At 58.5% G+C, this 55,794-nt stretch carries 60 protein-coding genes (1 of these 60 only partly in view); 13 read left to right on the top strand and 47 right to left on the bottom strand.

All coding sequences use genetic code 11. The features are described from left to right. The 4 genes from ACR0DX_RS02740 to ACR0DX_RS02725 all read left to right on the top strand — a co-directional run. Window positions 1-617: the 3' portion of a TatD family hydrolase gene (locus tag ACR0DX_RS02740; RefSeq protein ID WP_170352642.1), read on the top strand. 190 nt of this gene lie to the left of the window's left edge; only the last 617 of its 807 coding nucleotides appear in the window; its start codon lies beyond the left edge, outside the window; the stop codon is at window positions 615-617. Next, complete coding sequence (locus tag ACR0DX_RS02735) at window positions 614-1,411, top strand: MBL fold metallo-hydrolase (protein ID WP_170352641.1); 798 nt, start codon at window positions 614-616, stop codon at window positions 1,409-1,411. The genes ACR0DX_RS02740 and ACR0DX_RS02735 overlap by 4 nt, the downstream gene beginning before the upstream one ends. Window positions 1,412-1,453: 42 nt before the next feature. Continuing rightward, complete coding sequence (locus ACR0DX_RS02730; RefSeq protein ID WP_170352640.1) at window positions 1,454-2,386, top strand: AEC family transporter; 933 nt, start codon at window positions 1,454-1,456, stop codon at window positions 2,384-2,386. 71 nt (window positions 2,387-2,457) lie between these two features. Continuing rightward, complete coding sequence (locus ACR0DX_RS02725) at window positions 2,458-3,156, top strand: CbiX/SirB N-terminal domain-containing protein (RefSeq protein ID WP_170352639.1); 699 nt, start codon at window positions 2,458-2,460, stop codon at window positions 3,154-3,156. An 11-nt stretch (window positions 3,157-3,167) separates the two neighbouring features. Here ACR0DX_RS02725 and ACR0DX_RS02720 read toward each other — a convergent pair whose 3' ends face one another. From ACR0DX_RS02720 to ACR0DX_RS02700, 5 genes are all read right to left on the bottom strand, one after another. After that, window positions 3,168-4,190 (bottom strand): GGDEF domain-containing protein, encoded by a 1,023-nt coding sequence (locus ACR0DX_RS02720; protein WP_170352638.1) that lies wholly within the window; start codon window positions 4,188-4,190, stop codon window positions 3,168-3,170. Then, on the bottom strand, window positions 4,187-4,774 hold the full coding sequence (locus tag ACR0DX_RS02715; RefSeq protein WP_170724230.1) for a heme NO-binding domain-containing protein: 588 nt from the start codon (window positions 4,772-4,774) through the stop codon (window positions 4,187-4,189). Before ACR0DX_RS02715 ends, ACR0DX_RS02720 begins: the two co-directional genes overlap by 4 nt. A gap of 121 nt (window positions 4,775-4,895) precedes the next feature. Beyond that, window positions 4,896-6,455 carry a trimethylamine methyltransferase family protein gene (locus ACR0DX_RS02710; RefSeq protein WP_170352636.1) on the bottom strand — a complete coding sequence of 520 codons (1,560 nt, stop codon included), beginning with the start codon at window positions 6,453-6,455 and terminating at the stop codon, window positions 4,896-4,898. Window positions 6,456-6,576: 121 nt separating this feature from the next. Beyond that, entirely contained in the window at window positions 6,577-7,269 is a 693-nt protein-coding gene (locus ACR0DX_RS02705) for an HAD family hydrolase (RefSeq protein WP_170752251.1), read from the bottom strand. A 23-nt stretch (window positions 7,270-7,292) separates the two neighbouring features. Further along, window positions 7,293-7,577, bottom strand: coding sequence for a DUF3572 domain-containing protein (locus tag ACR0DX_RS02700; RefSeq protein WP_170352635.1), 285 nt, complete (start codon window positions 7,575-7,577; stop codon window positions 7,293-7,295). Between the two features lie 87 nt (window positions 7,578-7,664). Between ACR0DX_RS02700 and ACR0DX_RS02695 the strand changes: the two genes are divergently transcribed. Continuing rightward, the gene (locus tag ACR0DX_RS02695) at window positions 7,665-9,053 is read left to right on the top strand and encodes a diguanylate cyclase (protein WP_480845334.1); all 1,389 of its coding nucleotides are present in this window, start codon (window positions 7,665-7,667) and stop codon (window positions 9,051-9,053) included. Window positions 9,054-9,057: 4 nt separating this feature from the next. On the opposite strand, the gene ACR0DX_RS02690 is transcribed toward ACR0DX_RS02695, so the two are convergent. The 4 genes from ACR0DX_RS02690 to ACR0DX_RS02675 are packed head-to-tail and all read right to left on the bottom strand — an operon-like array spanning window position 9,058 to window position 10,956. Then, on the bottom strand, window positions 9,058-9,531 hold the full coding sequence (locus ACR0DX_RS02690; RefSeq protein ID WP_170352634.1) for a periplasmic heavy metal sensor: 474 nt from the start codon (window positions 9,529-9,531) through the stop codon (window positions 9,058-9,060). After that, window positions 9,528-9,881, bottom strand: coding sequence for a hypothetical protein (locus ACR0DX_RS02685; protein ID WP_234899558.1), 354 nt, complete (start codon window positions 9,879-9,881; stop codon window positions 9,528-9,530). Before ACR0DX_RS02685 ends, ACR0DX_RS02690 begins: the two co-directional genes overlap by 4 nt. Then, a complete protein-coding gene (locus ACR0DX_RS02680) occupies window positions 9,862-10,482 on the bottom strand; it encodes an RNA polymerase sigma factor (RefSeq protein WP_170352632.1) in 621 nt (206 codons plus the stop codon). Before ACR0DX_RS02680 ends, ACR0DX_RS02685 begins: the two co-directional genes overlap by 20 nt. A gap of 6 nt (window positions 10,483-10,488) precedes the next feature. Continuing rightward, window positions 10,489-10,956: a CREC-EF hand family protein gene (locus ACR0DX_RS02675; protein WP_170352631.1), complete on the bottom strand. Its 468-nt coding sequence runs from the start codon at window positions 10,954-10,956 to the stop codon at window positions 10,489-10,491. A 188-nt stretch (window positions 10,957-11,144) separates the two neighbouring features. Here ACR0DX_RS02675 and ACR0DX_RS02670 point away from each other — a divergent pair, with 188 nt between their 5' ends. Continuing rightward, complete coding sequence (locus ACR0DX_RS02670; protein ID WP_170352630.1) at window positions 11,145-11,540, top strand: DUF983 domain-containing protein; 396 nt, start codon at window positions 11,145-11,147, stop codon at window positions 11,538-11,540. Between the two features lie 28 nt (window positions 11,541-11,568). Continuing rightward, window positions 11,569-12,270 (top strand): NUDIX hydrolase, encoded by a 702-nt coding sequence (locus ACR0DX_RS02665; RefSeq protein WP_170352629.1) that lies wholly within the window; start codon window positions 11,569-11,571, stop codon window positions 12,268-12,270. Window positions 12,271-12,278: 8 nt separating this feature from the next. Here ACR0DX_RS02665 and ACR0DX_RS02660 read toward each other — a convergent pair whose 3' ends face one another. From ACR0DX_RS02660 to ACR0DX_RS02515, 30 genes are all read right to left on the bottom strand, one after another. Next, a complete protein-coding gene (locus ACR0DX_RS02660) occupies window positions 12,279-13,946 on the bottom strand; it encodes a ribonuclease J (protein WP_170352628.1) in 1,668 nt (555 codons plus the stop codon). Further along, window positions 13,943-14,722 carry a type III pantothenate kinase gene (locus ACR0DX_RS02655; RefSeq protein WP_170352627.1) on the bottom strand — a complete coding sequence of 260 codons (780 nt, stop codon included), beginning with the start codon at window positions 14,720-14,722 and terminating at the stop codon, window positions 13,943-13,945. The genes ACR0DX_RS02660 and ACR0DX_RS02655 overlap by 4 nt, the downstream gene beginning before the upstream one ends. 11 nt (window positions 14,723-14,733) lie before the next feature. Further along, window positions 14,734-15,483, bottom strand: coding sequence for a biotin--[acetyl-CoA-carboxylase] ligase (locus ACR0DX_RS02650; RefSeq protein WP_170352626.1), 750 nt, complete (start codon window positions 15,481-15,483; stop codon window positions 14,734-14,736). Window positions 15,484-15,537: 54 nt separating this feature from the next. Next, a complete protein-coding gene (gene nuoN / locus ACR0DX_RS02645) occupies window positions 15,538-16,980 on the bottom strand; it encodes an NADH-quinone oxidoreductase subunit NuoN (protein ID WP_170352625.1) in 1,443 nt (480 codons plus the stop codon). Window positions 16,981-16,993: 13 nt separating this feature from the next. After that, window positions 16,994-18,538, bottom strand: a complete 1,545-nt coding sequence (locus ACR0DX_RS02640) for an NADH-quinone oxidoreductase subunit M (protein ID WP_170352624.1) — start codon at window positions 18,536-18,538, stop codon at window positions 16,994-16,996. Then, window positions 18,538-20,679 carry an NADH-quinone oxidoreductase subunit L gene (gene nuoL / locus ACR0DX_RS02635; protein WP_170352623.1) on the bottom strand — a complete coding sequence of 714 codons (2,142 nt, stop codon included), beginning with the start codon at window positions 20,677-20,679 and terminating at the stop codon, window positions 18,538-18,540. The genes ACR0DX_RS02640 and nuoL overlap by 1 nt, the downstream gene beginning before the upstream one ends. Window positions 20,680-20,686: 7 nt before the next feature. After that, complete coding sequence (gene nuoK / locus ACR0DX_RS02630) at window positions 20,687-20,992, bottom strand: NADH-quinone oxidoreductase subunit NuoK (protein ID WP_005984024.1); 306 nt, start codon at window positions 20,990-20,992, stop codon at window positions 20,687-20,689. A gap of 123 nt (window positions 20,993-21,115) precedes the next feature. Then, window positions 21,116-21,718 carry an NADH-quinone oxidoreductase subunit J gene (locus ACR0DX_RS02625; protein ID WP_170352622.1) on the bottom strand — a complete coding sequence of 201 codons (603 nt, stop codon included), beginning with the start codon at window positions 21,716-21,718 and terminating at the stop codon, window positions 21,116-21,118. Next, the gene (locus ACR0DX_RS02620; protein ID WP_170352621.1) at window positions 21,715-22,125 is read right to left on the bottom strand and encodes a carboxymuconolactone decarboxylase family protein; all 411 of its coding nucleotides are present in this window, start codon (window positions 22,123-22,125) and stop codon (window positions 21,715-21,717) included. The genes ACR0DX_RS02625 and ACR0DX_RS02620 overlap by 4 nt, the downstream gene beginning before the upstream one ends. Further along, window positions 22,122-22,616, bottom strand: a complete 495-nt coding sequence (gene nuoI, locus ACR0DX_RS02615; RefSeq protein ID WP_039524264.1) for an NADH-quinone oxidoreductase subunit NuoI — start codon at window positions 22,614-22,616, stop codon at window positions 22,122-22,124. The genes ACR0DX_RS02620 and nuoI overlap by 4 nt, the downstream gene beginning before the upstream one ends. Window position 22,617: 1 nt before the next feature. Continuing rightward, complete coding sequence (nuoH, locus tag ACR0DX_RS02610) at window positions 22,618-23,655, bottom strand: NADH-quinone oxidoreductase subunit NuoH (protein ID WP_170352620.1); 1,038 nt, start codon at window positions 23,653-23,655, stop codon at window positions 22,618-22,620. Between the two features lie 204 nt (window positions 23,656-23,859). Continuing rightward, window positions 23,860-25,881, bottom strand: a complete 2,022-nt coding sequence (gene nuoG, locus ACR0DX_RS02605; protein WP_170352619.1) for an NADH-quinone oxidoreductase subunit NuoG — start codon at window positions 25,879-25,881, stop codon at window positions 23,860-23,862. A gap of 5 nt (window positions 25,882-25,886) precedes the next feature. Beyond that, entirely contained in the window at window positions 25,887-26,291 is a 405-nt protein-coding gene (locus tag ACR0DX_RS02600; RefSeq protein WP_170353126.1) for a DUF5333 domain-containing protein, read from the bottom strand. A gap of 484 nt (window positions 26,292-26,775) precedes the next feature. Continuing rightward, window positions 26,776-27,192, bottom strand: a complete 417-nt coding sequence (locus ACR0DX_RS02595; RefSeq protein ID WP_170352618.1) for an MAPEG family protein — start codon at window positions 27,190-27,192, stop codon at window positions 26,776-26,778. Between the two features lie 6 nt (window positions 27,193-27,198). Then, window positions 27,199-28,497, bottom strand: coding sequence for an NADH-quinone oxidoreductase subunit NuoF (nuoF, locus tag ACR0DX_RS02590; protein WP_170352617.1), 1,299 nt, complete (start codon window positions 28,495-28,497; stop codon window positions 27,199-27,201). Between the two features lie 12 nt (window positions 28,498-28,509). After that, entirely contained in the window at window positions 28,510-28,728 is a 219-nt protein-coding gene (locus tag ACR0DX_RS02585) for a DUF5337 domain-containing protein (protein WP_170352616.1), read from the bottom strand. Window positions 28,729-28,758: 30 nt separating this feature from the next. Next, window positions 28,759-29,850, bottom strand: a complete 1,092-nt coding sequence (nuoE, locus tag ACR0DX_RS02580; RefSeq protein ID WP_170352615.1) for an NADH-quinone oxidoreductase subunit NuoE — start codon at window positions 29,848-29,850, stop codon at window positions 28,759-28,761. Beyond that, the gene (locus ACR0DX_RS02575) at window positions 29,850-31,073 is read right to left on the bottom strand and encodes an NADH-quinone oxidoreductase subunit D (protein ID WP_170352614.1); all 1,224 of its coding nucleotides are present in this window, start codon (window positions 31,071-31,073) and stop codon (window positions 29,850-29,852) included. Before ACR0DX_RS02575 ends, nuoE begins: the two co-directional genes overlap by 1 nt. Further along, the gene (locus tag ACR0DX_RS02570) at window positions 31,073-31,195 is read right to left on the bottom strand and encodes a hypothetical protein (protein ID WP_257599041.1); all 123 of its coding nucleotides are present in this window, start codon (window positions 31,193-31,195) and stop codon (window positions 31,073-31,075) included. The genes ACR0DX_RS02575 and ACR0DX_RS02570 overlap by 1 nt, the downstream gene beginning before the upstream one ends. 1 nt (window position 31,196) lies before the next feature. After that, on the bottom strand, window positions 31,197-31,373 hold the full coding sequence (locus tag ACR0DX_RS02565; protein ID WP_170352613.1) for a hypothetical protein: 177 nt from the start codon (window positions 31,371-31,373) through the stop codon (window positions 31,197-31,199). A 5-nt stretch (window positions 31,374-31,378) separates the two neighbouring features. Beyond that, window positions 31,379-31,978 carry an NADH-quinone oxidoreductase subunit C gene (locus ACR0DX_RS02560; protein ID WP_170724231.1) on the bottom strand — a complete coding sequence of 200 codons (600 nt, stop codon included), beginning with the start codon at window positions 31,976-31,978 and terminating at the stop codon, window positions 31,379-31,381. A gap of 12 nt (window positions 31,979-31,990) precedes the next feature. Next, window positions 31,991-32,524, bottom strand: a complete 534-nt coding sequence (locus ACR0DX_RS02555) for a NuoB/complex I 20 kDa subunit family protein (RefSeq protein WP_037307875.1) — start codon at window positions 32,522-32,524, stop codon at window positions 31,991-31,993. Then, window positions 32,515-32,880, bottom strand: coding sequence for an NADH-quinone oxidoreductase subunit A (locus ACR0DX_RS02550; protein WP_050602775.1), 366 nt, complete (start codon window positions 32,878-32,880; stop codon window positions 32,515-32,517). The genes ACR0DX_RS02555 and ACR0DX_RS02550 overlap by 10 nt, the downstream gene beginning before the upstream one ends. Window positions 32,881-33,068: 188 nt before the next feature. Continuing rightward, window positions 33,069-33,857: a crotonase/enoyl-CoA hydratase family protein gene (locus tag ACR0DX_RS02545; protein WP_170724232.1), complete on the bottom strand. Its 789-nt coding sequence runs from the start codon at window positions 33,855-33,857 to the stop codon at window positions 33,069-33,071. Window positions 33,858-33,860: 3 nt separating this feature from the next. After that, entirely contained in the window at window positions 33,861-34,715 is an 855-nt protein-coding gene (locus tag ACR0DX_RS02540; protein ID WP_480845071.1) for a hydroxymethylglutaryl-CoA lyase, read from the bottom strand. Between the two features lie 59 nt (window positions 34,716-34,774). Further along, window positions 34,775-36,703 (bottom strand): acetyl-CoA carboxylase biotin carboxylase subunit, encoded by a 1,929-nt coding sequence (locus ACR0DX_RS02535; RefSeq protein WP_170352608.1) that lies wholly within the window; start codon window positions 36,701-36,703, stop codon window positions 34,775-34,777. Between the two features lie 3 nt (window positions 36,704-36,706). Beyond that, window positions 36,707-37,129, bottom strand: a complete 423-nt coding sequence (locus ACR0DX_RS02530; protein ID WP_170352607.1) for an ASCH domain-containing protein — start codon at window positions 37,127-37,129, stop codon at window positions 36,707-36,709. 1 nt (window position 37,130) lies between these two features. Then, window positions 37,131-38,735 carry a carboxyl transferase domain-containing protein gene (locus ACR0DX_RS02525; protein WP_170352606.1) on the bottom strand — a complete coding sequence of 535 codons (1,605 nt, stop codon included), beginning with the start codon at window positions 38,733-38,735 and terminating at the stop codon, window positions 37,131-37,133. Beyond that, entirely contained in the window at window positions 38,732-39,115 is a 384-nt protein-coding gene (locus tag ACR0DX_RS02520; RefSeq protein WP_170352605.1) for a hypothetical protein, read from the bottom strand. Before ACR0DX_RS02520 ends, ACR0DX_RS02525 begins: the two co-directional genes overlap by 4 nt. Beyond that, the gene (locus ACR0DX_RS02515) at window positions 39,112-40,635 is read right to left on the bottom strand and encodes an AMP-binding protein (protein WP_170352604.1); all 1,524 of its coding nucleotides are present in this window, start codon (window positions 40,633-40,635) and stop codon (window positions 39,112-39,114) included. Before ACR0DX_RS02515 ends, ACR0DX_RS02520 begins: the two co-directional genes overlap by 4 nt. 136 nt (window positions 40,636-40,771) lie before the next feature. Here ACR0DX_RS02515 and ACR0DX_RS02510 point away from each other — a divergent pair, with 136 nt between their 5' ends. Further along, a complete protein-coding gene (locus ACR0DX_RS02510) occupies window positions 40,772-41,380 on the top strand; it encodes an OmpW family outer membrane protein (RefSeq protein WP_170352603.1) in 609 nt (202 codons plus the stop codon). Between the two features lie 51 nt (window positions 41,381-41,431). On the opposite strand, the gene ACR0DX_RS02505 is transcribed toward ACR0DX_RS02510, so the two are convergent. The 3 genes from ACR0DX_RS02505 to ACR0DX_RS02495 all read right to left on the bottom strand — a co-directional run bounded on the left by ACR0DX_RS02505 (window position 41,432) and on the right by ACR0DX_RS02495 (window position 44,653). After that, on the bottom strand, window positions 41,432-42,595 hold the full coding sequence (locus ACR0DX_RS02505) for an acyl-CoA dehydrogenase family protein (protein ID WP_170352602.1): 1,164 nt from the start codon (window positions 42,593-42,595) through the stop codon (window positions 41,432-41,434). A 156-nt stretch (window positions 42,596-42,751) separates the two neighbouring features. Beyond that, the gene (locus tag ACR0DX_RS02500) at window positions 42,752-43,942 is read right to left on the bottom strand and encodes a DegT/DnrJ/EryC1/StrS family aminotransferase (RefSeq protein WP_170352601.1); all 1,191 of its coding nucleotides are present in this window, start codon (window positions 43,940-43,942) and stop codon (window positions 42,752-42,754) included. 39 nt (window positions 43,943-43,981) lie between these two features. Next, entirely contained in the window at window positions 43,982-44,653 is a 672-nt protein-coding gene (locus tag ACR0DX_RS02495) for an HAD-IA family hydrolase (RefSeq protein ID WP_170352600.1), read from the bottom strand. Between the two features lie 134 nt (window positions 44,654-44,787). On the opposite strand from ACR0DX_RS02495, the gene glmU reads away from it, so the two are divergent. From glmU to ACR0DX_RS02480, 3 genes are read left to right on the top strand one after another with little or no spacing between them, the layout of a single operon-like run. Further along, window positions 44,788-46,140, top strand: a complete 1,353-nt coding sequence (gene glmU, locus ACR0DX_RS02490; RefSeq protein WP_480845331.1) for a bifunctional UDP-N-acetylglucosamine diphosphorylase/glucosamine-1-phosphate N-acetyltransferase GlmU — start codon at window positions 44,788-44,790, stop codon at window positions 46,138-46,140. A gap of 3 nt (window positions 46,141-46,143) precedes the next feature. Continuing rightward, complete coding sequence (gene glmS, locus ACR0DX_RS02485) at window positions 46,144-47,964, top strand: glutamine--fructose-6-phosphate transaminase (isomerizing) (RefSeq protein ID WP_170352599.1); 1,821 nt, start codon at window positions 46,144-46,146, stop codon at window positions 47,962-47,964. Next, entirely contained in the window at window positions 47,964-48,653 is a 690-nt protein-coding gene (locus ACR0DX_RS02480) for a DNA alkylation repair protein (protein WP_480845329.1), read from the top strand. Before glmS ends, ACR0DX_RS02480 begins: the two co-directional genes overlap by 1 nt. On the opposite strand, the gene ACR0DX_RS02475 is transcribed toward ACR0DX_RS02480, so the two are convergent. Further along, entirely contained in the window at window positions 48,641-49,075 is a 435-nt protein-coding gene (locus ACR0DX_RS02475) for a hypothetical protein (protein WP_170352598.1), read from the bottom strand. The genes ACR0DX_RS02480 and ACR0DX_RS02475 overlap by 13 nt on opposite strands. Before the next feature lie 90 nt (window positions 49,076-49,165). Here ACR0DX_RS02475 and moaA point away from each other — a divergent pair, with 90 nt between their 5' ends. Then, window positions 49,166-50,173 (top strand): GTP 3',8-cyclase MoaA, encoded by a 1,008-nt coding sequence (gene moaA / locus ACR0DX_RS02470; RefSeq protein WP_170352597.1) that lies wholly within the window; start codon window positions 49,166-49,168, stop codon window positions 50,171-50,173. 1 nt (window position 50,174) lies between these two features. Further along, complete coding sequence (locus ACR0DX_RS02465) at window positions 50,175-51,497, top strand: 3-deoxy-D-manno-octulosonic acid transferase (RefSeq protein ID WP_170352596.1); 1,323 nt, start codon at window positions 50,175-50,177, stop codon at window positions 51,495-51,497. A 48-nt stretch (window positions 51,498-51,545) separates the two neighbouring features. Here ACR0DX_RS02465 and ACR0DX_RS02460 read toward each other — a convergent pair whose 3' ends face one another. The 4 genes from ACR0DX_RS02460 to ACR0DX_RS02445 all read right to left on the bottom strand — a co-directional run bounded on the left by ACR0DX_RS02460 (window position 51,546) and on the right by ACR0DX_RS02445 (window position 55,680). Further along, on the bottom strand, window positions 51,546-52,709 hold the full coding sequence (locus ACR0DX_RS02460; protein ID WP_170352595.1) for a M20 aminoacylase family protein: 1,164 nt from the start codon (window positions 52,707-52,709) through the stop codon (window positions 51,546-51,548). Window positions 52,710-52,723: 14 nt separating this feature from the next. After that, window positions 52,724-53,872, bottom strand: a complete 1,149-nt coding sequence (locus ACR0DX_RS02455; RefSeq protein ID WP_480845063.1) for an MFS transporter — start codon at window positions 53,870-53,872, stop codon at window positions 52,724-52,726. Between the two features lie 66 nt (window positions 53,873-53,938). Then, window positions 53,939-55,216 (bottom strand): DUF3422 domain-containing protein, encoded by a 1,278-nt coding sequence (locus tag ACR0DX_RS02450; protein WP_170352594.1) that lies wholly within the window; start codon window positions 55,214-55,216, stop codon window positions 53,939-53,941. A 107-nt stretch (window positions 55,217-55,323) separates the two neighbouring features. Next, entirely contained in the window at window positions 55,324-55,680 is a 357-nt protein-coding gene (locus ACR0DX_RS02445) for a VOC family protein (protein ID WP_170352593.1), read from the bottom strand. Between the last annotated feature and the right edge of the window lie 114 nt (window positions 55,681-55,794).

The following is a 55,794-nucleotide window of genomic DNA, read 5'->3' as shown; positions in this document are numbered from 1 at the left end:
CCGCGGGCACCCACCCCATGAGCGCTGCGGATGAGCCGATGGCCACCGTAGACGAACTGGTCGCACTGTCCCGGCATCCCAAGTTCGTTGGTATTGGTGAAACCGGGCTGGATTACCACTACACCGCCGACAGCGCCGAAGTGCAAAAACAATCTCTGCGCGTCCATATCGAGGCAGCCCAGCGCACCGGCCTACCCCTGATTATCCACGCCCGTGCAGCGGACGAGGACATGGCCCGCATTCTGGCCGAGGAACATCGCAACGCGCCTTATTCCTGTGTGATGCACTGCTTTTCGTCGTCGGCGGAACTGGCCAAAGCCGCGCTGGATCTGGGTTTTTACCTGTCCATGTCCGGCATCGCGGCCTTCCCCAAAAGCCAGGAGCTGCGCGATATCTTCGCCACCGCCCCGGTCGACCGCGTTCTGGTTGAAACCGATGCGCCCTATCTGGCCCCGCCCCCGTTTCGCGGCAAACGCAACGAGCCCGCCTATACCGCCCACACCGCCCGCAAGGGGGCCGAGGTGTTCGGCATGGACTATGCCGATTTCGCCGCGCAGACCCAGTTGAACTTCGAGCGGCTGTTTACCAAAGCCGCGACCTACAAGGCGGCTGCATGACCCAGCTGCGCTGCACCATTTTGGGCTGCGGATCTTCCGGCGGCGTGCCTCGGCTGGGCGGGCACTGGGGCGAGTGTGATCCCAAGAACCCAAAGAACATCCGCCGTCGCTGCTCGATGCTGGTGGAACGGGACGGGCCCGAGGGCACAACCTCAGTCCTGATCGACACTACACCGGATATGCGCAGTCAGTTACTGGATACGGGCACCGGGCGGCTGGACGGAGTGGTCTACACCCACAGCCATGCCGACCACGTCCACGGCATCGACGACCTGCGCATGATCGTGTTCAACATGCGCACCCGTGTGCCCGTCTGGGCAGATGGCGACACGCAGAACGACCTGCTCGGGCGGTTCGGATATGCGTTCATCCAGCCTGACAGCTCGCCCTACCCGCCGATCCTTGATCTGAAAACCATCAGTGGCCCGTTCGAGATCGACGGCCCCGGCGGCCCGATCCCGTTGCAGCCGTTCAAGGTTAATCACGGCTCGATCGACGCGTTGGGCTTTCGGATTGGCGGACTGGTCTATCTGCCTGACGTGGCCGAGATCTATGACGACGCATGGCCTGCACTGCAAGGGCTGGACTGTTTGGTCATCGACGCGCTGCGCCGCACGCCGCATCCAACTCACGCGCATCTGGAAAAGACGCTTGGTTGGATCGAACAGCTCCAGCCCAAGCGCGCGGTGCTGACCAATATGCATATCGATTTGGACTACGCCACGGTCGAGGCTGAAACCGCCGACCACATCACCCCTGCCTATGATGGCATGGTGATCCATCAGGCCCTTTAAATAGCCCATGGTGCCTGCCGTAATACTCCACAGGATGGCACCATGCTGCAAAGCCTGATCGACGTTATCCTGCCAGTATTTCTGGTGATCGGTGCCGGGTACACAGCCACCGCGTTGGGCTATTTCAAAGAGGTCCATATCGACGGGCTGATGAAGTTCACCCAGGGCTTCGCCATCCCCTGCCTGCTATTTCTGGCCATCGCCAATCTGGACCTCAGCGCCAGTTTCGACCCGCGCCTGCTGTTCAGTTTCTACACTGCTGCGGGTCTATGTTTCTGCGCCGGCCTGTTCGGTGCGCGCCTGATTTTCCGGCGCGAGTGGGAAGATTGCGTCGCCATCGGCTTCTGCTGCCTGTTCTCGAACTCGGTCCTGCTGGGGCTGCCAATTACCGAGCGCGCTTATGGTCCGGAAAACCTGGCCGGGAACTACGCGATCATCGCCTTCCATGCGCCATTTTGCTATGGCATCGGCATCACAGTGATGGAGGTCATTCGTAGTCGCGGCCACGGTGGCACACGGATGGTGCGCTCGGTCTTGTCAGCTATGTTCCGCAATGCACTGATCCTGGGGATAGCGTTGGGGTTTATCGTAAACCTATCCGGGATCGGTGTGCCCGGAGTGGTCGATGACGCTCTTGGCTTGATCACCCGTGCGGCCCTGCCCGGCGCGTTGTTTGCCTTGGGCGGCGTACTGGTCAAATATCGACCCGAGGGTGATTTACGCACCATTGCCTATGTCTGCGGCGTTTCGCTTATGCTGCACCCCAGCCTTGTGTGGTTGTTCGGCTCTACTGTGGGATTGCCGCAAGACTTGTTCCGCTCAGGAGTGCTGAACGCTGCCATGGCACCCGGCTTTAACGCCTATATATTCGCGAACATGTATGGCCGTGCCAAACGGGTCGCGGCCTCCTCCGTTTTAGTCGGCACAGGGGCCTCGATCCTGACGGTCTGGCTGTGGCTTACGTTGTTGGGTTAATACGTTCGCAAGGCGCATTGACTTCGCCAAAACACACGCCACCTTTGGCAGAACCAAGCAGGATCACACCTATGCCAAACGCTGTAATTGTCGCCCACGGTCAACCGTCTGACCCCGAGCCAGCCGAAGCGGCCCTGGCGGCTTATGCGGCCGAGGTGAATGAAATGTGCGGTGGAGTGAATGTCACGTCAGCAACGCTCGCTGCGCCAAGCAGGCTGGAACATTGCCTGGACGACTTACCTGATGACACGGTAATTTACCCATTGTTCATGGCCAAAGGTTGGTTTGTCACTAGCGCTTTGCCAAAACGGCTGGGGGGAAGAGAATTGCGCATCCTCGATCCTCTTGGCGTTGATAAAGCCCTTCCAGCCATCGCTGCCGAGGCGATTGGATCGACCATTCAATCAAACACATGGTCAACAGACCAGTGCAACTTGATCCTCGCTGCACATGGATCGGGTCGCAGCCGCAATCCTTCGGCTGTCGCCAATCAGTTCGCGGAACTTGTGAGTGAGAGGATCAAGTTGAAGTCCATCCGGGTAGGATTCGTTGAAGAGGCCCCTTCGATTTCTGAGGCGGCAACAAACTCTGGGCAAATCGCGCTTTGCCTGCCTTTCTTCGCGTGCCGCGGCGGTCATGTGTTGGAAGATGTACCTCAGGAATTGGAACAAGCTGGATTTCAAGGGAGGGTCATGCCTGTAATAGGCGAACTCCCCGGAGTAAAACGCCACATCTCGGCTGTTCTGGCACAGGCTTTCGAAAAAGTTTAAGTCGTGAAAGCTTAGTGCGGCGAGGCTTGCGACTGCGCAGTTTGTACGCGCTTACCCAGAAATGACGAATACAGGCAATGCCTTGATCGCCCCATTCGCTTGGCCTCATAGAGGGCCTGATCTGCCGCATTCAAAATCTCGGCTGCTTTCGGCGCCTGAAACTGCGTCGACAACGCAGTGCCAATACTAGCTGATATCTGACACACGGACCCCTCAAAGATCATGGGTTGTCGCAACCTGTCAATCAGGCGGGACGCAATTGCGGACAGAACAGATTCGTCGATCAGGTGTTTGAAGATGATGACAAATTCATCGCCACCAACCCTTGCGACAGTATCGTCGTTTCGGGTTTCTTCGATCATAATACAAGCCGCCTGTTGCAGGACATAGTCGCCCGCCGCGTGACCGTATCTGTCGTTCACTGACTTGAAGAAATCCAGATCCAGATGCATCAAGGCAAACGGCGCGCCACCAGAAGCCAAATGCCCAAGTAACACATCCATGGCCCGGCGGTTTTTCAACCCGGTCAGCATATCCGTGTATGCCTGTTCCTCGGCCGCCAGCATCGCGCCCTGCAGGCGCAGGTTCAAAGATCGCGACGCCTCCATTGCGGCAGACTTAGCCTCGACCAGATAAAGTAGCTCGATCGCGAGATCCGTTCCTGAGAAATCCGCACTGGTCAGCGCATAGTCACGAACCGCATCCAAAATAGAAATTCCGAAGGACAGGTTTATCACCGCCCCCTGCCCGTTTGGCAAAGGAGCGATCAACCCTTTGAGCGCTGTGTGTGGCTCACCCTTTATTCTCAGGTGCAACTTCGCTCCGGCCAAGGACAAGAGCGCTGCGAGCGTCGACACTTTGCGAGGTCTGACGAGCTCGAATACTTCCAAAAAGTCTTTTCCAGGCATTGGCTGATCTGGACGCAATTTCTGCAGGGTCGGACCGACCTGAGCGATTCTACCCCCACCATCAACAAGAACAAACATCGGACACAAAGTCCCAAGCATACCTGCAAGATCATCGATTTCGATCATGGCTTCCTGGCCCCCAGATCGAAATTTCGCCCGGCGGAAAATGCGCTTTCAACGAGTGCAATCGTGATGACCTCGACCTCACCTTGCTGTCCTTCATGTGTTAGGAAGGCAAGCGCCCCGTAGTCGTCGGCCACGGCGCGCAATACCCCAACCATGACACTGGCATACCCTGGCAAACCCGAATAGCAGTGCAAGTGATACTCTGACGAAGAGACCTCTCGCAGCTCCAGAAGAGGCAACCGCAAATCGGACACCGCCAATCTAACCCGATCCGAAAGATCATCCAAAGAATGCAGGAACTCTACATACGTATCGCCGCCAAATCGGAGTAGACGACGCAAATCCTCCATATTGGGGTGCGAAACCAAATAGGTTCCCAGATCTTCCAGAATCTCTGCTCGTGGGCGCTTTAATTCGGCACAAAGCGCATCCAGAACCCGCGTGGTCATTGCGTCATCGTAAACCAGCATTGCCTCGAACTCGGTAAAACCAAGATCTGCGGCATCGGTCACCCGCATCCAGCAAGATTGCCCGTATGTCGCGCTCACAAAGGACTGTACTGCCCGGTTTATCAGACCATGCATGGGAAGCCTCGGTTTGGTTTCCGATGCACTGTGACTCAGAAATCCTTAACAAAACGCGAAAATGCAAGTTCCGAGATGCAAAACACGCACAAGTCTCAAAGTGGAAGTCCTTGGCTTTGCACTAAAAATCGGTCGGAGCGCCCCCTTCGGCTTTACGGCGCTCGACAAAGTCTGCAAGTTCTTCGCGAATGCCCTCATCTATTGCCGGGGGCTCAAAACTGGTAATGATTTCCTTGAACATGTGATGGGCCCGTTCAGCGGTCCAGATTCCGCCCGCAACGTCCCAGCCTTCATAATTCTTCCAGTCACTCAGAAACGGTTGGTAGAACGCTGTGGTATAGCGATCCTGAGTGTGCTGAATGCCAAAGAAATGACCGTCATTCCCGACCGCACGGATCGCGTCCAAAGCAATCTCATCCGGTCCCGTCGCCGTGATCTCGGGCTGCATATAGCGTTGGATTTGCTGTAAAATTTCGCAATCCATGATAAACTTTTCGGGGCTGGCGATAAGTCCCCCTTCCAGCCACCCGGCCGCGTGATAAACCATATTCGTCCCCGACTGCACAGCCGCCCAAAGCGAGTTCGAGGTTTCCCAAACCGACTGACCGTCGGGTACGTTGGCCGCGCAGACCCCAGATGACCGCATGGGCAGGCCATAAAACCGCGCCATTTGCCCGGTCATCTGCGTCGAACGCATGTACTCGGGCGTTCCAAACGCGGGCGCACCGGATTTCATGTCTACATTCGATGTGAACGTCCCGATCACGCAGGGTATGCCCGGCCGGACGTACTGGAACAGAGCAATCGCACACAGAGCCTCGGCCAGCGATTGCGCCACAGCGCCCGCCATTGTTACCGGGGCCATCGCTCCGGCCAGCGTGAAGGGAGTTACAACAATCGCTTGCCCACGTCGCGCCAACCTCAAACAGCCGTCGATCATCGGGTGGTCATGTTTTAGCGGCGAGGTCGAGTTGATGTTGGTGTACATCCGGGGTTCTGCCTCGAATTCTTCGTGGCTGTGCCCACCAGCGATCCGCACCATTTCCATGACGTCTTCGACACGTTCCTTACCCAGCGAATACGCGTGCATCGCTTTGTCAGTTAGGGTCAACTTGTCATAGAGTACATCCAGATGCCGAACACTTGCGTGGATATCCACAGGCTCGACCGGATATCCGCCCGCGAAATGAATACAGTTGAAATACTGAGTCAGTTTCAGCAGATTTCGACACATTTCACGGTTTCCCGGAACCTTGGTACCGATCTCCATATCCCAATAATTCGGAGGCGATGACACATTACCAAACAACAGGTTGCGACCACCGATTTCGATCCGGCGATCCGGATTGCGCGGCGTGATCGTGAAAGATGATGGTGCCTTGCCCACCATCTCCATAACAAAATCCCGCCCCATACGGACGTTATCCCCTTCGATGGTGCAACCGGCCTTACGCAGGATATCGATAGCTTCTTCATTGTAGAATTCGACACCGATCTCTTCGAGAATGCGCATTGCGCCCTCGTGGATCGCTTGAATTCCCGCCTCGTCCAGAGGCTCGGTCGGCTTGTCGATATTGATCGGTGGGCTCCACGGCATCTGGTCAATAACCGCGCTGCCCCTGCGTTCGGCTGCTCCTGCCCGCCCGCCACTGCGACGTTTGCGTGTTTTCGCCTCTGCCATTGAATCCTCCGCGAGCTTGTCTTTTGTCAAGCAAGCCTCGAAGCAAGGCATGTGGCCGCTCTGTCTGCGACACCTCTTGTCGGTTTTGAGGTCCGATGCGCCGATTCTGGAGCTTAGGCGATCAGTTTCGTGTCAACCATTCCGGTATGTGGCCGATATTTGGTAAGACGACATCCGCCATTGGCTGCAGAACTTCAGCGGGAGCCAAGCCCGTCAGCACACCGATCGTCGTCATACCCGCTGCCCGACCCGCCTGAAGATCATGGAGACTGTCACCAACCATAGCGACGCGTTCAGGCGGCAGATTCACATGCGCGGCAAAGGCCAGCAACTGGCCCGGACCCGGCTTGAACCCATGGCCGCTGTCGTAACCAGCAACAAAATCGAAATGATCCCGAATACCGGCTGATGCCAAATGTTCCAGCGCTGGCGCTTCGCCGTCGTTTGTTGCAACACCCAGCTTAAGTCCCGCCTCCCGCAACCCGTCAAGAAATGGGGTCAACGGCACCGCTTGCGCCTGTGGGGCCGAGGCGGACTCTGCGTTCAACAGGTCGATCAGGGCGTCTCGTGGCATCTCCGCCAAGTGTGGTGCCAACGTCTCGGCTACTTCTTCGACTGTTCCCGCAATCACGATGCTGTCTTCCGAGTATGTGACTTGATCCAAATCGAAGCCGATCACACGACCCAGCACCCTTGCCCTGTCATGATCCCCATCGGTCAGGCGCAGCAACATATTGCGCCCGAAAGCACCCCAGGTATCGGCAAAATCGAACAGAGTTCCGTCCTTGTCGAACAGAAGCGCGTCTATCGGCATCTCAAGCTCCAGAAGTGTTTTCATCAAGTCCAATGCATGTCTGCCGCCCCGGACAAAACCGCACGCGCCTGTCCGGGAAGATCATATGGCACAGAATTGGCGTCACAGAATTCCACAACCCACGAATCGTCAAGCATGAGGAATTCAAGAATCGAGCCAAGGAACTCCGGCTCTGCAGCCCTGTCGCGCAGATCCTGAGCCGAAGCGCCAGTTGACCCAAGAAATACAGGCAGCAATTCCTCATTTCCCGCAAGCCAAGCCAGAACATTCAGCGCCAGCGTTTCGGCAGATTCAGCAGAGATTGGCATAAAGAGACCCCGGAATTGATCTTGGAAAGGGTTTGTTAACCAGACTCATAAACACTTTGACAACGCATGCAATCAACGGTGACAGATATGTCCGTGCAGGGAACTATCCTTGTCCTCGACGGGACCTCGACCAATCGCATCATGCTGAAGGTTCAGTTGACCGCAGCATGGTACCACGTCGTGCAAGGTGAAAAACTGGAAGGGCTGGCTGGGCTTTTACGGCGAACACGGCCTGATCTGGTTCTCACGGCCCAAACTCTGCCGGATGGAACAGCTACTGATGTCAAACAGCTTCTCGCGGCTGATCCGGACTTAGCCGATGTCCCTGTTGTTGCGATAGCGGCGCAAAACGACAAAGCCGCCCGGCTGAAAGCCCTTTCGGAGGGGCTGGACGACGTGCTGGTGCATCCCTTTAAGGATTCGCTTCTGCTGGCGCAGGTCCGCAGCCTGTTGCGCGCTCGTGCTGAAACACAGGATCTGAAGCTAACTACAAACGTTCAACCATTGGGTTTCGCCGAGCCCGCAGTAAGTCTGATCGCGCCACCCAAACCGTCGCGCGTGGCCGTTTTGGCCAGAACCGCGCGATCGGGTGCCGCGTGGCGAAATTTGCTTGCGGATCAGACAAGACATAACGTCTCCGCGCACACTTCTTCGAACCTGCAGGGCGTTTTATCAGGGCCGGTCCCAGACGCAATTGTAATAGAAGTCGGCACAACACTGGCAGGGCTCAATGTTCTAGCGGATCTGAAGTCCCGAGCGGCCACACGTCGCACAGTATTGATCGCGGTACTTGACCGCAATAACGCGACGCTCGCCGCTGAAGCACTCGACCGGGGGGCTGACGCGGTTTGCATGGGAGGCTTCTGTGTCGAGGAGGTTAGGCAGAGACTGACCAACAGGCTTGCCCGCAAAACCCAGATGGATCAGATGCGCGCATCGCTTCACAGGGGAATTGCGGAATCTTGGATTGATCCTCTAACCGGTCTGCACAACCGCCGATACGCCATGCGGGCTATGGATCAGATCACGCGCAAGTCGTTACAGCTAGGTCAGGGTTTTGCCGTTATGCTGGCTGATCTAGACCATTTCAAATCCATTAATGACCGGTATGGCCACGCTGGCGGGGATATCGTTCTGACCGAGGCGGGAACCCGGATGGAACGTGCAATCGGATCCGATGGTTTTGTCGCGCGGATTGGTGGCGAAGAATTCATGATCGGGCTACCTCATGCCACTGAAACGAGGGCGGTCAGTGTTGCGCGATCACTGTGTAATTGCATCAGACAAAAACCGTTCTCGCTACCGGACAATACAGAACCCGTTCCAGTCACTATCAGTATCGGTCTAATCACAACCCAGCCCACTCCATTTCAAACTGAGCCACTAGATGACCTGATCAAGTCCGCCGATACGGCGCTTTATGCTGCCAAAAAGGCAGGGCGCAACCAAGTCAGGGTCAGGCAATGCGCGGCCTGAGGCACTAATTCTTCCTCTTCTTGCCATGAGGACCATGACGCACAACCTCGTCCAGGCGGTCGGCGTAAAGCGCGCGTTCCGCGTCAGTCATGTCGGTGACCTGCTCTAGCCATTGACCTTGCAAGTTTGACTGCAATTCCGCCAAAGACTGTGACTGCTGCAACAAGATATCTTGCACCGTCTTGGGGTCAAAAGGAACTTCCCTCAAAGCAGCACTGAGGATCTCAAAATTCCGGACCCGATCCTTTGATCCGGCTTTATGGCGCGCTGAAAGTTGCCCACGCAGTGCCTTTCGGTCCTCTTTCGGCAAGGCCCGGTACAGCGCCGATCCAAATCCCGGAGGCGCCTTGGCATGATCTCCGCCCTTGACCCGCAGCACAGTTCCTACGGCGACACCAACCACAAGAAGGTTGAACCCCAAAGATACGGCCAACAGAACCTTCACCCATCTGCGTTTTGGTTTAGGATTGTCGCTCATTCCGCGCCCTCCAGAAATGAAGTGTCCAAATCGGCCAGAGCAAGCCCGGCTTCTTGCTGGTAGATATAGGTCGCAGGGTCCGGCAAAAAGTCGGGCGCAGCAAAGCCGATCCAAACGCCGGCCGCGCTGGCCGCCACCAAACCACCAAAGCTGTGCCAGCCGCCGATACCATCTAACACCCTAGCCCAATAAGAACGTCGGGGCCTGTCAGCAGCTTTGATCTGATTTAGGCGTACCTGCTCTGCATCTGTCAGGATACGAACCGTCAGATCATCAGAAAGCAAAGGCCGGTTCTCACGGGCCGTCGCAAACATCTCGTCCAGATTTTTTTCATCTTCGGTCATCGTCATACCCCAATTCCTCGCGACGCCCTGCCAGAATCCCGGCCAAGGCCCGCTTGCCACGTGCGGTCAGGCTTTCAACCGCTTCTACCGAAATCCCCATGACACCGGCGATCTCGGGGTTTGGCAGCTCTTCTATGTGCCGCAAAATAACTGCCTGACGTTGCCGTTCGGGCAGCTGCTCCAGCGCCAGTTGAAGCGCATCCTTGCGGGCTTCGTCCTGCATACGGTCCGCTACACTCGGACTGCCATCTTCTGGCTCGGGCAAGTCAGCAAGCCGGTCAGGTTTGTTCTTGCGCAAGTGATCAACGCACAGGTTCATCGTCACGCGATACAACCACGTCGACACTTTCGCCTGCCCCGAAACCCAATCCGGCGCAACTTTCCACAGACGCATCATCGCATCTTGGGTAACATCTTCGGCCTCGGCCCGATTGCCCAGCATGCGCATGGCGACCGACAAACACCGCGGCCCCAAACGGTCCGTCAAAATACGAGCAGCGGCGGCATCACCCTGTGCGAAAAGGCCCAGCAACGTATCGTCGCTGGGCATATCCGCAGCACGTGACTGGCTGCGGATGGAAGTGGATGAGGACGTCAGAGCCTCCATCCTGCATCAGCTGTCGTCAGTGTCCGACTTTGCCCGCTTTTTGTGATGGCGGCCCATCTTGTCCTTCGCATCGGCAAATTCCTGTTCCGAGATCGCCCCGTCGCTATCCGCGTCTATTCGATCAAACATCTTGTCAGCGCGGCGTGGTTTCGGCAACTCGTCCTGACTCAGAGACCCGTCCTGATTGGCGTCATGCTTCTCGAACATCTTGGTCACACGGTCATTGACCCTTTTCTGGCCAGCGTCCTGCATCTCTTCTATGGTCAACTGCCCATCTCCGTTCGTATCCGCATCAGTAAAGCGTTTGCTGTGATGGGCCAGCATTTCTTCTTTCGTCACCTGGCCATCGCTGTTGGCATCCAGTTCCTGGAAAGTCACAGGTTCGCGATCACGCGGCCCTGCGGCCAGTACAGAGGTGCCGGTGACGGCCACAGCCGCGATCAGGACTACCGGGATGAATTTGGCGCTTTTCATATCGTTTTCCTTTGTTTTCGCGGCCCTTTTGCCGCTGCTTACATGGGTTCAAACGATGCGGCGCCCGGGTTCCGTCGCGAAACTTTTAAAATTCCCAGAAAAAACAGCGATGCAAAGCGACGCACCCCCCTTTTAAGTTGCACAAAAGATGCGCAATATCCGGTTTATTCAAACCCGCGAGTATCGAAATGACAGATCAAACGATAAACACTCTGCCCGAAGCGGAACGTGCCACCAAGCCAGCGTTGCTCAAAGGTTTTCGCGGTCGTTGCCCAAAATGTGGCGAAGGCAAACTGTTGAAAGGGTATCTGACGGTAAACGACAGCTGCTCGAATTGCGGGCAAGAACTGTTTCATCATCGCGCCGATGACGGGCCAGCATACCTGACAATCCTACTTGTGGGTCACCTTCTGGCCCCCGCCCTGCACGTAACGTATGTCGAATTCCGCCCAGAACCGCTGACCATGTTTCTGATCTTCGCAATCGGGTGCACCGCGTTGTCCTTGTTCCTTTTACCTCGCTTGAAAGGGGCCGTTGTGGCCTATCAGTGGGCACGTCGGATGCACGGGTTCGAGAACGCGTAATGTTTGTTTCCAACGAATTGGCCCGCATATGATTCAGGACAAGACCGCAATCCGCAACGCGGCCACGGTTATTGTTCTGCGCGACCGCAAGACCGCCCCGTCGATCCTGATGGGTCAACGGGGGGCCAAGGCCGCTTTTATGCCCAACAAATTTGTCTTTCCCGGCGGAGCTGTTGACCCCGAGGATGCCCACATACCGCTGGCAAGCGAGTTGCCACCTGTGTGTTTTGATCGGCTAGGTGAACGCTCGGAGCTTGGGTTGCAAGGTGCCCTTGCGGCGGCGGCAATTCGCGAGCTTTGGGAAGAAACAGGTCTGGTCTTGGGCCAGCCAGGTAGTTGGCCCGAGCCCGCGCCATCGGATTGGCGCGGATTTGCCGAGCTGGGGTTTCGACCTTCGGCTGAGGCCTTGCAGTTCGTCTTTCGCGCGGTGACCCCACCCGGTCGCCCGCGCAGGTTTGATGCTCGGTTCTTTCTTGTTGATGCGTCGGCGATATGCGGGGACTTGGACGATTTCAGCCGCGCCTCGGATGAGTTGTCGCATCTGCAATGGATCCCACTCGACCGCGCGCGCGAGTTCGACCTACCCTTTATCACCGAAGTCGTATTGGCCGAAATCACGGCACGGGTTTTGGACCCGGCGCCGCCCAGCTCGGTCCCCTTCCTGTTGAATCAGGAAGAGGAAAGTCTGTTCTTGAAACTCAAAGGCTATCCGATGCCTCTGACCGACTGAGGTCGGGCTTATTTCATCCGGCTGATAACAGTCGTGACTTCGGGTTTTTTACCAATCTCAGCTTTTGCGGTCTGACGCACGATGCGGCGCATGGCTTCTTCCAGCTTGTCATCGTCACGCAGAGTCTTGGTATCCGCGCGCATGAGGAATTGGTTCAGATCTTCTTCGAGAACTTCAACCAACCCGGCACGAGACGATCCCATTTCGGGCAAGCCCATCGTGTCGCACCACGGCTCGCCCAGCGGCTCGTCTTCTTCGTCCAGAATAACCGTCACAGTCACGTGGCCATTCAGCGCCATGCGGATACGGTCACGAACAACACCGTCCAGCGCGCCGACTTTCACCGTGCCGTCCAGATACGTCCGACCCGTTTCCACATAGTCGACCACCTGCGGCGCGTTGCCAATCAGGTCCAACATGGTTCCGTTCACCGCCAAAACACCTGTTCGGCCGCCAGAATTAGCCAGCTTGACGTGCTCGCGCAGGTGACGATGTTCACCATGCATCGGGATCACGATCTGCGGGTTGATCAGTGCATGTACCCTCTCAAGATCGGGACGGTTGGCATGACCCGACACGTGATACAGACCCGAGCTGTCATCGACCACATCCACACCTTTTTCGCTAAGTTGGTTGATGATGAAGATCACGCCCCGCTCGTTGCCCGGAATGGTTTTCGACGAAAACAGGAACAGATCGCCCTCTTTCAGTTCCAGACCGCGATACTTGCCGCGTGCAAGCTGCGCGCTGGCGGCACGGCGTTCGCCTTGGCTACCAGTCACGATCAACATCAGGTTTTGGCGTGGAACGTCCACCGCCTCTTCTGCACTGATGACTTTGGGGAAATCCGACAGGATACCCGTTTCGGTCGCAGCCTCAATCATGCGGCGCATCGCGCGGCCCAGCAACACGACCGAGCGTCCGGCTCGCTGCCCAGCCTCGGCCAAGGTTTTCACCCGAGCCACGTTGGACGCGAAGGTGGTTGCAACAACCATCCCCTCGGCGCTTTCGACCAGCTTGGTGATCTCGGGGCCAACCTCGGATTCCGATCGTCCGTCATGGGGCGAGAATACATTGGTGCTGTCACAAACCAGCGCCTTGACGCCCGGTTTCGCAATCTCGGCCCACAACTCGGCGTCGAAAGGCTCACCCACCACCGGGTTGGTGTCCAGCTTGAAGTCACCCGAATGTACAATCCGTCCCGCTGGCGTATCTATTACCAACGCCGCACTTTCCGGGATCGAATGCGAGACCGGCAGGAAACCTACCGAGAACGGCCCCACCTGAACCTGCTCAGGCCAGGGCGAAACCGTTTGAACCGCATCCTCGGGATGGCCATGCTCTTCCATTTTCCGGCGTGCAATATTGGCGGTGAAAGCGCGCGCATAAACCGGGGCGCCCAAAGCCTCGTAGCAATGGGCCACAGCACCGACGTGATCCTCGTGCGCGTGGGTCACAAAAACCGCTTCCAGCCGATCGGCCCGCTCTTGCAGCCAAGAGATATCGGCATGGATCAGATCGACACCCGGCGTCGTATCCATATCCGGAAAGGTCACGCCAAGATCGACTAGGATCAACCTTTCCTGCCCGGGCTTTCCATAGCCGTAGACATAGGCGTTCATGCCGATTTCACCTGCACCGCCCAGCGGCAGATAGATCAGTCGTTCACTGCTCATGTTGAGCCATTTTCCTTGTTATAGCGATGGATCACGGTCAGCCCGTGCATCGTCAAATCATCTTCGATCGCGTCAAACCCTACATCCGCCTGATCAAACAGCGGGGCAAGCCCCCCGGTTCCGACAACCTTCATCGGATGGCCGTACTCGGCCTTGATCCGCGCAATCAGTCCTTCGATCAAGCCGGAATACCCCCAGTACACGCCGGATTGAATGCAGCCAACTGTATTCGTACCAATGACTTTGTCGGGGCGCGTGATATCAATATGCGGTAGCGCCGCAGCACCTTGGTGAAGCGCCTCAAGGCTGAGGTTCACACCCGGCGCAATAATACCCCCAACGTAGGCACCATCCGAGGCCACAACATCGAAATTGGTGGCAGTTCCGAAGTCGACCACCACAACGTCTCCGCCATGCCTGTCGAAGGCCCCGACCGCATTGGCCAGCCTGTCCGGTCCAGGAATAGTGCCCTCATCAATGCGCGGGGCCACCGGCAAAAGGCATTCAGGTTTGCCAACGACCAACGGGCGGCAACCAAAGAACCGATCCGCGAAAATACGAAGGTTGAACACCACACGCGGCACAGTCGAGGCGATCACTACATCGGTGATGTCCGCCTCGATCCCGTAGTGTTTCACCAATGTCGAATACCATGTGAAATAGGCATCTGCCGTGCGGGAATGATGGGTCGAGGTTCGCAATGTGCACAGAAACTGCTTGCCATCCCAGATCGAAAAAACAGTGTTTGTGTTGCCGCAATCAATAGCCAAAAGCATTTGCGTTCCTCTCAGAAATACACGTCGGCGGCTGGGATCGCGACCCGGCCTTTGGCGGTGTTTAGGACAAGGTTACCGCCGGCGTCCACCGTTTCAAAAGTGCCCACGGTTTCGGATGTCGCTGTCTTGGCTGTAATCACTTCGCCCAGACGCGCGGCCCGATCCAACCATGCCGTACGGATCGGCTCGAACCCATAGGTCACGAACTGCGTCTCATAGCGAGCAAACGCGGCGGCCAACTCTGTCAGGAAATCCTCGGGCATGACGTCTGCGCCGGTCTCAGACAAAAGCGAAACGGGTCGGACCGCGCCCTCCTCCAGCGCATCGGTTGGTGGGGACTGAGACAGATTGACCCCGATCCCAATCGCCAAGTGAGACAGGTCGCGCCCTTGGCCCGTGCCTTCTAGCAATATCCCCGCAAGTTTTCCGCCGTTCAGCAGCACATCATTTGGCCATTTCAAAGACAGCCCATCGGACCGCCCCGAGACAGCGACACAGCCATCAAACAGAGCGAGGGCTGCAACAAAGCTCCGCAACGCTGCTTGTTCTGGATTACCATGTGGGCGCATCAATAAAGTGGCAGCCAGGTTCCCAACGGGATTGGCCCATGCACGTCCCCGACGTCCACGCGCCGCAGTTTGGTTATAGGCCATGATCCACACCGGCCCCGTCGCCGTTGGTGCGATGCGCGAAGCTTCGTTCAACGTACTGTCAACCGTTTGCAACACATGCAAACCGTAACCTTGCGGCCAATCCGTCATGGTAAAAAGGCCCGGTCCAACGACCGAGCCCCTCTGAATTGTGTGATTTCAGGGTTAATTGACAAGCGTCGCCGCCGCAGCAGCTGCCGCGCCTTCAACACCAAATTGATAGAAAATTCCCACCAGCATCAAAGCAGCCGACCCCATCAGGGCGACCCACAGGACAGGCGTCGAGCGCGTTTCAATCGGGTCTTCGTTTTCTTCGCCGAAATACATGTAGAACACGATCCGCAAATAATAGAACGCACCGATGACGGATGCGATGGCCGACACGATCACCAGACCCGTCAGGCCCGCACTGACACCGGCCTGCCAGACGCCGAACTTGGCGAAGAAACCCAGCATCGGCGGGACGCCCGCAAGGCTGAACATCAGGATCAGAACCGCCAGCGCCTTGCCCGGATCACGTTTGGAATACTGCCGCAGCGCGTCAATATCCGTGACGGGCTTACCGTCCCGCTCCATCATCAGAATGAACGCAAAGGTGCCGATATTCATGGTCACATAGATCGCCAGGTACATCAGCATCGCCTTGACGCCCATCTCTGTACCCGCCGCCAGACCGATCAGCGCATAGCCCATATGGGCAATCGACGAAAACGCCATCAGTCGCTTGATGTCACGCTGCCCAATCGCAGCCACTGCACCCAACAGCATCGACAGGACCGAGAGCAGAACGATCACCTGCTGCCAGTCCTTGATCACGCCGCCGAACGCGTCATGCAGCAGTCGTGCAAACAGTGCCATCGCGGCCACTTTGGGCGCGGTAGCGAAGAAAGCGGTGATTGGTGTGGGTGAGCCTTCGTATACGTCCGGCGTCCACATGTGGAACGGCACGGCTGACACTTTGAAGGCCAGCCCCGAGATCAGGAAGATCAGGCCGAACAGCAGGCCAACCGAGACGTCACCATGGTTGACCGTCTGGATGATGCCCGAGAACAGCGTGGTCCCGGTGAAGCCGTAAACCAGCGATGCACCATAAAGCAGCAGGCCAGAGCTGAGCGCGCCCAGAACGAAATACTTCAGACCAGCCTCGGTGGATTTTGCACTGTCACGGCGCAGAGCGGCCACGACGTACAGCGCCAGCGATTGCAGCTCCAACCCCATGTACAGGGACATCAGATCTCCGGCGCTGACCATCATCATCATACCCACGGCGGCAAGTGCCACCAGCAAGGGGTATTCGAACCGCAACAGCCCGCGACGCGACATGTAATCCTGGCTCATCAACAGAACGGCTGCCGCAGATAGCAGGATCGCAACCTTGGCAAAGCGCGAGAAACCGTCATCGACGAACATGCCATTGAAGGCCACGTTGGTGCCATCGCCATTGGTGGCGATCCAAATCGCCAGCAGCGCCATCAGGCCCGAGGTCGCCCAGATCAGAACCGGGGCCAGCCCGTCTTTTGTGGTGTAGACAGCCCCAATCAGCGCCGCCATCGCATAAACGGCCAGAACAATCTCTGGCAGGATGATTGTCAGATCAGCTTGGATCATCTCCGAAGCTCCCTTAATGCGAAGCGGCTGTCTGGATCACGGCCTCAGCCGCGGCCAGAGCCGTGTCATAGTTCGAAATCAGTGCGGCGGTCGAGTCGCCGATCACATCGGTTACCAGCGACGGATAGACACCCAGCAGGATCGTCATCACGATGAGCGGCGCAAAGATCAGCCGCTCGCGCGAGCTCATGTCCGTCATCGCCTTGAGGCTTTCCTTGATCAGATCGCCAAAGACCACTCGACGGTATAGCCACAGCGCATACCCGGCCGAGAAGATCACCCCGGTCGCAGCCACTGCCGTTACCCAAGTGTTGACCTGGAAGGCTCCCATCAAGGTCAGGAATTCGCCGATAAAGCCCGAGGTGCCAGGCAGACCGACATTCGCCATGGTGAACAGCATGAAGACCAGCGCATAAGCGGGCATCCGGATCACCAAGCCGCCATATGCGTCAATGTCGCGGGTGTGCATCCGGTCATAGATCACGCCGACACACAGGAACAACGCCGCCGAGATGAACCCGTGGCTGATCATCTGGAAGATCGCGCCATCAATCCCCTGCTGGTTCGCCGCAAAAATCCCCATGGTCACAAAACCCATATGCGCGACCGAGGAATAGGCGATCAGCTTTTTCATATCCTCCTGCACCAGCGCCACCAGCGAGGTGTAGACAACCGCAATCGCCGACATCCACAGCACCAGATCGGTCATCACCGCCGAGCCCACTGGGAACATCGGCAAGCTAAACCGTAGGAAGCCATAGCCGCCCATCTTCAGCAGGATCGCCGCCAGCACGACCGACCCCGCCGTCGGCGCCTGAACGTGTGCATCCGGCAACCACGTATGAACCGGCCACATCGGCATTTTCACCGCGAAGGATGCAAAGAACGCCAGGAACATCAGTGTCTGCATCCCGCCGACAATGTAGACACCCATCACGCTGAAGCTTTCAGACGAGAACTGATGGCTCATCAGTGCTTCGATATCCGTGGTGCCGGCATCCGCGTACATGGCAACCATCGCCACCAGCATCAGAACCGAGCCGAGGAAGGTATAGAGGAAGAACTTGAAGCTGGCATAGATGCGGTTCGCCCCGCCCCAGATACCGATGATCAGGAACATCGGGATCAGACCAGCCTCGAAGAACAGGTAGAACAGCACCAGATCCAGTGCCATGAACACGCCCAGCATGAGCGTTTCCAGCAGCAGGAAGGCGATCATGTATTCCTTGACCCGGTCGGTCACGTTCCAGCTGGCCAGAATGGTCAGGGGCATGATGAAGGTGGTCAGCAGCACGAACAACACGCTGATGCCGTCCACGCCCATCTTGTATTTCAGGCCCAGCAGCCACTCACCCTCTTCCACCATCTGAAAGCCGGTGTTCGAGGGGTCAAAGCCCGTATAGATGCCAATCGAGACAAGGAACGTCACCGTGGTCGCCACCAGCGCGACCCATTTCGCGTTGCGCTGCGCGGCGTCGTCATCTCCGTGCAGGAACAGGGCCAGAATGGCCGCTGCCACTGCGGGGATGAAAGTAACGATCGAGAGGATATTATCCATTAGTGTGCGCCTCCGCCGATCGACATCCAGGTGACAAGGGCTGCAATCCCCAAGACCATCCAGAAGGCATAAGTAAAGATGTAGCCCGTCTGCGCCTTGCCTGCGAGGCGGGTGAAGAAGGGAACAACGCCCATAGCGATCCCATTCAGGAAACCGTCAATGGTGTTGCCATCGCCGCGTTTCCACAGGAACCGTCCAAGCGCCACGGTGGGTTTGACGAAGATCACATTGTAGATTTCGTCAAAGTACCACTTGTTCAGCAGGAACAGGTACAGCGGCCGCTGGTTCGCTGCCAGACGTCCTGGCAGAGACGGGTTCACGATGTAGAACCAATAGGCCATCGCAAAGCCCAGCAGCATCGCAACAAAGGGTGAAAACTTGACCCACTTAGGCGCCGCATGCGCATCGTCCAGCACATGGTTGTCCGGCGCCATATACAGCGCGCCCTCGCCCGGCTCACCTGCGAAAACATAGTGATGATCGCCATGAGCATCCTTTTCACCATGACCGTCATCCGCGTGGTCATCGCCGTGGCTTTCATCTGCGTGGCTATCATCGCCATGCGCGTCGGCTTTGCCATGATCACCGGCCTCGGCATGTTCCGACGCCTCAGCCACCGGGATGCCATAGAACTTGCCGACCGTGTCCGCGTGGCCGAAGAAATTGCCGTACCAAATCATGCCCGCAAAGACCGCGCCCAGAGAGAGAACGCCCAGCGGCACCAGCATGACCATCGGGCTTTCATGCGCATGGTCATGCGTATGTTTGTCGCCGCGCGGCGTGCCGTAGAAGGTCAGGAAGATCAGACGCCAGCTGTAGAAGGACGTAAACGCCGCCGCTACGACCAACAGCCAGAAGCCATAGGAAGACCCACCGGCATAGGCGCTCTCGATGATCGCATCCTTCGACAGGAAGCCAGCGAAACCGAAGGTCGTCAGCGGAATGCCCACACCTGTGATGGCCAGTGTGCCAATCATCATCGCCCAGAACGTATAGGGGATCTTTTTGCGCAGCCCGCCATATTCAGTCATCTCTTGTTCGTGGTGCATGGCGTGGATCACGGACCCCGCGCCAAGGAACAACAGCGCCTTGAAGAACGCGTGTGTGAACAGGTGGAACATCGCCGCCGAATACATGCCGACACCTGCGGCCACAAACATGTAGCCCAGCTGCGAACAGGTCGAATAGGCGATGACGCGCTTGATGTCGGTCTGAACCAGACCCACGGTCGCCGCAAAAAACGCGGTCGAAGCTCCCAGCACGGTGATGAATCCGGTCGCACCCGGCGCGAACTCCATAAGCGGCGACATACGGCATACAAGGAACACACCCGCCGTCACCATGGTCGCGGCGTGGATCAGGGCCGACACAGGCGTCGGGCCTTCCATCGCGTCGGGCAACCATGTGTGCAGGATCAACTGCGCCGATTTCCCCATCGCGCCGATAAACAGCAGCACGCAGATGACCTCAACAGCGGTCCATTCGCCCCACAGGAAGTGCAGCTTCTCTTCGGCCAAGGCGGGCGCCGAGGCGAAAATGTCCGAGAAGTTGATGCTGTCGGTCAGCAAGAACAGCGCGAAAATCCCCAGCGCAAAGCCAAAGTCGCCGACACGGTTCACGATAAACGCTTTCATCGCCGCCGCATTGGCCGATGGCTTGCGATAATAAAACCCGATCAGCAAGTAGGATGCGACGCCCACGCCTTCCCAGCCAAAGAACATCTGCACCAGATTGTCCGCCGTCACCAGCATCAGCATCGCGAAGGTAAAGAAGGACAGATAGGCGAAGAAACGCGGCTTATAGCTCTCGCCCTCGCGCCATTGCGGGTCGTGATCCATGTAGCCGAAGGAATAGAGGTGCACGAGCGCCGAAACCGTCGTCACCACGATCAGCATGATCGCGGTCAGACGGTCCAGACGGATGGCCCAGCTTGTCGACAACGATCCGCTCTCGATCCAGCGCATAATCTCGATCTGTTGCGTCACCCCGTCGAAGGCAAAGAACACGATCCACGACAGCAGACAGGCCAGAAACAGCAGGCCCGTTGCCGTCCACATGGCGGCTTTCTCACCAATGAACCGCCAGCCGAAACCGCAGATCAACGCGCCCACCAGCGGGGCAAAGAGGATGGTGGTTTCCATAGTTCTCTTAGCCCTTCATCATATTGACGTCTTCAACCGCGATGGTGCCACGGTTGCGGAAGAAGCAGACCAGAATGGCCAGACCAATCGCCGCCTCGGCGGCCGCAACTGTCAGGACAAACAGCGTAAACACCTGTCCGACCAGATCGCCCAAGAAACTGGAAAACGCCACGAGGTTGATATTCACCGCCAAAAGCATCAACTCGATGCTCATCAGCAGGATGATGACGTTCTTGCGGTTCAGGAAGAGACCGAAGATGCCGATGACGAACAGCGTCGCCGCCACAGTCAGGTAATGTTCAAGTCCGATCATTTTCTTTCGGTCCCATTCGTTTCCTGTTTTTCGCGGCCCTATACCCGATCCAACCAAGTACAACAGGCACCGCAATTAGTATTTTTAGCAGCCGGTACTCCATTGGAAGTACCAGCGGCAATTTCACAACCCCTGCCCCGGTTTCACGTCCTTCAGCTCCATCGCCTTGGCCGGGTCGCGCATCATTTGGCCGATGATGTCCTGACGTTTGATGTCCTGACGGTGGCGCAGGGTCAGCACGATGGCGCCAATCATAGCCACCAGCAGGATCAGACCCGCCAGTTGGAACAGAAGGAAGTATTGGTCGTAAAGGATGACACCCAGCGCCTCGGTGTTGTGGCGGTCGGTCGGAACCGGTTGGGCCAGATTGGCCTCAACGCCTTGCGCGCTGTCCCATGCACCGAACGCCATGACGAACTGCATCAGGATGACCAGACCGATCAGCAATGCCAGCGGCATATAACGCGCCATCTCGGCCTTAAGCTCGGCAAAGTCGACGTCCAGCATCATCACTACGAACAGGAACAGCACCGCGACCGCGCCCACATAGACGATGATCAACAGCATCGCCACAAACTCAGCCCCCAGCAGCACGAATAGCCCCGCCGAGGACAGGAAGGACAGTATCAGCCAAAGCACTGAGTGCACCGGCTGGCGGCTGATCACCGTGAACAGGCCGCCGGTGACGGCGCTGATGGCAAACAGATAAAAGGCAAAGACGGTCATTGATCCTCATCCTTGTTGTCGCCCATGACCTCTTGCGCCAGATCCAGCGCACGGGTCATGGCCGGGATGCCAGCAAACACCGACATCTGACCGATCGTTTCCACGATCTCTTGTTTTCTGGCCCCGGCTTCCAGAGCGTGACGCACGGTTTGACGCACCGCGGTATCGGCCTGCGCGCCCTGACAGGTCAGCCCGGCCAGCGTCAGCAACAGGCGGGTTTTGGCGTCCAGCCCGTCCTTGTTGACGGTGTTGCCGAACATCATCTCCATGATCTCTTTGGGCATGGTCGGCCAAAGCGCCTCGAACCCTTTGGGCGAGAAGTTCTCCATCGCCGGGTTCATCGCCTTGGCCATGTCCTGAGCCTGACGCATCATCAGCTCGAACGGATTTGTCGGCGTGTCATTCATCGGTACGGCGCATCCATTTCCAGATTGCGGGCGATCTCGGCTTCCCAGCGTTCGCCGTTGTCGAGCAGTTTTTCCTTGTCGTAGAACAGCTCTTCGCGGGTTTCCGTGGCGAATTCGAAATTCGGACCTTCGACGATGGCATCGACCGGGCAGGCCTCCTGACAGAAGCCGCAATAGATACACTTAGTCATGTCGATATCATACCGCGTGGTGCGGCGGCTGCCGTCTTCGCGCGGTTCGGCGTCGATGGTGATGGCCTGGGCCGGGCAGATCGCCTCGCACAGTTTACAGGCGATGCAGCGTTCTTCACCATTGGGATAACGGCGCAGAGCGTGTTCGCCACGAAAACGAGGGGACAGCGGTCCCTTCTCATGCGGGTAATTCACGGTGGCCTTGGGGGCAAAGAAGTACTTCAGACCCAGTTTCATCCCGACCCAGAAGTCCTGCAGCAGAAAGTACTTAGCGGCGCGGGTATAGTCGATTTGGGTCATATCAGCCTCCTACGCTCCAACGGGCGAACGCGCCCCAGAACCAGTCGAATTTCGCCGCGAAGGCCACGAAAACCACCCATACCAGCGAGAATGGCAGGAATACTTTCCAGCCCAACCGCATCAGCTGGTCATAGCGGTAGCGGGGTGTGATTGCCTTGACCATCGCGAAGAGGAAGAAGAAGAACGCCATCTTCGCGACCATCCACAGAACGCCATCCGGCAGGCCCGGGATCGGCGACAGCCAGCCACCAAAAAACAGCAGCGAGATCAGCGCGCACATCAGGAAGATGGCGATGTATTCCCCTGCCATAAACAGCAGGAAGGGCGTGGCCGAGTACTCGACCTGATAGCCCGCGACCAGTTCCGATTCCGCCTCGGGCAGATCAAAGGGTGGTCGGTTGGTTTCGGCCAGCGCCGAGATGAAGAACAGGAACACCATCGGGAAATGCGGCAGCCAGTACCAGCTAAAGAAGCCAAACCGACCGTCCTGTGCCTCGACAATGTTTCCAAAATTCATCGACCCGGTCGAGATGATCACGCCGATGATGATCAGGCCCAACGAGACCTCGTACGAGATCATCTGCGCCGCCGACCGCAGTGACCCAAGGAATGGGTACTTTGAGTTAGACGCCCAACCGCCCATAATCACGCCATAAACTTCCAACGACGATACAGCAAAGACATAAAGGATCGCCACGTTCAGGTCGGACAGAACCCAGCCATCGTTGAACGGGATCACCGCCCAGGCGATCATCGCAAGCACGAAGGATGTCAGCGGCGCCAGCATAAAGACCGTGCGGTCGGCACCTGCCGGAATGACAACCTCTTTCACCACGTATTTCAGCGCATCCGCCACCGATTGCAGCAAGCCATAGACACCCACCACGTTGGGGCCCCGGCGCATCTGGACCGCTGCCCAGATCTTGCGGTCGCCATAGACGAGGAACAACAGAGAGATCATCACAAAGGCAACGACTGCAAGCACTTGCGCCAGAATGATGATGGCTATTCCGCCTGGGGTGTTAAAGAATTCAGCCATTGGTCCTCACACCGTGGGTATTCCGTTTTACGCGCGCGATACGAAGGCCAGATGCCTGCGCATTTAGCGGCTGGGTCGGCGCGTTGGTGTAAACAGCATCTGTCGCCATTGCGCCACCCTTAATCTTGAGTTTCACACACAAATCAGGCGCGGCGTACTGCCACCCGGCAGTCGCCTTACCTTGCGATATGAAACAGTTCTGGTTCATTCCGCTGCAATCTTCTCGGATTTAAGAGCCAGCGCCTGCGCCGAGAGCTCGGCCATTAACTGCGACGCCCGGGCAATCGGGTTGGTCAGATAGAAATCCTTGACGGCATAGCGGAAGGTTGCCTTGCCTAGTGGACCTGCATCCAACACCTGAGCTTCGTTCTCGATCACCTCATCAACGCGGGCCAGATGTGGAACCGCCTCGATCAGAGTGGTGCGCAATTGCGCCAGCGAGTCGAAAGGTAATGTGGCACCCAGCTCGGCCGAGAGCGCACGCAGGATCGCCCAGTTTTCCTTGGCCTCACCGGGCGCAAAGCCAGCACGCATGGCCAGTTGCGGGCGACCTTCGGTGTTGACGAACAGGCCGTTTTCCTCGGTGTAGGCCGCACCAGGCAGGATTACGTCGGCACGGTGTGCACCCCGATCTCCGTGGCTGCCCTGATAGATGACAAAGGCACCCTCACCAATCTCGACCTCATCCGCGCCCAGATTGTAGATCACGTCTGCAGCGCTGACTGCGTCCATGCCGCTGTCGTTCGTCGCGTCCACGTCCATTGCGCCGACACGCGATGCTGCGGTGTGCAGAACGATCAGGCCGCTTTCGGTGTTGGCGGCAATGGCTTGCGCTGCGGCCAGAACGGCGGCCCCGTCAGCCTCTTGCAGCGCACCCTGACCAACGATCACCAGTGACGGCTTGCCCTTGATCTCATCATCACCGCCCATATCCACGGCAGCCTGCAGGGCGGCGCGGTCGTCACCCATATGATGGTAGGGATACGTCAGTTCGGCGGCGGGCCCGACCAGGGCCACTTCGGCCCCATGCGCCCACGCTTTGCGAATACGCGCGTTCAGAACCGGCGCTTCGTCGCGCGGGTTGGTGCCGATCAGCAATATACGCTCTGCCGAGTCGATATCTTCGATCGCGGCGGTGCCGGCATAAGCCCCGCGATTGCCCGCAGGCAACTTGGCACCGTCGGTACGGCATTCGACAACACCGCCCTGCCCCTCGATCATCTGTTTCAGGGCAAACGCAGCCTCAACCGGGGCCAGATCTCCCACGATACCGGCGGGTTTCTCGGCTCCTTTCAGCGCTTCGGCGGCTTTGGTCAAAGCCTCAGGCCAGGTCGCCGGGCGCAATTTTCCATTCTCGCGCACGTAAGGCTTGTCAAGACGCTGGCGGCGCAGCCCATCCCAGACAAACCGCGTCTTGTCGCTGATCCATTCCTCGTTCACGCCATCATGGTTGCGCGGAAGGAACCGCATCACTTCGCGTCCCTTGGTATCTACGCGAATGTTTGAGCCCAGAGCATCCATGACATCGACGCTTTCGGTCTTGGTCAGCTCCCACGGACGGGCAGTAAAGGCATAAGGCTTCGAGGTCAGCGCCCCAACCGGGCACAAGTCAATGATGTTCCCCTGCAGATTCGATTGCAGAGTCTCGTTCAGATAAGAGGTGATCTCGGCATCTTCACCGCGCCCGGTCTGGCCCATCTGGGTGATCCCGGCGACTTCGGTAGTGAAGCGCACACAGCGCGTGCAGCTGATGCAGCGCGTCATCGCGGTGCCGACCAATGGCCCCAAATCCAGATCATCAACCGCGCGTTTGGCTTCCTTGAAGCGCGAGCCCGAAACACCGTAGGCCATCGCCTGATCCTGCAGATCACATTCGCCACCCTGATCGCAGATCGGGCAATCTAGCGGGTGGTTGATCAGCAGGAACTCCATCACCCCTTCGCGGGCCTTCTTAACCATGGGCGAGTTCGTCTTGACCACCGGCGCCTGACCTTCCGGCCCAGGACGCAGGTCGCGCACCTGCATCGCGCAGGACGCCGCCGGTTTCGGCGGTCCCCCGACGACTTCGACCAGACACATCCGGCAGTTTCCGGCAATAGAAAGACGCTCGTGGTAGCAGAAACGCGGGACCTCGACCCCAGCCTCTTCACAAGCTTGGATCAGGGTCATCGAGCCATCAACTTCGATTTCCTGCCCGTCGATATTCACTTTGCGGAGGTCAGACATGGCTTTCAGTTCGCCCTCAAATACACGCCAATGGCGCTGTTTCTATCGATTTCCTTTTTGCCCAACGAGCAAAAGGAAGTGGGGTTGTCGTAAGATACGCCATTGGCGGCCAGATACGCTTCGCCTTTGGCGCGCATACGGTCCTTTTCGGCGTCCGAGTCTACATAGGCCCGGATTTCCGTGTCCGAATACCCCAGTTTGTTCGCTTTGGACCTAAGGTCCCACATCACACCAATCGCCTTCAGACGGCGCCCGCTGATCGACGGGCAGAGTTCCGAAATCTCGTTTGCGATCGCGATGTAATAGAGTTCGTCGTCAATCTCTTTGACTTCGCGCAAAGGCGGTTTCGCCTCAGCTAGGGCAGGCATGCCCAATACTGCGAGAACCGTCAGAGCTTTTAGTACTTGCATGACATATCCTTTCGTCTTGGTTCCACCAAGACGACCTGCGGGCTGGACGTTATGCAATAACGCCTGCCGCAACCCAGCATGATATGTCTGCATCTGCATCATGGACGGCGACACCGCCCTGCAAAGGTCAATTTATCGTCTACCACGCGCAACTTTTCAGGCTCGGTGTCCGGACCAACAGCCCAGTCGATGCGAGATGACCCAAAACTGGTAATACAGAACTTTGTTCCTTCAAAGCGTCCTGCCTCACGGGCCCCGTCCAAGGAAGCAGAGACGCCGTTGACCACCACTGTGAATTCTGTAGGTGACCTTTTCTTGTCGACCGGCTTCACCTTGGTGCGGAAATACTGGCCATCAAACCTAACCTGGTCAGAAGATGGGGTTATCAGTCCACAGGCCGAGACCGCAAATAACGCCCCAACGGCGACCGACCGTACTAAGCCTGCCCCAAGGGTCTTGTTCCGATGCATCCGACTTGCCGCCATCAGAACGCCGCCACCAGTGCAATGATGCCCATTACGACCATGCAAGCCCAGCCAATCACGTAGAGAACAGATCGTAAGCCACTGTTTGGGCGACCAAATCCACGAATATGGACAAACAGCATTACCAGCCGCGCGACTAAGGCAAGCGAAGCCAGCAGGTTTACCCAGAATGGATTGGCACCCATCAGAATAGCAGCAAACGTTACGGCCACATAGGCTGGCAGAGTTTCGGTCCCATTCAGATAGGCACGGTTCAGACGATACGCTTTATCCGAGTAGTCCTGTTCAGGCGTTGCACCGGGCGCAAGTCCTTTGCCCTGCTTTGCCAGGGCTGTGAACGGAGCCATAAACAGCACGACCAGGGCGAAAATCACCACCGATGCTACAGCATGACCGTATTCTGCAAGGGTCTCCATCAAAAGTTACTCCGCCGCCATCGCGCCGGTGCGACCGGATTTTTGCGCCTTGATACGGTCCTCAATCTCTTCGCGGAAGTTGCGGATAAGGCCCTGGATAGGCCAAGCGGCCGCGTCGCCCAAGGCGCAGATTGTGTGACCTTCGACCTGTTTGGTCACATCGAAAAGCATGTCGATCTCTTCCAGTTCGGCCTCGCCGCGCACTAGGCGGTCCATGACGCGCATCATCCAGCCGGTGCCTTCGCGGCACGGCGTACACTGGCCACAGCTTTCGTGCTTGTAGAACTTCGACAGCCGCCAGATTGCCTTGATGATATCGGTGGATTTGTCCATCACGATCACCGCAGCCGTCCCAAGCCCCGAGCCCAGATCGTTGCGCAGGTAATCGAAATCCATGATCGCGTCGCGCATGTTTTCACCGCGCACGCAAGGAACAGACGAGCCGCCCGGAATCACAGCCAGCAAATTGTCCCAGCCGCCGCGAATACCGCCGCAATGGGTCTCAATCAGTTCCTCAAACGAGATCGACATCGCTTCTTCGACCACGCAGGGATTGTTCACATGGCCCGAGATCGCAAAAAGCTTGGTGCCCGCGTTGTTCTGACGGCCAAAGCCCGCAAACCAATCCGCGCCTCGGCGCAGGATCGTCGGCACAACGGCAATCGATTCCACATTGTTCACGGTCGTTGGGCAGCCATAGAGGCCAGCGCCCGCCGGGAATGGAGGTTTCATCCGCGGCATGCCCTTCTTGCCCTCAAGGCTTTCGATCAGGGCGGTTTCTTCACCACAGATATAGGCCCCGGCCCCGTGATGCAGGAACAGGTCGAAATCCCAGCCCGAACCGGCGGCGTTCTTGCCCAGCAGACCAGCGTCGTAGGCTTCATCAATCGCCGCCTGCAGCGCCTCACGCTCGCGAATGTATTCGCCGCGCAGATAGATGTAGCAAGTATGTGCATTCATCGCGAAAGAGGCGATCAGACAGCCCTCGATCAGCGTGTGCGGATCATGGCGCATGATCTCTCGGTCTTTGCAGGTGCCGGGCTCGGATTCATCCGCATTCACAACCAGATAGGCCGGACGACCGTCGCTTTCCTTGGGCATGAACGACCATTTCAAACCGGTCGGAAAGCCCGCACCGCCACGACCGCGCAGGCCCGAGTCCTTCATCGTCTGGATAATCCAGTCGCGGCCCTTTTCGATCAGGCCAGCCGTGCCGTCCCAATGCCCGCGCGCCTGCGCGCCCCGCAATGTGCGCTCATGCATCCCGTAGATGTTGGTAAAGATCCGGTCCTGATCCTTCAGCATCGCGTGTTACCTTCAGCTGTCCTGACGCATACGCCAGAGTTGAAAAATGTTGACGCCCGCATAGATGAATCCCGCCAGAGCGGCAAAATCAAAAAGCAACGCATAACGGCCCGGCAGTCCCAACTGCGGACCAACAAAAGACATGACAAGCCACAGCACCATCGTCACGGCGATGACGATACCGATGTGACGGCCCTTTCGGGCTATGGCCTGTTCCTTGTCTTTGTCCATCTCATCCTGATGCCCCGGATGGGCACCCGCTTAGTCCTCGTAAGTGCCGTCTTCCTTGGCACGTTTGGCAAAATCGGTCTCTTCCCCCGCAGCAAGACTGGTTGCCTGCGCAACCCAACCGTCGCGTTCAACCCGGCCCTTGAACTTCAACCGAGCGTCCACCCAGGCAATGTTCGCGGTCGTCCACTTTGCGATCTGGTCGTAGTGGTAGATGCCCAGCTCGTTCAGCTTCTCTTCCAGCTTAGGACCGACGCCTTTCAGCATCTTAAGGTCATCCGCCTGGCCATCGCGCGCTTGATTCAGGGTTTCGGGCGCGTCTTCCTGAGCGTCCTGAGCTTGCTTCACCGCCGATTTGCCGATCTCCCGCTCCTTCGGAGGTTTCGGCGCCGCTTTGGTCGCAGTCGCCTTACCATCCTTGCCCAACCATGGGGTCAGGATCGGAACCTCGGTCCCATCGATGCGCTTGACGGTGTCACCCAGATCGGTCGCCAGCTCAACACTGGCATTGTGTTCAGGCTTGCCCGCCTCGTACTCCGCCAGGCTGCTGAGTCCGCTGAGCGGTTCCGCTGCATAGCGCCCATTCTGCGGACCCGGAGTCGGAACCTTGCCCGCCGCCAGATCATCGATGATCTTGCCAAAGCTCTCGGCGGTCAGGTCTTCGTAATAGTCCTTGCCGATCTGCGCCATCGGCGCGTTGGTGCAAGAGCCGAGGCATTCGACCTCTTCCCAACTCAGCTTACCATCTGCGGACAAAGCGTGCGGCTTGGCGGCGATCTTGTCCTTGCACACCGCGATCAAGTCCTCGGCCCCGCAAATCATGCAAGAGGTTGTGCCGCATACCTGAATATGTGCCACCGATCCAACCGGTTGCAGTTGGAACATGAAGTAGAAAGAGGCGACCTCAAGAACGCGGATATAAGCCATGCCCAGCATATCAGCGACGGATTCAATCGCGGGGCGGGACAGCCAACCCTCTTGTTCTTGCGCCCGCCACAGCAGCGGAATCACCGCGCTGGCCTGACGGCCCTCAGGGTATTTGGTGATCTGTGCTTCGGCCCATTGCTGGTTGGCAGCCGTGAAGGCGAAAGCATCGGGTTGTTCGGGGTGAAGACGGCGGAGCATTAGCGGTCAATCTCTCCAAATACGACGTCCATGGTGCCGATGATGGCGGCGACGTCGGCCAGTTGGTGCCCTCCGGCGACGTGATCCATGGCTTGCAGGTGCAGGAAGCCCGGCGCGCGCAGTTTGGCGCGGTAGGGTTTGTTGGTGCCGTCGGCAACCAGATAGACGCCGAACTCACCCTTGGGGGCTTCGACGGCGGCGTAAACCTCGCCCGCAGGGACGTGGAAGCCTTCGGTATATAGTTTGAAGTGATGGATCAGGCTTTCCATCGAGGTCTTCATGTCCGAGCGTTTCGGCGGGGTGATCTTGCCGCGCGCCAGAACGTCACCCGGGCATTCGCGGATTTTGGCGATGGCTTGGCGGATGATCAGCAGTGACTGACGCATCTCTTCCATTCGCACCAGATAGCGGTCATAGCAGTCGCCATTCTTGCCGACAGGGATCTGGAACTCGAACTCGTCATAGCATTCATAGGGCTGCGCACGACGCAAATCCCATGCCAGACCCGAGCCGCGCACCATCACGCCCGAGAAACCGTATTTCTGAATGTCATCCTCGGTCACGACGCCAATATCGGCGTTGCGCTGTTTGAAGATGCGGTTTTCGGTCAGCAGACCGTCAATGTCGTCCAAAACGGCGGGGAATTCGTGGCTCCACGCTTCGATGTCGTCCAACAATTCGGGCGGCAGGTCTTGGTGAACACCACCGGGGCGGAAATAAGCGGCGTGCAGGCGGGCTCCGCAAGCACGCTCATAAAACACCATCAGCTTTTCGCGTTCTTCAAAGCCCCACAGCGGCGGCGTCAGCGCGCCAACGTCCATCGCCTGTGTGGTCACATTCAGCAGGTGGTTCAGGATGCGCCCGATCTCGGAATACAGAACCCGGATAAGCGAGCCACGGCGCGGCACCTCAACCCCGGTTAGTTTTTCAATGGCCAGACACCAGGCATGTTCCTGGTTCATCGGTGCCACGTAATCCAGACGGTCGAAATACGGTAGGTTCTGTAGATACGTCCGGCTTTCCATCAGCTTTTCAGTGCCACGGTGCAGCAGGCCAATATGCGGGTCGCAACGCTCGACAATCTCGCCGTCAAGCTCAAGAACCAGACGCAAAACCCCGTGCGCCGCAGGGTGTTGCGGGCCGAAGTTAATGTTAAAGTTGCGGATCTTCTGTTCTCCGCTCAGCGCGTCTGTGCTGCCGTCATCGTATCTTGAGCCGTCCATCAACGCCCTCGTTTCTTCTTTGCTTCGGCCCGAACCCGGACCTTTTCGGCCTCAGCCGCCTTGGCTGCGGCCCCTGCAAGCAAGACGCCCAAAGCGCCCAAAATGATCAGTTCGCCCATCATGTCAGCGTCGCTCCATCTCTTGCAGCTTCATGGCCATCATCCACAACAGGACAATCACAGCCGGAGAGATAATGCAGGCAAACGCCCAGTTCTTGTTGATCCCGAAATGCGGCAGCAGCTTGATCATCGGTACGACCGTTGCGACCACCAGAATTATCCAGATCAGGAACTCAAACATGACGGTTACTCCTGTTTTTCATCCCCCGGCAGAATGTAATTCGCACCTTCCCAGGGGGACATGAAATCGAACTGCCGGTATTCCTGTACCAAGCTCACCGGCTCGTAAACGACGCGCTTTTCGGCCTCGTCATAACGAACCTCGGTATAGCCCGTTGTCGGGAAATCCTTGCGCAGCGGATAGCCGCGGAAACCGTAGTCGGTCAGGATGCGCCGTAGATCGGGGTGACCCGAGAATAAGATGCCGAACATGTCAAACACCTCACGTTCGAACCAGTTGGCCGAGGGGTGAACATCGACGATCGAAGGCACCATGTCTTCCTCGCGGATCGACACCCGCAGGCGGATCCGCTGGTTCTGGTACATGGACAGGAAGTGATAAACCACATCGAACCGCTTGGCGCGTTCCGGGTAATCGACGCCGGTGATATCGACCAGAGTCGAGAACTTGCAGTTCGGGTCGGATTTCAGGAATTCGACGAATTCAACCAGGTTCGACGGGGCCACATCCACGTTCAGTTCGCCATGAGTCACGTCCCAGGACAGAACGCAATCAGTGCGCTTGAGTTCCAGCTGTGCGCCGAGTTCTTTGAGTGCTTCGCTCATTCACCCTCTCCTTCAGCGCACAATCGTGCCGGTGCGGCGGATTTTGCGTTGCAACTGCATCAGGCCATAAAGCAACGCCTCAGCGGTCGGAGGACAGCCAGGCACGTAGATATCCACCGGAACGATGCGGTCGCAACCGCGCACGACAGAATAGGAATAGTGGTAGTACCCGCCCCCATTGGCGCAGGACCCCATCGAGATCACATAACGCGGCTCGGGCATCTGATCGTAAACTTTGCGCAGCGCCGGGGCCATCTTGTTGGTCAGCGTCCCAGCCACGATCATCACGTCCGACTGACGTGGGGACGCACGCGGCGCGATACCGAACCGTTCCGCATCATAGCGCGGCATCGAGGTGTGCATCATCTCAACAGCACAACAGGCCAGACCGAATGTCATCCAGTGCAACGATCCGGTTCGCGCCCAGTTGATAATGTCCTCGGTCGAGGTCAGCAGGAAACCTTTGTCCTGCAACTCGGCATTCAGGGCCTGGGTGGCGACTTCTTTATCGACGCCGGCGGTGTTTGCACCCGTCATCACTCCCATTCCAAGGCCCCTTTCTTCCATTCATAGGCAAAGCCAATGGTCAGAACGCCCAGGAACACCATCATGGACCAGAAGCCCACATCGCTGATGTCTTTAAAGCCCACGGCCCATGGGAAAAGGAACGCGATTTCCAGATCGAAGATGATGAAAAGAATCGAGACCAGATAGAACCGGACATCAAACTTCATCCGCGCATCGTCAAAGGCGTTGAAGCCACATTCATATGCGCTGACCTTTTCGGGGTCGGGATTGCGGACAGCCAGAACCACAGCGGCCAGAATCAGGACGATTCCAAGGCCCACGGCAACGGCCAGAAACACCAGAATCGGGAGGTACTCCCGCAGCAGGTCTTCCACGTAAAGCTCCTTTCCTGCGCATGCCCCCAAAGGGTGCGCCGTCAATTGGCGTGTTGACTGGACATTCTCTATCCCTGCCGGGTCAGAGGGTCAACCGAACACAAACGCGCAGGGCGTGAAATATCTGCTTGCCATCAAAGGTTATTCCGGAAGAGTGATTCCTATCACCACGGCACGACGGCTATCGTCTAATCCTTACTAATCCAGGTTGGTTTTCGTTTCTCGAAAAAGGCGGCGATTCCCTCTTTGGCCTCGTCGGTTTCCCAACGGCCAACCAAAGCGCGGATCGTCTGGTCGATTACCGTGTCATCTATTCTTGGCCCCAAATCACGCACCAATCCCTTGGCCGAAGCGACAGCACCCGGCGCGCAGGACAAATAGGGAGTCACTTCGGCCTCGACCGCCTCCGGCAAATCGACAGCTGCAACCACTTTCGCCAACAAACCAAGCTCAACCGCCTCACTGGCATCGAAAAGGCGCGCAGACATAAAAACCCGCCGCGACCGGGCCTCGCCCATGCGCGCGATGACATACGGACCAATCGTGGCCGGGATCAGCCCAAGCCGCGTTTCGGTCAGCCCCATGGTCAATGTGTCGACCCCGATGGCCACATCACAGACCGCGGCCAGCCCAACACCGCCCCCGAACGCATTGCCCTGCAGCGCCCCGATCAGAGGTTTCGGCAGTGTATTCAGCGCCTGCAGCATCTCGGCCAGCTTGCGCGCCTCGGTGAACCGCGTTTCGGGGTCGGCTGCCATCTGATCCTGCATCCAGCCCAGATCACCACCGGCACAAAAGCTCTTGCCCGCGCCAGTCAGGACCACAACCCGCACCGAGTCGTCCGCCCCCAACTGCCCTGCCGCTTGCGTCAGTTCGGAGATCATCTGCGCCGACATGGCATTATGCTTGCCGGGGCGGTTCAGCGTCAGAGTGGCAACACCGCGCGTATCATTCGTGACCGAAATCGTATCGAACATCGTTTATTCCGCTCGCTTAGCGCGCGCCATCTGGGCGGCCTCTTCCACGATCGCGACATCAATGCCCGTCTGATACCCTAGCCGATCAAGATGGGCGACTACAGATTCAGTGGCGACATTCCCTGCCGCCCCCGGCGCATAAGGGCACCCTCCCAGACCGCCGACCGCCGAATCGAATGTCCGCACACCAAGCGCCAGAGCTGCGTCGATATTGTCGATGGCACGTCCCGTGGTGTCATGAAAATGCCCTGACAAACGCGTCACGGGCACCCGTTCGCGCACGGCCAAAAGCATATGAGCGATTGTGTCAGGCGTCCCCTGCCCGATCGTGTCGCCCAGCGAGATCTCATAGCAGCCCAGCGCGAACAATGTGTCGGCCACCTCGGCCACCTTTTCGGGCGAGGTCGGACCGTCATAGGGGCAGTCGGTCACGCAGGACACATAGCCCCGCACCGGCAGGTCGATATGGCGCGCGGCCTCCAGGATGGGTGTGAAGCGTTCAATGGATTCCGCAATCGTCGCGTTGATATTTGCCTTCGAGAACCCCTCGGACGCCGAGGCAAACACCGCAATCTCATCGGCTTTGGCGGCCAGCGCGTCCTCGTACCCGCGCATATTTGGTGTCAGCGCAGCATAGCGGATACCATCGGCCCGGCTGATCCCGGCCAGCACCTCGGCACTGCCTGCCATCTGCGGCACCCATTTGGGCGAGACAAAGCTGGCCACCTCGATCCGGTTGAACCCGGCGCGGCTCAGGCAATCGACCAGAGCGACTTTTTCCGCAACCGGGATTTCCCGCTGCTCGTTCTGCAGCCCGTCGCGCGGCCCCACTTCGAATATCCCGACCCGATCGCCCATCTTACTCCTCCGCTAAGCTGTTGATCCGACTGTGCCACGGCTGAGGCGGCAGGAACAGATCATTCCTCCTCTAGCCGGACCAGTGCGGCCCCGGCCTCGACCTGAGCGCCCGCCTCGACCAGTACTTCGGCCACAGTGCCGTCGCGGGCGGCCAGCAGAGAATGCTCCATCTTCATCGCTTCAAGGACGGCCAACCGGTCGCCCTCGGCCACAGCCTGCCCAGCCTGCGCAAAGACCGCCTTGACCAGACCGGGCATCGGGGCCTCGATTACATTGGTATTGCCAATGGCGCTGGTATCACGGTCCAGCGGGTCGATCATCTCGAACACCTGGCCATAACCCTCGAATACCGTGATCTTGGAACCAGCGACCGAAACGCGCGGCATAGCTGTACCGCCGATAGTCCAGTCGCCCGCGGTACGTTCGGCCAGAATCGTCTCGTTGCCGATGTGCCAGACCTGCCGGTTCGAACCTTCAACCTGCACATCCAGATCAATCACATCATCCGCCATAAGTTGAACAGCACGATGCAGAGGCGCCCAAAGCGAGAACCCAGTCTCCTCGGATGTGTCCACCAAACCCGCAGCGGTCATGGCCGCCGCAACTGCAGCACGCGTTGAGGTTGCCGAGGTCTGAACCAACCCATCCAGATCACGCCCGATCAGACCGGTATCCACGTCACCAGACGCGTACCCCTGATGCCGGGTCAGCGCGCCCAGAAAGGCAAGGTTGGTTACAGTGCCCGCGACCTCGGTCTGACGCAGCGCACGGTGTAACTGTTCCAGCGCAATGTCGCGCGTAGGGCCGTGGACGATGACCTTGGCTATCATCGGGTCATACCACGGGCTGATCGTATCCCCTGCCCGCACACCGCTATCGGCGCGGCAGTGCGCAGGGAAGTGCAGATGCGTCAACGTCCCCGTGGCAGGCAGGAAGCCTTTGGGCACGTCCTCGGCATACAGCCGCGCTTCGAACGCGTGACCCGAGATAGAGAGGTCACTCTGCTGTTTCGGCAGCGTCTCGCCCGCGGCCACCCGCAACTGCCATTCGACCAGATCAACCCCGGTAATCGCCTCGGTCACAGGATGCTCCACTTGCAAGCGGGTATTCATCTCCATGAACCAGAACCGATCCGGCCGCAGCCCGTCCGAGGCATCAACGATGAATTCAACCGTACCCGCGCCCTTATAGCCAATCGCCTCGGCGGCGCGTACACCGGCCTGCCCCATCGCTTCGCGCATTTCAGCCGTCATACCGGGTGCCGGAGCCTCTTCGATCACCTTCTGGTGCCGCCGCTGCAACGAGCAATCGCGTTCGAACAGATGAACCGCATGGGTGCCGTCGCCGAAAACCTGCACCTCGATATGGCGCGGTTTGGCTACGAATTTTTCGACCAGCACGGCGTCGTTGCCAAAGGCCGTGCGCGCCTCGCCTCGCGCACTGTGCAGCGCGTCTGCGAAATCCTCGGCACGTTCAACCAGCCGCATACCCTTTCCGCCGCCACCTGCAACAGCTTTGATGAGAACTGGGTAGCCGATTGTGTCCGCGGCACCGGCCAAATGCTCGGGGTCCTTATTGTCGCCATGATAGCCCGGCACCACAGGCACGCCCGCCTGTTCCATCAAGACTTTGGCAGCATCCTTGAGGCCCATCTTGCGGATCGCATCCGCCGAAGGCCCGATGAAGATAAGGCCTGCCGCCTCGACCGCATCGACGAAATCGGGGTTCTCGGACAGAAACCCGTAGCCCGGATGGATCGCCTGCGCGCTGGTGTCGAGCGCGGCTTGAATGATCGTGTCGCCCTTCAGATAACTCTCCGCCGGGGCCGCACCGCCGATATGCACGGCCTCGTCCGCCATCTGCACATGCTTGGCCGAGGCGTCCACATCAGAATAGACCGCAACGCAGGCCACACCCATCTTCTGAGCGGTCTCGATCACCCGACAAGCAATCTCACCCCGGTTGGCAATCAGTATTTTGGTGAACATGACTTACCCCTCAACCGTCAGATCTTCGACCAACCGGAACCGCTCGCAGAGCAGCTCCATCTCGGGCTCGAACCCGCCATTTCGTTCAAAGTACCGGCGGTGATCTTCGCGCCACCCCTCAAGCGTCTCATTCTCGCCTTCGGCCAACGCAAACTCCTCGGTCACATCGCAATAGCGGCAGATCGAAACTTCGACCGTTTCGATGACCAAAGCTGGGCGATCATCCCAGTCCAGAGCGATATCGCGCCGCCCCACAACCGGAGTGTCCGCGCTGCCCTCAGGATAGTCTCGCAACGCGCCGCAGGTCGCGGTTTTCTTTCCCGCGCGCACCAACGCCAACAACTCGGCGCTCAGCGTTGCGTTGTCTCCAAACTTAAAGGTCTGCGCACCGGGGTAGCGTGATTTCAGTTTTTCCAGATCGACCATTTTACATCCTGAACACGCCAAAGCGTGTCTCCTCGATCGGAGCATTCAACGCCGCACTCAGCGACAAGGCCAACACATCGCGTGATTTTCGCGGGTCGATGATGCCGTCATCCCAAAGCCGCGCCGAGGCATAGAGTGGATGCGATTGCTCCTCGAACATGTCCAAGGTCGGGCGTTTGAATTCGGCCTCTTCCTCGGCCGACCAGGTGCCGCCCTGCCGCTCGATCCCGTCGCGTTTGACTGTGGCCAGAACGCCTGCGGCCTGCTCGCCGCCCATCACCGAGATCCGCGAATTCGGCCATGTCCAAAGGAACCGGGGCTGATATGCCCGTCCTGCCATGCCATAGTTCCCCGCGCCGAACGAGCCACCCACCAGCATCGTGACCTTCGGCACCGAGGTCGTCGCCACCGCCGTCACCATCTTGGCCCCGTGCCGCGCGATGCCCTCGTTTTCGTATTTGCGGCCAACCATGAACCCGGTGATGTTCTGCAGGAACACCAGCGGGATGCCACGCTGAGAACACAGCTCGACAAAATGCGCGCCCTTCTGCGCGGCCTCGGAAAACAGCACGCCGTTGTTGGCGATGATCCCCACTGGGCAGCCTTTGACATGAGCAAAGCCGGTTACCAGCGTTTCCCCGAAGCGCGGCTTAAACTCATCGAACCGAGAGCCATCGACCAGCCGCGCAATCACCTCGCGGATGTCATAGGGCGTGCGCAGATCGGCAGGGACAACGCCGAGGATTTCCTCGGGGTCATAGGCCGGGTCCTCAGGGTTGGCCCAATCCACCGTCTGCGGTTTGCGCAGGTTCAGCGACCCTACGGCGCGGCGCGCCAAAGCCAGTGCGTGCGCATCATCCTCGGCCAGATAATCCGCCACGCCGGACAGACGCGTGTGCACATCGCCGCCGCCCAGATCCTCGGCGCTGACCACCTCGCCCGTCGCGGCCTTGACCAAAGGCGGCCCGGCCAGAAAGATCGTCCCCTGTTCCTTGACGATGATCGTCACATCCGACATCGCGGGCACATAAGCCCCGCCCGCCGTGCACGACCCCATCACCACAGCGATCTGAGCAATGCCCTTGGCGCTCATCCGCGCCTGATTGTAGAAGATGCGGCCAAAGTGGTCGCGATCTGGGAACACCTCATCCTGATTGGGTAGGTTCGCGCCTCCACTGTCGACCAGATAGATGCAGGGCAGATGGTTTTCCTCGGCAATCTCCTGTGCCCGCAGGTGCTTTTTGACCGACATCGGATAGTATGTGCCGCCCTTCACGGTGGCATCGTTGCACACCACCATGACCTCACGCCCCTGCACACGGCCAATGCCCGCGATCACCCCAGCACAGGGCGCGGCGTCGCCATACATCCCATGCGCCGCCGTTGCGCCGATTTCCAGAAACGGAGACCCTGCGTCTAGCAAGTTCGCCACCCTGCGTCGGGGGAGCATCTTGCCGCGAGACACATGCCGCGCGCGGGATTTCTCACCGCCTCCCATACGCGCGGCTTCGGCTGCGGCAGAGATTTGCGCCAAAGCGTCGAGATGGGCCGCGCGGTTTGTCTTAAACCCCTCAGAAGCGGGCATAGCTTTGGATGTGAGTTTCATAGGTCCTCCACCAAGAACACTTTACGGAACAAACGGGCACGCACCAGAACGAGCAAAAATGAGCCAAACACCAAAAAGCTCAACGCCCCTAAAACCGCCCCAATGTCACCGCCAGATCCGACAATGAGCACAAGCAGAAGTGCCAAAGAAAAAATCATAGAGAGACCGAGTAATAGGGGGACGAATATTCCGATAAGAATGCCAGAAACGCTCTTTCGCCACCGCAGTCGATTTTTCGAGCGGCAATTTGAACATTGGCAGCTTTCGTTCATCACGATGTTTAATGCTCCACTGCGAACTGCCGTTAGCAACGCAAATGCGGGTTGCAATTCATTGCATTTCGGACAGAGAAAATTGGAAATTCTAGAAAAAAGGGTCATGATACCTCCGCCGCCGCCCGCGCCTTCAATTCCTTCCGAATAACCTTTCCCGTCACTGTCATCGGCAATTCCTCCAGAAACGCCACCTCGCGCGGATAGGAATACTGCGCCAGACGAGCCTTGACCCACTCCTGCAGCTCTGTGCCCGACGCTTCGGCCCCCGGCTTCAACACCACATAGGCTTTGACGATCTCGGTCCGCAGCTTGTCGGGTTTGCCGACCACGCCCACGGTTGCCACCGCCGGGTGGGTCAGCAGGCAATCCTCGATCTCAGCTGGGCCGATCCGGTATCCGGCTGAGGTGATCACGTCGTCATCGCGCCCCACGAAGCGCAGGTACTCGCCCTCCCACACGCCACGGTCGCCGGTGATCAGCCAGTCGCCGCGGAATTTCCGCGCGGTCTCCTCGGGTCGTTTCCAATATTCCAACAGCATCGAAGCCGAGCCACGCCGGATGGCCACGTCGCCCTCGTCATCGGTCGGATGACCATCCTCGTCGATCACCGCTACCTCATGCCCCGGCACCGGTTTACCAATACAACCGGGGCGCACCGGGAAATCCTCGGCGCAAGAGGACACGACCATGTTGCATTCGGTCTGGCCGTAGAATTCGTTGATCGTCAAACCGAACGCCTGCTGCCCCCAGGCCAGCATTTCGGCCCCCAGAGGCTCACCGCCCGAGGCGACCGAGCGCAGGCCGGGGATGGCCTGATCCGCCGCTTTCAGCATCCGCAGCGCGGTGGGCGGAAAGAACACGTTGCGCACGCCGCCGCGCGCGACCACATCGGCGCAGGCCTCGGGGGTGAATTTCTCAAGCCGCGCGGCGACCACGGGGATACCTAGCGCCAGACCGGGCATCAGCACATCAAACAATCCCCCGATCCAAGCCCAGTCAGCGGGGGTCCACAGGCAGTCACCGTCGCGCAAGTGGTTGTGACTGATCGAGACGCCCGGTAGATGACCCGTCAGTACCCGATGCCCGTGCAGCGCGCCCTTGGGGCTGCCAGTGGTGCCCGAGGTATAGATCAGCACGGCAGGGTCTTCGGGGCCGGTATCAGCAAAGGACAATGGGTCGTTTGATGGCGCAATCTGATCCACCAGAATGGGCCGCGCCAGATCGGCCAGCAGCGCCGCACCCTCCTCATCCGTCAGCACGATCTGCACGCCCGAGTCGCCAATGCGCGAGGCCAACGCGTCCTGCTGGAACAGTTTGAACAAAGGCACGGATATCGCGCCCAGCTTCCAAATCGCTAGATGTGCCGCTGCGCACCAAGGAGATTGGCTTAGCAGAACCCCTATGCGATCGCCGGGCTGTACCTGCCGCGCAAGAACCCGGGCCACACCATCCGTCATTTGTCGCAGCGTCCCAAAACTGACAACTTGGCCTTCTGCGGCGGTGAGGTCGATGATAGCTGTTTGGTCGTCGGGTTGCGACAAGCATTGCAACGCCATGTTGAGGCGCTGAGGCACGTCCCACCCCCCTTCTGTCAGCAACCCAGGTATGCGCTCAGCGGGACGCATATTCATCATCCTTTGTTTTCAACGAAGTTACCCGACGTCGCGAATTTTCGCGGGTCACAGAAATTTGACACAGATCAGAGTTTGCGCCCCGAAAGGCGGGCAAGAACGCCTCATCAACAAATTCAAAGGCTGTAAAATGACCAAAAAACTCGCCGCTTTGACCCTCTCCACTGCGCTTGTCGCGCTGGCCGCCCCCGCATTTGCCCAGAACCAGGGCGACTGGACCGTTGGTATCGGCGCCGGGTATCTGAACCCGAAATCCGACAACGGCACACTGGCAGGGTTGGATGCCGACATCGATTCTGACGTCAGCGCCATCTTCACTGTCGAGTATTTTATCCGTGACAATCTGGGCATCGAATTGCTCGCCGCAACGCCGTTCAACCACAACATCGCGCTTGGCGGCACCGATCTGGCCAGCACCAAACACCTGCCGCCCACCCTGTCGCTGAACTACCACTTCGACACCGGCAGCGCGTGGAAACCCTATGTTGGTGCGGGTCTGAACTATACCATCTTCTTTGACGAGAAGACGCCGCTGGGCAATGGCGACCTGGACATCGACAACTCGTTCGGCGTCTCGCTGCAGGCCGGTATCGACTATCACATCACCGAGAAAGGCGCGGTGCGCCTGAACGTGCGCTGGTTCGACATCGACTCGGACGTCAAATTGGATGGCGTCGACATTGGCGAAGCCGAAATCGATCCCTGGCTGGTTGGCGTATCCTACGTTCATCGCTTCTGATCCTTCAATTCCAACGCCCTGCAATCACCAGGATTGCGGGGCGTTTTTCTATCAGAGCATTTCGTTCATCATTTCCCGCCCGATCAGCATCCGACGGATTTCGCTGGTTCCCGCTCCAATCTCCATCAGCTTCGCGTCACGGAATATCCGGCTGACCGCTGAATCCGACAGGAACCCAGCCCCTCCCATCGCCTGCACCGCCTGATGCGCCTGCGTCATCGCCTGCTCTGACGCGTAAAGACAGCACGCCGCAGCATCCTGACGAGTCACGTCACCCCGGTCACAGGCCTTGGCAACCTCGTACACATAGGCCCGCGCAGAGTTCATCGCGGTGTACATGTCGGCGATTTTGCCCTGCATCAACTGAAAGCTGCCGATGGGTTTGCCGAACTGTTTGCGCTCGGCCAGGTACGGCATGATTTCATCCAGACAGGCCGCGATGATCCCGATCCCGATCCCGGCTAGAACCACGCGTTCATAGTCCAGACCGGACATCAAAACGGCAACACCCTTGCCCTCTTCGCCCAACACGTTCTCAAAGGGCACCTCGACGTCTTCAAAGATCAGTTCCGCTGTGTTCGACCCGCGCATCCCCAGCTTGTCGAAATGGGGAGACGTCGAGAACCCCGTCATTTCCTTCTCGATCAGAAAGGCGGTAATCCCTTTCGATCCAGCCTCGGGGTCCGTCTTTGCATAGACGACCAGAGTGTCTGCATCCGGCCCGTTGGTGATCCAGTATTTGCTGCCATTCAGCCGGTAGTGATCGTTGCGCTTTTCCGCGCGCAGCTTCATCGACACCACATCCGATCCGGCACCCGCCTCGGACATGGCAAGCGCCCCCACATGCTCGCCGGAAACCAGACGCGGCAGGTATTTCGCCTTTTGTTCATCGGTTCCGTTCAGCTTGATCTGATTGACGCACAGATTCGAATGCGCCCCGTAGGACAACGAAACAGAGGCCGACGCCCGCGCTACCTCTTCAACGGCGACGGTATGCGCCAGATAGGACATCCCCACCCCGCCATATTCCTCGGGCACCGTAATTCCCAGCAGCCCCAGATCACCCATCTCTCGCCATAGCGCATTTGGGAAGGCATTCGTGGCGTCAATCTCGGCGGCCATCGGCTTGACCCGCTCCTGAGCCCAGCGATGCACCGATTCCCGAAGGGCGTTTACATCCTCGCCCAGGTCAAACTGCATGGTGGCCGTGAACATCTGCGATTTCCTCCCCTCGCATTAATGAACGGTTGTTCAAATAACTATCAGCGAATCCTTTCAGCGTCAACGACGGCCACACACAAACACAGCGCCGACCCGTCAGGGCGGCGCTGTGTTTACATAGAGCGTGCGCTGCAGGCGCACTCGATTGGATTAAGACTGATAGACCGCACCGACCTCGGCCCGGATGATCCGCGCGATCAGGCGGCAATCCTCCAGCGAGAACGTCAGCGGCACCCGCATATCCATGATCCCGGCCAAAACCCGGTCGCTGGCGGGCAATGGCGCGCTGTCCGCATAGCGCCAACTGTCGTAGCGCGAGGTAAACCCGGTGGGCTCGGCTCCGCCGAACCACTTCAATTCGACCCCGCGCGCGGCGCAGCGGCGGATCACCTCGGCAATACGCTCGGGCGACCAGTCCAGCAGCAGGAACTGAATGGACGAGCCGACATAGGTCTCACCTTCGGGCCGTTCGACAATCGTCAGGCCCGGTGTGTCGCGCAGTCCGGCCTCGATCTCGGCATAGCGTTCGTTCCAGCGCGAAACTTGCCCGTCCAGATCACGTAGCTGAGGCCGCAGGATCGCCGCCCGCAGGTTATCCATCCGCCCGGAAACGTTGGGAGTGGTATATTTGATCCGCTCGAACACTTCCGGCCCCGGCGCGGCCAGATGACGTTCATAGAGCATATAGGATCCCGACAGCATCGTGGCCTTGGCCGCCAGTTCCTCATCATCGGTGACCAGCAAGCCGCCCTCACCCGAGTTCACATGCTTGTAGGTCTGGCAGGAATAGCATCCGATGGCCCCCTGCCGCCCAGACAATTGCCCGCGCCACGCTGCCCCCATCGTATGGGCGCAGTCCTCGATCACGATCACTCCTGCGGCGTCGCACATCTGCATTAGCCGGTCCATGTCACACAGATGCCCGCGCATATGGCTGAGCATCAGCACTCGCGCCTGATCCAGCTTGGCTTCAAGATCGTCCAGATCAATCACCAACCCTTCGGTCACGCCCACGAACACCGGACGCGCCCCGACTGAGGCGATTGACCCCGGCACCGGCGCCAGCGTGAAAGCATTGGTCAGCACCGGATCGCCCGGCTGCACGCCGACTGCGCGCAGGGCGGTGGCCAGCGCATATCCGCCCGAGGATACCGCCAGACAGTATTTCGCCCCCATCTGCGCCGCGAATTCCTGCTCCAGCAGCGCGGTTTCACCCAGTTCTCCGGGCACCACGTTATATCGGTGCAACCGCCCATGGCGCAGTACAGCGAGCGCGGCCTCGACCGCCTCTTCGGGGATGGATTCCTGCTGGGTGAAGCTGCCAGTGAATATCTCGGTCATGGCTCTGTTCTGGTCCTCACGCCCGCTTGGGTCAAGAGACTAAGCCGCCGCACCGATCAACCCCTCGACCACGCGGGGCAGATCATCGAAATGATGCAGCAACGCCTCGGGCTCCAGCGCGGCCATATCGTCACCAGAAGGGCCGAATGTAACCAGAACCGAAGGCACGCCCGCCGCCTTTGCCGTATTCCGGTCGGTATCGGAGTCGCCGATCAGAACACACAGGTCTGGATGGCCACCTGCCCGCCGCGCTGCCTCACGCAACGGTTCGGGGTCGGGTTTGCGCACAGGCAACGTATCCGCCCCGACCAGAGCGGCGAACTGATCCCGCACTCCCATCTGTGACAGCAACTGATGCGCCAGCGCCTCGGGCTTGTTGGTGCAGATGCCCACGCCGTAACCGGCCGCTTTCAGCGCCTCGACCGCGTCCAACGCGCCGGGATAGAAGGTGGTATGGGTGTCGATGGCCTGCGCATAGGCCTCCAGCAACATCGGGTAATAGTCCGAAATGGTCTGCTCTTCGAATGCTCCAACGCGCTTCAACCCGTGGGTCAACATCATCCGGCCACCCCGCAGCGCGACGCCCGCGTCCTGCCCGTGGATCAGCACGTCGCCATGGCCCATATGACGAAAACAATGGTTCGCGGCCTCTAGCAGATCGCCGGATGTATCCGCCAAAGTTCCATCCAGATCGAAGATTACGGTACGCATAAAGCCTCCTGCCTCGGCGGGTTTTCGCCACGTCGTGTTGCAAACGGCAATCTAGTTTGATGCCCGAACCGCTTGCGCCTTTGCCCTCAGCGGATAAAACGGTCGCCAACAAAACACAAAGAGAAAACGAATTCATGAGCACCGCCCTTGTCATCCTTGCCGCCGGAAAAGGCACCCGGATGAATTCGGATATCCCCAAAGTTCTGCATCCCATCGCGCAAACCCCGATGCTGGTCCATGCCATGCGTGCCGGGGCCGTGCTGTCGCCCGAACGCACCGTGATCGTCACCGGCCATGGGTCCGAGGCCGTCGCCAAAGTCGCCACAGCCGAGGATGAGACCGCGCAGATTGCCGAGCAGGAAGAGCAGTTGGGCACCGCCCATGCCGTCGCCCAGGCCCGCCCCGCGCTGGAGGGGTTCGAAGGCGACGTGGTGGTCCTGTACGGTGACACGCCGTTTCTGCAGCCCGACACGCTGGAACGGATGATCGAGGCACGCGCACAGAATGACCTGGTCATTCTGGGTTTCGAGGCCGCCGATCCCGCTCGCTACGGCCGCCTTGTCATGCAGGGCGATACGCTGGAACGGATCGTTGAATACAAGGACGCCTCGGATGAGGAACGCGCGATAAGCCTCTGTAATTCTGGACTTTTGGCTTGTGACGCGCAAACCTTGTTCTCGTTGATAGAAGCCGTGGGCAATGACAACGCGTCCGAGGAATACTACCTGACCGACGTGGTCGAGATCGCTCGCAACCGGGATCTGAAAGTCACCGCCGTTGCCTGTGACGAGGCTCAGACGCTAGGCGTGAATTCACGTACGGATCTGGCGGCCGCCGATGCTGTCTTCCAAGCTCGTGCCCGCGCTGAGCTTCTGGATCTGGGCGTCACGCTGATGGCCCCCGACACCGTCTATCTGGCCGCCGATACGATCATTGGGCGGGACACGGTGATCGAGCCCAACGTGGTCTTCGGCCCCGGCGTAACCGTCGAAAGTGGCGCGACGATCCGAGCGTTTTCGCTTCTGGAAGGCTGCCACGTAAGCCGTGGTGCCGTCGTTGGTCCATACGCCCGTCTGCGCCCTGGGACAGAGTTGGCCGAGAACACGCGCATCGGAAATTTCGTCGAAATCAAGAATGCCGAGATCGCCGAAGGTGCCAAGGTCAATCACCTTAGCTATATCGGGGATGCCTCGGTGGGCGCTGCGTCGAATATTGGCGCGGGTACGATCACCTGCAACTATGACGGGGTGATGAAGCACAAGACGACGATTGGCGAGAATGTCTTCATCGGATCAAACACCATGCTGGTTGCCCCCGTGACCGTCGGCGACGGCGCCATGACGGCAACCGGTACTGTGGTCACGCGGGACGTCGAGCCCGACGCTCTCGCCGTGGCGCGCGCCAAGCAGGACAACAAACCTGGCTATGCGCGCAAACTTTTTGACATGCTCAAGGCGAAGAAGGCTCGCCACGATAAAGGAGCCTGACCCATGTGTGGTATCGTAGGCGTATTGGGCGAACACGAGGTTGCCCCCATTCTGGTCGAGGCGCTGAAGCGCCTTGAATATCGCGGATATGACAGCGCCGGGATTGCGACCGTGAACAACGGCGCGTTGGGACGCAGACGAGCTGTGGGCAAGTTGGTGAACCTCAGCGATTTGCTGGTACATGACCCCTTGCCCGGTAAATCGGGTATCGGCCATACCCGCTGGGCCACCCATGGCGTGCCCTCGGTCACGAATGCGCACCCGCATCAGGCGGGCCCCGTGGCCGTGGTTCATAACGGAATCGTGGAAAACTACCGCGAATTACGGGCCGAACTGGCAGAACATGGCGTCGATTTCGTCACCGAAACCGACACCGAAACCGTGGCTCTGATGGCCGAACACTACCTGAAATCCGGCTTGTCCCCTGTTGAAGCGGCGAACAAGACCATCGACCGGCTTGAGGGTGCTTTTGCGCTGGCGTTCCTTTTTGACGGTCAGGACGATTTGATCGTGGCGGCGCGCAAGGGCTCTCCGCTGGCCGTCGGCCACGGGGATGGCGAGATGTACGTAGGTTCGGACGCCATCGCATTGGCCCCGCTAACCGACCGTATCACCTATCTTGAAGAGGGTGACCGCGCCGTGCTGACCCGCACCTCGCTGGAGATCCGCAACGAAGCCGGTGAGTTGGTCAATCGTGAGCTCCGCCAGATCAAGATCGAACAATCCCGCGCCGACAAGGGCGGGCACAAGCATTTCATGGCCAAAGAAATCGCCGAACAACCCGTTGTCGTGGCCGAGGCGATCCGATCCTATCTGCGCACCGGCGGGGACGAGATCACCCTGCCCGGCAATTTGGATTTCACCAAGCTGGACCGTCTGACCATGGTCGCCTGCGGCACCGCTTTCTATGCCTGCCTGACCGCGAAATACTGGTTTGAACAACTGGCGCAAATCCCTGTCGAGGTCGATATCGCCAGCGAGTTCCGTTATCGCGAACCGCCCATTCCCGGTCGCACAGCAGCGCTGTTCGTCAGCCAGTCGGGCGAAACCGCCGACACGCTGGCCGCGTTGCGCTATTGCGAGGGCAAGGCCGACAAGATCGTCTCGGTGGTCAATGTTCCCGAAAGCTCCATCGCGCGGGAAAGCGATATTGCTCTGCCGATCCATGCGGGGGTTGAGATCGGCGTCGCCTCGACCAAAGCCTTCACCTGCCAGCTGAGCGTGTTGCTGATGCTGGCGCTGAAAGCGGCCGCTGATCGCGGCACTCTGACTCCCGAGGAACTGGCTGATCACGCCGCCGCCTTGCGCGGCCTACCATCTGTGCTGAACACCGCGCTGGAGCAAAACGAAGCCATTCGCGCCGCTGCCCAACGCCTGTCCGAGGCGCGCGACGTTCTGTTTCTGGGCCGCGGCCTAATGTTCCCATTGGCAATGGAAGGCGCGCTGAAACTGAAAGAAATCAGCTATATACACGCCGAAGGTTATGCATCAGGTGAGCTGAAACATGGGCCCATCGCCTTGATCGACAAGCATATGCCCGTGGTGGTGATGGCCCCGCGCGATGCGGTTTTCGACAAGACGGTGTCGAACATGCAGGAGGTCATGGCGCGCAAAGGTAAAGTCATCCTCGTTTCCGACGATGACGGCATCGCCGAGGCCAAGGACGGGGTGCAAAGCACCATTCGAATGCCGCATATCCACCCGAGCCTTGCGCCCATCCTCTATTCGGTTCCGGCGCAACTGCTGGCCTATCACACAGCCGTGGCAAAAGGGACGGATGTGGACCAGCCGCGCAATCTGGCGAAATCCGTCACCGTCGAATGATGCAAGCCGCCGCATATCTGGACCAGATCAAGGCGCACGCAGATACCGAACGCGCGCAGCAGGCCGCCGCCTATCACAAGGCGGACCGTCCATATCTAGGCGTGCCCAATCCGGTTCTGAATGATCTGACCAAAAGCTGGCGACAAGAACTGGATGTGTCGGATCGCGTCGCTCTGGCAGATGCACTTTGGCAGACGAATATTCACGAAGCCCGCATTGCTGCCGCGAAATTGCTTACACAATCGCGCATCCGACCAGACGACGCAGTTTGGGACTTGCTGCAAAGCTGGTTGCCCGACTTCGACGCATGGGAGATCGCAGATCATGCTTGCATGGCGATGCAAAAACGCCTTTCCGCAGAGCCATCCCGGCTGGATCAGGTCGAGGCATGGACGACCTCCGAGCATATGTGGACGCGCCGCGCGGTTTTGGTGGCCACTTTGCCATGGACCAAGCAAAACCACCCCAAAGTCGATGATCTGCACCGCCGCGACCGCATTCTGAAATGGGCCGCAGGCTATATCCCGGATCGGGAGTGGTTCATACAAAAGGCAATCGCATGGTGGTTGCGTGATCTGTCGAAACACGACGCACCCAGGGTCGTTGCCTTTCTGGACGCGCACGGAGAAGCAATGAAGCCCTTTGCCCGTCGCGAAGCGGGGAAATACCTCACGGGTCAGTTGGAATAGACTTCCAACTCGACCAATTCGTCAAACGGCAGCAACAAGGCTCGCATGGCATCCAGAGACAACTGGCTGCCCCCACCTTCCGGTCCCGGTGAGGGAACCAGAGTGATGTAGGCTTGTGCCCCGGTGCGTGGAACGACCACCCGTCCGGTAAACTCGGTATCGACCAGAGGTGTGCGCAACCACCGGCCCGGCGTAGTCGGGTCGCCTAAACTGGCAATGGTCGTTTTCGCCCCAAGCCACCCAGCGGCAGTCGCGGGCAAAGGCTCGTCGTCGGCTGCTGCATCTTCGACCTGGGTTTCATCTGCCGAAACGGGTTCAGGCTGGGCAGTGGCATCGCCACGCTTCAACAAACGATCGGACGTCGACCGAACCGTCTCGCATCCTGCCAGGAAAACACAGAAAACCAAAAGTGCATATATCATCCCTGAACCCTATCGTCCTGCGCGCATCTGCACCAGCGCAAAGCGCAGTTCGCCCTTGCCGCAGGCCTTGCGCCGCTTTAGTTAAGAAGCATGACAGCTCCACTTATCGACCCGTTCGCTCGTGCCATCACTTACCTCCGCGTTTCCGTCACGGATCGCTGTGATTTCCGCTGTGTATACTGCATGTCCGAAGACATGAAATTCCTACCCAAAAAAGACTTGCTCACGCTCGAAGAATTGGATCGCATGTGTTCGACCTTCGTGAACATGGGGGTAGAAAAATTGCGCATCACCGGGGGTGAGCCGCTTGTACGTCGCAACATCATGACGTTTTTCAACGCCATGACCCGCCATCTGGATAGCGGAGCGCTGAAGGAGCTGACCCTGACCACAAATGGCTCGCAGCTGCATCGCTTTTCGGAAGACCTCTATGCTGCGGGCGTGCGCCGGGTGAATATCTCGTTGGATACGCTGGACGAAGACAAGTTCGCGCAGATCACTCGCTGGGGACGCCTCAAACAGGTGCTGAACGGCATTGATGCCGCGCAAAAGGCCGGGCTGCGGATCAAGATCAACGCTGTGGCCCTGAAGGGCTTCAACGAGGAAGAACTGCCGACCATTACAAAATGGTGCGCCGAGCGCGATATGGACCTGACATGGATTGAGGTCATGCCGATGGGCGATATCGGCAACGAAGACCGTCTGGATCAGTACTGGTCCCTGAAAGACGTGCGCAAGGAATACGAAAACCACTATACCGTGACTGATCTTGCCGAACGCACCGGCGGACCCGCTCGCTATGTGCGGCTGGAAGAAACGGATCAGAAAATCGGCTTTATCACGCCCATGTCGCATAACTTCTGCGAAAGCTGCAACCGCGTGCGCCTGACCTGTACCGGCGAGCTGTTTATGTGCCTTGGACAAGAAGATATGGCGGACTTGCGCGGCGCTTTGCGTGACCATCCGGACACCGAGCAACCACTTGAAGAGGCGATCCGCGCAGCGATCAACCTCAAACCCAAAGGGCACGACTTCGACTACTCCCGCCAGGCGGTGGACGGCAAGATGAGCCGCCACATGAGCCATACCGGCGGCTGACGTGCCTGCCCCTGTTGACCGACCGACACTGCTCTACCACCTGTATTGCAGCCTGACCGCAGTTGCGGCACCGTTTGTCTGGCGGGCAGTTCGCAAAAAGCTGCTTGCTGCTGACGTTCCAACACTTCGTCAGCATGAACGCCTCGGCCATGCCAGCCAGCGACGGTCAAAGGGGCAACTCATTTGGTTCCACGCCGCAAGTGTGGGTGAGACTTTGTCGGTCATCAGCCTCATAAAACGCTTGGGCGAACGACTGCCAAGCGCCGAGTTTCTGATCACTTCGGGCACGCCAACTTCGGCTTCGTTGATTGAAAAGCGGATGCCGCCCCGCACGCGTCACCAATACCCCCCGCTTGACGCCGGCGGCCCAGTGAAGCGTTTTCTTAACCATTGGCGCCCCGATGCGGGCATCTTTGTCGAAAGCGAGATCTGGCCACAACTGATAATCGAGGCTGGAAAACGCGAAACCCCACTGGCCCTGCTGAATGCGCGTCTTTCAGACAAATCAGTAGCAGGTTGGAAAAAGCGGCCTAAAACAGCGCGATTCATTCTGAATCACTTCCGCCTTTTCCTGACCCAGAATGATCGGACTGCGCAAAACCTTATCCAGATGGGCGCGCCGGAAACACGCGTGCAACCCGGAACCAACCTCAAAGCGATGTCCGACCCGCTGCCGGTAGATCAAGCAACCCTGGGCGATATGAAAACCCAGATCGCTGACCGCCCCGTCTGGATTGCCAGCTCCACCCATGCCGGCGAAGAAGAGACCGTTCTGGCCGCCCATGCCGAATTGTTGAAACACTGGCCCGATCTGCTTCTGCTGCTGATTCCCCGCCATCCCGAACGCCGCGGCGACGTTGCTGAGCTAATCGACCAGGCCGGACAAAAAGCCGCCTTTCGGTCCGCTAATGACCAGATCATCCCCGAAACTCAGGTCTATGTGGCCGACACGCTGGGCGAAACCGGCTCATGGTACGCGCTCTGCCCCATCGTCTTTCTGGGCGGCTCGCTGCGCGAGATCGGAGGCCACAACCCGTTCGAACCCGCACAGGCGGGCGCTGCCGTGATCACAGGCCCTGGCTATTTCAACTTCGCGGAAACCTTCGCCCCCCTGATCGAAACCGGCGGTGCGATACAGGTCCAGTCCGCACCCGACTTGACCGCAGCCGTCACCGAATGGCTGTCCGATCCGACTGCACTGACCACCGCCCGCAAGGCCGCGCAATCTTGCGTCAACACCCAGAAAAATGCGCTGAGCGCTATCGTTGACACTCTCTGCGATCAACTTGAACTGGGCGTGCAGGATCCCTCTTCATCTGGCTAAAAATATCTCGGGGAGCGCGAGGGGCTGGCCCCTCGCTGCCGCAAACGGTCAAGCCGCTGGCATCCTCTGTTCAACGATTTCTGCCCACCAGCTGCATCCGGCTGGGATCGCCTCGTCATTGAAGTTGTATTCCGGGTGGTGCACCGCAGCAGTGTCGCCGTTGCCCACCAAAATATACGCCCCCGGACGCTCTTCGAGCATGAAGGCGAAGTCTTCTCCGCCCATAATTAAGGGTGCGTCATCGCAGTCGCCAGAAACCGACCGTGCGACCTCGGCAGCAAAATCCGTCTGCTCATCACTGTTTACCATCACCGGATATCCCCGGTAATAGGTCACGTCTACAGCCCCGCCAAAGGTCGCAGCGACCCCGTTACAAATCTCGCCAATCCGTTTTTCCGCCAGATCGCGCATGTCAGCACTCATCGTGCGCACTGTACCGCGCAGTTTGACCGTTTGCGGGATCACGTTGAAGGCGGTCGAAGAAGTTTCAAACGAGGTAACCGACACCACCACCTGATCAACCGGATCTGCATTGCGCGCCGCAATCGTCTGCAGCGCCAAGACCGCCTGCGCGGCCATAACAGTCGTGTCCACGGTCTCATGCGGTTTGGCTGCGTGGCCACCCTTGCCTTCAAAAACGATATCGAACTGATCCGTCGCAGCAAAAAACGCGCCCGGGCGAATGGAGAAGCTGCCCACAGGGCGACCGGGCCAGTTGTGCATCCCATAGACCTCTTGAATGCCCCAACGGTCCATCATCCCGTCTTCGCACATCTCGCGACCGCCGCCGCCGCCTTCTTCAGCGGGCTGGAAGATCACCACGACAGTACCATCGAAATTGCGCGTTTCAGACAGGTATTTGGCCGCGCCCAACAGCATCGCCGTATGTCCATCATGACCACAGGCATGCATTGCGCCCTCGGTCTTCGAGGCATAGTCAAGCCCGGTTGCCTCAAGGATCGGCAAAGCGTCCATGTCAGCGCGCAACCCGATGACCTTGCCCTTGGTATCCGCTTTGCCCCTGATCACACCGACAACACCGGTCCGGCCGATCCCGGTCACAACCTCATCGCACCCGAATTCGGCCAGTTTTTCAGCGACCAATGCACTGGTCCGATGAGTTTCGAACAGGATCTCAGGATGCTTGTGGATATCCCGCCGCCATTCGGTGATTTCACTTTGCAATTCGGCGAAGCGGTTTTTGATCGGCATGTGTTTCTCCCGGTTCAGTTATTTTTTGTGCTGGCGGGACGCAAGGCCCCTGACAACAAGACGATCAGCACCGCCAATGGTAGCAGAGCAGTAAACGCCAGACGCAATGTAAGCATCTCTGCCAAAAACCCAATAAGCGGAGGGCCAATGAGCAACCCGCCATAGCCCAGCGTTGCCACACTTGCGATGGCTTGCCCGGGCGGCACGTCAGGGTCGTTGGCCGCCCGACTGAAAGCCAATGGCATGATCACCGCATATCCAATCCCCATCAAGGCGAATCCAGACAGCGCTATTGTAGCCTCGGAGGCGGTCACAACTCCTAGCACCCCTAGTGCCGCGCATATCCCGCCAAATCGAGCTGTAGCGACTGGACCAAAACGTGAAATGACGACCCCTCCGGCCAGACGAAAGGCGACCATCGTCACCGAGAACACGGCGTATCCCAAGGCTGCAACACTTTCGGTAGCGCCTGTCACATCCCGTAGGAATATCGCGCTCCAATCCGCCACTGCTCCTTCGCCCAATGCGCCACACAACGCCGTAAAGCCGACCAGAACCAATGCCCCGGATGGCAGCGCAAAGACCTTACCACTTGAGCTTTCGGTACGACGTGACGTCCAACGCACCATGGACAACGCCAAAGCCAACCCCACAACAACACCCCCCGCCAATAGAAAGTGTTGCATAACCGTCAACTCAAGTTGAACCGCTCCGTAGCCACTGAGCGCACCAAGACCTGCGCCCAGACTCCACATCGCGTGAAACGAAGACATCACAGGTTTGTCGTAGGCTTGCTCGACCTCGGCGGCCCAGGCGTTCATGGCAACATCCATCGACCCATGAAATGCGCCGAAGACAAACAGAAATGCCGCCAGTGACCAGAAGCCATTCGCAAAGGCCAACAGGATCAGCGACAGCGTATACAAAACGGCAATCACCCTCGTAATTGCCACCGCACCGAACCTGTCGGTCAGTCGGCCTGTCACGGGAAAGGAACACACCGCCCCCGCAGCCATGAATAACAGGCCAAGCCCCAATGCCTCATGCGTGAGGTCCAGCCGGTCCCGCACGGCAGGAATACGAGAGGCCCAGATGCCAAACAAAGCACCGTTCAGAATGAACATGGCGGCAACGGCCCGCCAAGCGGTTACGATGCCAATCACGCAATCCCCTTTCCGCAGTTCAACCCCGCCAGTACTACAGGCGTGAGACGGATTGGCAATCGGCGACTATTCCAACCGCTTGCGGATCCTTCGCACAGCCACCCAGACTGCCAGAACAACTGGAACGGTCACTGCAGCTGTCAGCATCCCCTTGCTGATCCCGGCCTTGGTCAATGGGTACAATAGATAGCTGGCCAGAGACACGGCATAATAACTGATGGCAACAACCGACAAGCCCTCGACCGTGTGTTGTAACCGCAGGGCCAGATCGGCGCGGCGGTCCATGCTTTCCAGCAACGCCTGATTCTGCGCGCTTCGTTCGACATCCACACGGGTTCGCAACAACTCTCCTGCACGAATGGCCCGATCGGACAGAGCTTGCAAACGACGTTCCGTGGACTTCACCGTACGCATTGCGGGATCGTAGCGACGCATCATGAAATCGGCAAAGCTCTGGCGGCCCTCGAACCGTTCCTCGCGCAAAACCTCGATCCGCTGGTTTACAATGGCTTCATATGCTCCAGTCGCACCAAACCGAAACGAACATTGTGCCGAAAGAGTTTCAAGCTGGGTCGAGGTGTGCAGCAGATCGGGCAACAACTCATCTGGATGGGCTGAGTTGTCTGTCATTTGCCGCATCAACCGTGTCAGTTTCCCGTCCAGTTCGCCAATGCGGGGCGTCAATTCCTTGACCCGGGCAAATCCCAACATCGACATTGCCTTGTAGGTCTCGATCTCACACATACGCTGAATGATGCGCCCTATCCTGCGTTGGCCTGTACCTTTCGAGATAAACAACGCGAATCTCATATGCCCGGCTGGATCGATGCGAAAATCGCTGGCGCAAATGGCGGTATTGTCCAGCATACGAGATACCGCAAGGCTCTCGGGCTCGAACCAATCCGCCAAAGCAGATTTCACCGCACCATCATCCGCACGGTCAATCACACGGATCATCGCCGACGTCACACGCTGACCGGGGCTGGCGGCCAGCCAGTCCTGCGGGAATACTTCAAAATCAGCGGGGTTAAACGGGCGGTCACTGACATTCTGCGTGATCGCAGTATAGGTGACAAATTCCGTGTGCTGCTCCCACTTCAGCCAATGACGGCCGATTTGCCCGGCAAAATGCGTAGCAGCGGGCTGCGGGTGCTGTGCACCGTGGCGGTCCAGCAAATTCACAAGATGCGCCATATCCTCTTGGCGATCCCGCCCGACAGCGACTTCCGATTTCTTGATCGCTAGAAACGCGACCGTGCACGGACTGTTCGCCACAGGAAATGGTCGGGCGTGCAGCTCATTGGCCAATGCGTATCGCAGTGGATGGTCGTCAATCGGTGTCATTTAGGGCTCCGTCTCATCCGACGCACTATACGACACAATTTTCCAACATCAATTATCTTTTTATTTCATATACTTACGTGAATGCAATGGTATACACTTGACCTATCTCATTGATTTGGTTGCCACAGCTCGATGGGATTACCTTCAGGATCGTGGATCCGGGCAAAAAGCCCCACCTCACTGTTCCATTCCGGGTTGGTCTCAACTGCGATTCCCGCGCCCTCCAACTGGGCCGTCATTGCGGCCAGATCATCGACCCTAAAGTTGATCATCCACTGTTGCTCAACCCTGCCAAAATACTCGGTTTCCTGAGCAAATGGCGCAAAGACAGTATAGCCTTCACGCTGTTTCCACGGCAGAGGGTTAAGCTGGTTTACGCCAAGATGCTTTTCGTACCATGCGGCCAAAGCTTTGGGGTTATCGGCACGAAAAAACACACCGCCAATTCCGTTTACAGTCTCCATAGGGCACCTCCTGCTGTTCAACCTACCGCGAAACGCGGAAAGGCGCCCGTTTGGGCGCCTTTTTGTGTTTTATGTGTTTTGGATCAGTCGATCATGGGCAGGAGCTTGTCCAGC

The organism is Ruegeria sp. D3 (assembly GCF_056534465.1).
Note: the sequence above shows the minus strand (reverse complement) of the source record. Positions and strands in the feature narration are given on the sequence as shown.

Bases quoted from the DNA above. Each gene is read 5' to 3' on its own strand.
- ACR0DX_RS02660 (WP_170352628.1), bottom strand. From the start codon at position 13,946: ATGAGCAGTGAACGACTGATCTATCTGCCGCTGGGCGGTGCAGGTGAA.
- ACR0DX_RS02555 (WP_037307875.1), bottom strand. From the start codon at position 32,524: ATGGGAGTGATGACGGGTGCAAACACCGCCGGCGTCGATAAAGAAGTC.
- ACR0DX_RS02655 (WP_170352627.1), bottom strand. From the start codon at position 14,722: ATGCTTTTGGCTATTGATTGCGGCAACACAAACACTGTTTTTTCGATC.
- ACR0DX_RS02670 (WP_170352630.1), top strand. From the start codon at position 11,145: ATGACAGATCAAACGATAAACACTCTGCCCGAAGCGGAACGTGCCACC.
- glmU (WP_480845331.1), top strand. From the start codon at position 44,788: ATGAGCACCGCCCTTGTCATCCTTGCCGCCGGAAAAGGCACCCGGATG.
- ACR0DX_RS02585 (WP_170352616.1), bottom strand. From the start codon at position 28,728: ATGGACAAAGACAAGGAACAGGCCATAGCCCGAAAGGGCCGTCACATC.
- ACR0DX_RS02475 (WP_170352598.1), bottom strand. From the start codon at position 49,075: ATGATATATGCACTTTTGGTTTTCTGTGTTTTCCTGGCAGGATGCGAG.
- ACR0DX_RS02700 (WP_170352635.1), bottom strand. From the start codon at position 7,577: ATGCCAATCTCTGCTGAATCTGCCGAAACGCTGGCGCTGAATGTTCTG.
- ACR0DX_RS02545 (WP_170724232.1), bottom strand. From the start codon at position 33,857: ATGTTCGATACGATTTCGGTCACGAATGATACGCGCGGTGTTGCCACT.
- ACR0DX_RS02460 (WP_170352595.1), bottom strand. From the start codon at position 52,709: ATGCCGATCAAAAACCGCTTCGCCGAATTGCAAAGTGAAATCACCGAA.
- ACR0DX_RS02450 (WP_170352594.1), bottom strand. From the start codon at position 55,216: ATGACACCGATTGACGACCATCCACTGCGATACGCATTGGCCAATGAG.
- ACR0DX_RS02735 (WP_170352641.1), top strand. From the start codon at position 614: ATGACCCAGCTGCGCTGCACCATTTTGGGCTGCGGATCTTCCGGCGGC.
- ACR0DX_RS02570 (WP_257599041.1), bottom strand. From the start codon at position 31,195: ATGATGGGCGAACTGATCATTTTGGGCGCTTTGGGCGTCTTGCTTGCA.
- ACR0DX_RS02620 (WP_170352621.1), bottom strand. From the start codon at position 22,125: ATGAATGACACGCCGACAAATCCGTTCGAGCTGATGATGCGTCAGGCT.
- ACR0DX_RS02690 (WP_170352634.1), bottom strand. From the start codon at position 9,531: ATGAGCGACAATCCTAAACCAAAACGCAGATGGGTGAAGGTTCTGTTG.
- nuoH (WP_170352620.1), bottom strand. From the start codon at position 23,655: ATGGCTGAATTCTTTAACACCCCAGGCGGAATAGCCATCATCATTCTG.
- ACR0DX_RS02625 (WP_170352622.1), bottom strand. From the start codon at position 21,718: ATGACCGTCTTTGCCTTTTATCTGTTTGCCATCAGCGCCGTCACCGGC.
- nuoI (WP_039524264.1), bottom strand. From the start codon at position 22,616: ATGACCCAAATCGACTATACCCGCGCCGCTAAGTACTTTCTGCTGCAG.
- ACR0DX_RS02540 (WP_480845071.1), bottom strand. From the start codon at position 34,715: ATGGGCGATCGGGTCGGGATATTCGAAGTGGGGCCGCGCGACGGGCTG.
- ACR0DX_RS02720 (WP_170352638.1), bottom strand. From the start codon at position 4,190: ATGATCGAAATCGATGATCTTGCAGGTATGCTTGGGACTTTGTGTCCG.
- ACR0DX_RS02650 (WP_170352626.1), bottom strand. From the start codon at position 15,483: ATGACGGATTGGCCGCAAGGTTACGGTTTGCATGTGTTGCAAACGGTT.
- ACR0DX_RS02495 (WP_170352600.1), bottom strand. From the start codon at position 44,653: ATGCGTACCGTAATCTTCGATCTGGATGGAACTTTGGCGGATACATCC.
- ACR0DX_RS02535 (WP_170352608.1), bottom strand. From the start codon at position 36,703: ATGTTCACCAAAATACTGATTGCCAACCGGGGTGAGATTGCTTGTCGG.
- nuoN (WP_170352625.1), bottom strand. From the start codon at position 16,980: ATGATCCAAGCTGATCTGACAATCATCCTGCCAGAGATTGTTCTGGCC.
- ACR0DX_RS02565 (WP_170352613.1), bottom strand. From the start codon at position 31,373: ATGTTTGAGTTCCTGATCTGGATAATTCTGGTGGTCGCAACGGTCGTA.
- ACR0DX_RS02595 (WP_170352618.1), bottom strand. From the start codon at position 27,192: ATGGAGACCCTTGCAGAATACGGTCATGCTGTAGCATCGGTGGTGATT.
- ACR0DX_RS02510 (WP_170352603.1), top strand. From the start codon at position 40,772: ATGACCAAAAAACTCGCCGCTTTGACCCTCTCCACTGCGCTTGTCGCG.
- ACR0DX_RS02640 (WP_170352624.1), bottom strand. From the start codon at position 18,538: ATGGATAATATCCTCTCGATCGTTACTTTCATCCCCGCAGTGGCAGCG.
- ACR0DX_RS02515 (WP_170352604.1), bottom strand. From the start codon at position 40,635: ATGCGTCCCGCTGAGCGCATACCTGGGTTGCTGACAGAAGGGGGGTGG.
- ACR0DX_RS02530 (WP_170352607.1), bottom strand. From the start codon at position 37,129: ATGGTCGATCTGGAAAAACTGAAATCACGCTACCCCGGTGCGCAGACC.
- nuoK (WP_005984024.1), bottom strand. From the start codon at position 20,992: ATGATCGGACTTGAACATTACCTGACTGTGGCGGCGACGCTGTTCGTC.
- ACR0DX_RS02705 (WP_170752251.1), bottom strand. From the start codon at position 7,269: ATGCCGATAGACGCGCTTCTGTTCGACAAGGACGGAACTCTGTTCGAT.
- ACR0DX_RS02500 (WP_170352601.1), bottom strand. From the start codon at position 43,942: ATGACCGAGATATTCACTGGCAGCTTCACCCAGCAGGAATCCATCCCC.
- ACR0DX_RS02675 (WP_170352631.1), bottom strand. From the start codon at position 10,956: ATGAAAAGCGCCAAATTCATCCCGGTAGTCCTGATCGCGGCTGTGGCC.
- ACR0DX_RS02710 (WP_170352636.1), bottom strand. From the start codon at position 6,455: ATGGCAGAGGCGAAAACACGCAAACGTCGCAGTGGCGGGCGGGCAGGA.
- ACR0DX_RS02680 (WP_170352632.1), bottom strand. From the start codon at position 10,482: ATGGAGGCTCTGACGTCCTCATCCACTTCCATCCGCAGCCAGTCACGT.
- ACR0DX_RS02445 (WP_170352593.1), bottom strand. From the start codon at position 55,680: ATGGAGACTGTAAACGGAATTGGCGGTGTGTTTTTTCGTGCCGATAAC.
- ACR0DX_RS02665 (WP_170352629.1), top strand. From the start codon at position 11,569: ATGATTCAGGACAAGACCGCAATCCGCAACGCGGCCACGGTTATTGTT.
- ACR0DX_RS02600 (WP_170353126.1), bottom strand. From the start codon at position 26,291: ATGCAAGTACTAAAAGCTCTGACGGTTCTCGCAGTATTGGGCATGCCT.
- ACR0DX_RS02560 (WP_170724231.1), bottom strand. From the start codon at position 31,978: ATGAGCGAAGCACTCAAAGAACTCGGCGCACAGCTGGAACTCAAGCGC.
- moaA (WP_170352597.1), top strand. From the start codon at position 49,166: ATGACAGCTCCACTTATCGACCCGTTCGCTCGTGCCATCACTTACCTC.
- nuoE (WP_170352615.1), bottom strand. From the start codon at position 29,850: ATGCTCCGCCGTCTTCACCCCGAACAACCCGATGCTTTCGCCTTCACG.
- ACR0DX_RS02695 (WP_480845334.1), top strand. From the start codon at position 7,665: ATGTCCGTGCAGGGAACTATCCTTGTCCTCGACGGGACCTCGACCAAT.
- nuoG (WP_170352619.1), bottom strand. From the start codon at position 25,881: ATGTCTGACCTCCGCAAAGTGAATATCGACGGGCAGGAAATCGAAGTT.
- nuoL (WP_170352623.1), bottom strand. From the start codon at position 20,679: ATGGAAACCACCATCCTCTTTGCCCCGCTGGTGGGCGCGTTGATCTGC.
- ACR0DX_RS02725 (WP_170352639.1), top strand. From the start codon at position 2,458: ATGCCAAACGCTGTAATTGTCGCCCACGGTCAACCGTCTGACCCCGAG.
- glmS (WP_170352599.1), top strand. From the start codon at position 46,144: ATGTGTGGTATCGTAGGCGTATTGGGCGAACACGAGGTTGCCCCCATT.
- ACR0DX_RS02685 (WP_234899558.1), bottom strand. From the start codon at position 9,881: ATGACGATGACCGAAGATGAAAAAAATCTGGACGAGATGTTTGCGACG.
- ACR0DX_RS02525 (WP_170352606.1), bottom strand. From the start codon at position 38,735: ATGAAACTCACATCCAAAGCTATGCCCGCTTCTGAGGGGTTTAAGACA.
- ACR0DX_RS02520 (WP_170352605.1), bottom strand. From the start codon at position 39,115: ATGACCCTTTTTTCTAGAATTTCCAATTTTCTCTGTCCGAAATGCAAT.
- nuoF (WP_170352617.1), bottom strand. From the start codon at position 28,497: ATGCTGAAGGATCAGGACCGGATCTTTACCAACATCTACGGGATGCAT.
- ACR0DX_RS02715 (WP_170724230.1), bottom strand. From the start codon at position 4,774: ATGCATGGTCTGATAAACCGGGCAGTACAGTCCTTTGTGAGCGCGACA.
- ACR0DX_RS02730 (WP_170352640.1), top strand. From the start codon at position 1,454: ATGCTGCAAAGCCTGATCGACGTTATCCTGCCAGTATTTCTGGTGATC.
- ACR0DX_RS02505 (WP_170352602.1), bottom strand. From the start codon at position 42,595: ATGTTCACGGCCACCATGCAGTTTGACCTGGGCGAGGATGTAAACGCC.
- ACR0DX_RS02480 (WP_480845329.1), top strand. From the start codon at position 47,964: ATGCAAGCCGCCGCATATCTGGACCAGATCAAGGCGCACGCAGATACC.
- ACR0DX_RS02575 (WP_170352614.1), bottom strand. From the start codon at position 31,073: ATGGACGGCTCAAGATACGATGACGGCAGCACAGACGCGCTGAGCGGA.